Below are 51,079 nucleotides of genomic sequence, written 5' to 3'. Positions count from 1 at the left end.
TTAAAGCAAGCTTTAAGTTAAATCCCGTCCGACTTGCATGTATTAGGCCTGCCGCTAGCGTTCATCCTGAGCCAGGATCAAACTCTCCATTGTAAAATGAAGTTTTTGATTCCAACTATTTATAATAATCAGAATTCTTTTTTTATATCTCTGATCTTGGACCGAATTGAACTATTCTTGAATTTGTTCATGACTTTCGACTTTCGTCTGTCTACCCGTCACGCTTACATGATTGTGTTTTCTTAAAGAACTTCTCTCGCTTCAACTTCCGTATCCGCTATATTCCGATGGGCACCAGCCCCTCTTTATCTTTTTTTGTTTCCCTCCGTTTCCGTTGGGACTGCAAAGGTAGAAATCTTTTCCGGACTTCCAAAAAATTTTTTGATTTTTTTCTTTTCCTTTTTTCCGATTTCCGCGTTTAAAATAAACTCAGCGGGATTTTAAATCCTGCCGAACCCTCTTAAACCCTTCTTTTTTTCATGGTTCCTTCTTTCGAAGTAACCGTCCCTCCCTTGCGGATTGGTGCAAAGATAGGGAGTTTTCGGGCAAACTTCCAAGACTTTTGTTTTTATTATTTTCATTTTGCCGCTAACTGGCTGTAACGGTGCAAGATTCTTTTTGTGAAACAGCATCCTGGGGGGCGTCGAGGGACGAAAAAGGCGGGTTATACGTGGGGCTGTGGTGGAAAGAGAACAGGGAAGCGCGCGCGGATAGCGCTAAAAGGCCGGAGAATGAGTGGAAAGGCCAATTATGCTCGGAAACGCGGTGGAAAGGGAATGGAAAGGGAGCGGCTAGATTGTGGAAAAGCGCGCAAAAACAGCATCCACATCCGCAGGGGTTCTCCACCAATACGCCGCAGTAGGAATGGAAAGACGGTATGCGCACAGAACACAGCAAACCCCAGAAAAATAATCCCACGGAACAGAAGAAAAAATCCGAGGGGCCGGATCTACCAGTAGGGATGACGGAAAGGCGGCGGATAGACAGACCTAAAAACCACAGCAAAAAAAACATGACCGTAGAAAAACAGCCCGCAAACAGTGGTTATCAAGGTAAGGACAAATCCGATGTTTAGTCAGGGTTTGTTTAGGTTTAGTTTAGGTATTACTTAGGTTTTGTTTAGGTTTTAGCTAAACTAAACCTAACTAAATGCTAACCTAACCTTAGGTTACTGTTATTTTAATATTGGAACTATCTTTAAAAAATACCAGAATTGGTATCCCTGCAGGCAAAAGCATTCTGTTTCGGGGCCGCCCCCCTGCACCGAGAATAGCCCCCGGCAGTCGGGTGTATTTCAGTCGGGACTACTTTGATACCTGTCTATGCTGTATTCGCGGTGAGTCCGCCTTAAGTCCAGGTCCTAGCATGGAAACAGCAGGTTTGCAATCCGGGCTTACATCGCCCAAATCTGCACTCAGACACCTTCAAAGCCCGATTTAGACCTAATTCAGGGGTGGCCAAAAAACGAACCGCAGCGTCAAAAAACGCTAAACACGCGAACTAACTCGCTTGAAACGCAGTTTTTTGACGCAAAAGTATCCAAAAACTACGGATCAAAAAATAAATTGAGCAGATTACTTCCCATAAAAAGCAAAATGCGGACGCCGCAAAAAGTATGCGACCTCCGCAAATAGCTTTGAATAGTATCCCAAATAGAATTTAAGATATAAACAGAATTAAGAAGAAAATGCATTAAGCCCTGTGATATCCTGACCAGTAATCAATAAATGGATATCGTGAGTTCCTTCATATGTAATAACCGACTCAAGATTCATCATATGTCGCATAATTGGAAAATCTCCGACAATGCCCATTCCTCCCAAAACCTGCCGAGATTCACGCGCAATCTGTAAAGCCATATGCACATTATTCCGTTTGGCCATCGAAATTTGCTGCGGCGATGCTTTCCCTTCATTCTTTAAAATCCCCAAACGCCAAGACAATAACTGGGCTTTCGTAATTTCTGTCAGAAATTCAGCCAATTTTTTCTGTTGCAACTGAAACCCACCAATTGGTCTGTCAAATTGTTGACGCTCCAGAGCATATTGAACAGCCGTTTCATAACAGTCGATCGCCGCACCTATCACGCCCCAAGATATTCCATACCGTGCAGAATTCAAACAAGACAGCGGCCCACGCATTGAGTTTACCTCAGGCAATACATTTTCAGCGGGAATAAAGACATCATGAAAAACCAACTCGCCAGTTTTAGAAGCTCGTAAAGACCACTTATGTAATGTCTCCGGTGTTTCAAAACCATCCATCCCACGTTCAACAATTACCCCTCGTACTTTTCCAGCCTCATCACGTGCCCACACTACAGCAAGATCACATACTGGCGAGTTTGTAATCCACATCTTAGCACCGTTCAATAAGAAACCACCATTACTCGCTGTCAACCGTGTTTCCATCCCTCCGGGATCAGAACCGTGATTCGGTTCGGTTAAACCAAAAGAGCCCACAAGTTCCCCGGAAGCAAGTCCCGGCAAATATTTACGGCGTTGCTCCTCGCTACCATAGGTATATATCGGATACATCACCAAAGAAGATTGCACCGAAGCCGCAGAACGAACCGCAGAATCACCGGCCTCCAGTTCCTGCATAATCAAACCATAAGAAATCTGATCTAATCCAGCGCCACCATATTCCACTGGAATATAAGGACCTAAAGCACCTATTGCACCAAGTTTGGGCATCAACCCTTCTATGGCCTGATATGCCTGTGCTGCATCTTCTATGAATGGCTTTATCTCTGACCGAACAAAATCCCGAACAGCACGACGGACAAGCTTGTGCTCCTCCGATAAAAGGTCATCTACCTGAAAATAATCAACATTTATTTGTTTCATAATCGTATAGTCTACATTAGCTTCTCTAAGATAATAAAATATTTTCAAACTGAACAATATTCACACATGACTTGTTTAACAGAATTTTATTCCCTATATTTAACATACCCCACGAATAAAATAAACCATTATGATAGAAAAAGAACTTAAAATACTCGGCATAACATCCCAGAATTTAGGCTCGTCAACAGGCCAAAAGTGGTTTTCTGGTGGTGAGGTATTCGAATCCCTATCTCCTGTAGATGGAAAACTCATTGCAAAAGTGTCAGGTAGCAGCCAGAAGGATTATGAGACAATCATCGGTGATGCCCAAAACGCATTCAAAGCGTGGCGACTTATCCCCGCTCCAAAAAGAGGAGACATTATCCGTCAATTAGGTGATAAATTACGAGAATTGAAACCGACCCTCGGAAAATTAGTCTCCTATGAAATGGGTAAATCTTACCAGGAAGGTATGGGGGAAGTACAAGAAATGATCGACATTTGTGATTTTGCCCTTGGTTTATCAAGACAGCTCTACGGAAATACTATTCATTCCGAACGTCCTGGCCATCGCATGTATGACCAATATCATCCACTGGGCGTCGTCGGTATTATTACCGCCTTTAATTTCCCCGTAGCTGTGTGGGCATGGAATACGGCCATCGCTTTGGTTTGCGGAAACACAGTCATATGGAAACCTAGCGAGAAAACGCCATTATGTGCCATTGCCTGCCAAAAACTATTATCAGAAATCCTCCATGACAATGGATTACCTGAGGGCATCTCCAACTTGGTCATAGGTGACAAAGAAGTCGGTGAATGGCTTGCTGCTGATAACCGTATCGCTTTAATTTCAGCAACGGGATCGACACGGATGGGAAAAGAAGTTGCTGTTACCGTCGCACAACGGCTGGGCAAAACGCTACTGGAACTTGGTGGCAACAATGCGATTATTGTTACCCCAGATGCGGATCTCAACATGACAATCATCGGTGCTGTATTTGGAGCCGTGGGAACAGCAGGACAACGCTGTACTAGCACACGACGACTGATTATCCATGAGAGTATCTACGACAAAGTAAAGAAACAACTGACAAAAGCTTATGGTCAATTAAAAATTGGCGACCCATTGGATACAAAAAATCATGTAGGACCATTGATTGATAAAGCCGCCGTAAAATCATACTTAAACGCACTAGACAAAATTAAAACACAAGGAGGGAAACTTCTTATCAAAGGAAAAGTACTAGAGGGCAAAGGTTACGAAAGTGGTTGCTATGTACAGCCCGTTATCGCCGAAGTCGAAAATCATTATGAGATCGTACAACACGAAACTTTCGCTCCCATTCTATATTTGATAAAGTATCAAGGCGACATCGGCAATGCTATCGCCTTGCAAAATGGCGTCAGCCAAGGCCTGTCCTCAGCTGTGATGACAAACAATCTGAGAGAAGCCGAACTATTTCTTAGTGCTGCCGGATCGGATTGTGGTATAGCAAACGTCAATATCGGTACCTCAGGTGCAGAAATCGGTGGGGCCTTCGGCGGAGAAAAAGATACTGGGGGAGGTAGAGAATCCGGTTCCGATGCATGGAAAGCATATATGCGTCGCCAGACAAATACCATTAATTACACAACAGACTTACCATTGGCACAAGGTATAAAATTTGATTTATAAACCATTCAGATTCGAAATTATGAGCAACGTACATGAAAGACTAAGTAAACATATATTGGCAGACGGGTTTCCACTGGTCATGGATATGGAAAAATCACACGGCTCTTATGTTGTCGATGAAAATGGGGACGAATACCTGGATATGTTTAGCATGTTTGCCTCTATGGCTGTTGGCTATAACCATCCCCATCTGGTCAAGCATCGTGAGTTTCTGGGCAAGATGGCAGTCAACAAGCCTGCTATATCGGACATTTACCCCAAAGAATTCGCAGATTTTGTGGATACCTTCGACCGTGTGGCAATACCAAAAGAACTCCCTTATGCATTTTTTATTTCCGGTGGAGCACTGGCCGTGGAAAACGCACTGAAAGCAGCCTTTGATTGGAAAACAAGACTTAATTTCGCTCAGGGCATACAAAAAGAAGCGAGTCAGGTCATCCATTTTAAACAGGCTTTTCATGGTAGATCGGGCTATACGCTCTCCTTAACAAATACGCAGGATCCCCGAAAGTATATGTATTTTCCAAAGTTCAATTGGCCGCGTATTGTAAACCCCAAATTAACGTATCCATTAACGACGGAAAATATCAGCCAAACAATAAACGTGGAAGAGAAGGCAATCGCAGAAATCAATCATGCCATCCACGACAATCCCAACGATATTGCCTGCATCATCATTGAACCAATACAGGGCGAGGGTGGAGACAATCATTTTCGGAAAGAATTTTTCCAGCAACTGCGCCAGATCTGCGACAATAATGAAATTCTCCTGATTTTCGATGAAGTACAAACAGGGCTGGGTATTACCGGAAAAATGTGGGCTTATCAACATTATGGGATTATACCTGATGTCCTGGCTTTTGGCAAGAAGGCTCAAGTCTGCGGGATATTGGCGAATAAGGAAAAATTTGATCAGGTTGAGCATCATGTATTCAAAGAATCCAGCCGGATCAACTCAACCTTCGGCGGAGATTTTATAGACATGTTGCGTTTCAAATTAATTCTAGAAGTCATCGAACAGGAAAATCTATTGGCCAATGCCACCGAAAAAGGAACTTACCTTAAAAGCAAGCTACAGGAAGTTATGAAAAATAGACCGCAGCTCAGTAACTTAAGAGGGGAAGGTTTGTTTGTTGCCTTGGATTTTGATACTGCAGACTCCCGTAGCGAATTTATCAAACGTGCTTATACCAATAAATTGATCATTTTGGGCTGTGGCGAGAAAAGCATCCGCTTCAGGCCACATCTAAATGTCAGCACGGAAGATATTGACAAAACAATGGCGATCATCAACGACAGTCTTTAATACAAAAATGCAGTATTGCCGAGGATTATCTCCTGACAATACTGCATTTTTGAAAGGAAAGCCTTAGATCGCTAGTTCCTACAAACATTTGGACGATCTATGTCGACCAGTTCTGATATTCCATATTCGTCAAAACGATCCAATAAAGCATCTGTTCCTTCTTCCAGTTTGAAATCCATCTCTTCCTTGTAGACCGGAATCATCGCATAGAAATTGATGACATTACCATCTTTCGTTTGAAGTTCCAAAAATTCCTCATCAAAACTCAACATGGGAGGCAATAAGAGCATACAACCAAAACCGGTATTTGCTATTTCTTCAGCTTCCATTCCATTAGGAATCGTGTGCCCATAACCTAACCAGGTTTTATACTCGTGCGGAAAACGCGCCAGTCTTTTCAAAAAATAGACCGGCCAGTAATTGTTATCATCCTGAAATTCCTCCTCGCCTATCTTCCAGTCCGCAGGAAGTACAACCATCAATTCGGCGCGTTCATAAGCTTGCTTATCATCTATTTCCTCCGGAACATTCATCGGCAGGTCACTCATGCCGGATGTCACCAAGATATTGTACGGGTAATTCGCGCTAGGTTTGATCCAATGCACATCAATATGCACCAACTCCGATATAATTTCGTGAAAAACCAAATCTGGCTCAGCGATATATTTTGCTAAATGATCTTCAATCTCTTCCAAATAAACACATTGCACCTCGGGGAACAGGTCTTTTGGATCTTTTTCCTCAGGTTGATTTTCATAACGATACACAGTCGAACCCCCGGCGGTAATTTCAACATCTTTCTTTTCAGTGGAGGATTCATCCTCTTCCCCACTCATGATTTTTTTGACTTTATCCCAAAATGACATACTATGCGAATAAATGGTTAAATTTTCAGATTGCAGCTTGTATTTATTTATTCAATAACAGCAACTACAGGTTGCCTAAATCTTGTTTTGACCGGCTTTCCTTTGACTAAAGCTGGCATCCATTGCGGTGATTTGCGCATAGTGGCCAGTACTGCTTTAGCAAATTCAGGACTTATCTTTTCTGGATTCTCAATTTCGATATTACAAATTGCTCCATCCTCACAAACGATAAAATTAAGAATCGCTGTTTGTTTGGAGCCATACTTTATGTAAGCAATACTATCCATAGCTCCGACAGTTCGTGTCAAATCGAGGTTATTTTGCAAGAACCTCGACCATGCCGTTATTCCGCCCTTAAAGTAAGGAAAATCATCCACATTTTGAACTAGACTATCTGTGGGAATGTAACGAACAACACCAGTCTGTGCCTTTGAGGTCAAACAAACAATAAAAAATAGGACTGATAAAACAGTCATTTTAAAATTTGGTGAATACATACCTGATCCTATCCATAATCATACCATTTTAACGTGTATTTGGAACAACTTATTACACTACTCTCTTCAGATTTAATTAAGGGGCATATCAACATCCCCGATAAAAGCACCTTGATCATCCAACAAAAAGCTAATTGGTTGTTCTGGATTTTTAATAATTTCAAATAAGGTCAACCCCCAAGGCTTCCAGAAATTTTCCAGTACCTGACCATAGGTCTTGTTCTGCCAATGATCAAATATAGGTTTCATAGACATATCCGCTAAAGGCATGGGTTCAACATAAACTTTCTGCGGCGTATTTAAATAGGTATAATCGGGTAAACGGTTGAATAAATAGGCTGAATAGAAAAAGCGGGCACATAATTCTTCAAACTGTATAGGGTGAAGCTTTTTGCCAGCAATCACTTTCAATACGTCTTCGTGATAGATATTGTTTGTCGCATTATCCTGAAGGCAAGCAATGAGCGCAAAATCTTTCATTCGAATCGAAAAAATCAAGGTATTTATTTCATCGCGATACATAAAGGTATCCGGTGCATTTTCTACGGGCACAACAACAAGGGAAAATGGAAATGTATTTTCAAATTCCATTGGAACAATCAACGACTGCAACATGGCATGCAGGTTTGTAAAACGCTGTGCCAAAGCCTGCGAAAAGTTCATGTCTTCACCTGAAGCTTTCTGTTGACGGATTCCAGCGAGAATTTCGTTATAGACAACGCCATAGATGATTTTTGTCATCCATTGAAAAAGTAGCAAAGGATCTAATTGGCGGACCGCTTCATAGCCCTGCTCGAATGATTGCTCAACGGCACGTTCCATCTGCTCTATTGCTTCAGCAGCAAGGATAGAACATGGAAGTTTTAAGGACTTATAGGTTACTAAATTCTCATCTAGCATTTTGAACGGCTTATCTTCCAATTGAAAAGATTTCATCATCCAGACTGGAAAGACATGGATACTCTCCTCCTCATACTGAAGTTTATTACCTGTTAAAAAACAGATAGCCGGATCAAACTGAAATTGTTTGAATGGATTATACAAAGTTGTTGCCATAATGCCAGCAAAGTTAATACAAATCAAAAAGGACACAAGAAAAGGAAAACCTTATTACGATATGGTGACTTGTTTATTGAATTTATTTTATTTTCAGAAATTTTTGAAAATTCAAAAAACTATATATAAATTTGAGTAAGAAATAAAAATGAAGATGGAATTACAAGAAGCAAAACAGCAATTTATAGATACTTGGGGCGCGTTGGGTTCCGAATGGGGGATCAACAAATCCGTTGCTCAGGTCCATGCATTACTCCTTTCTGCGAGCAATCCCATGTCTACAGATGAAATCATGGAAAAGCTGGTTATCTCCAGAGGTAATGCCAACATGAGTATCCGTCAATTGGTCGATTATGGCATTGTTTACAAAAAACATATTGCAGGGGACCGAAAGGAATATTTCGTTGCGGAGAAAGACGTACTAAAATGGGCGATGAAAATTGCTGTTATGCGCAAACAAAAGGAACTTGATCCGGTCATGGATATTCTCAGAGAAATCAGCAAAAATACCGAGAAAGATAAAACGTCAGAAGGCAAGGAGTTTCATAAGACAGTAAAAGATATCCAAGTATTAACGGATCAACTCGAAGCCATCGCAAACAAATTATTCAATTCTAGCGGCGGGGATCTGTTACTAAAATTGATCAAACTAATGATGTAATCTGATGAACTTTAATATCCTTGCATACGCGATATATGGTTTGCTAACCTGTTACATTATCCTTTGGGTAGGTCGGTTGTTTCACACAAATGGTCGGATTTTTATTCTTTCGTTGTTCAAAAACAACATGGCACTAACAGACACAACAAACAACTTATTGCTTATGGGATATTACTTGCTCAATATTGGTTATGCCGTCATCCAATTCAGTTACTGGAAGCAAATCCAAACATTCGAAGATCTACTCAGCAGTATTGCATTAAAAACCGGGACATTGTTATTTGTACTTGTCGGTATGCATTACTTCAATATGCTCGGTATTTATTTCTTCGCAAAAAAGACAAATTCATTCACCATTAAATCATAATATCATGGGAAATTTAACAGTTATCGGGTATTTTATTTATTTACCTATTGCAATCGCATTAACCTATTACGTTGCATATGTGCTTTTCAAAAATAGCATCGTGTACATGAATGATATTTTTGCGGGGCGACCGGAAGTCGCCAATGCGACAAACAATCTTTTCCGGATTGGTTTCTATCTCATGAATCTGGGATTTGCATTGTATATTCTGGAGATCAGCTTGTATAAGCCCAGTGTACAGGAGCTCATTGAGCGGCTTAGTTATAAAATCGGTGGATTCAGCATTTATTTAGGTGTCATGCTTTTTCTGAATATGTTTCTATTCTTCCGGGGCAAAAGAATCGCAAAACAAAGAAGAAATATGCCAGCAACAATTAACGAGTAAAATAGATCTCTAAAAACGGTATTATCATGCCTAAAATAGTTATTGCAGGTGGAACAGGTTTTGTCGGACAATATCTTTCCAAAAAATTCCAAAAAATGGGATATCAGGTGATCCTCGTTGGTCGACAGAAAGGAAATATGCCCTGGACCGATACGGTTGGCATTTCGGCCGCACTTGAACACGCTGAAATGTTGATCAATCTCGCGGGCAAATCCGTCAATTGTCGCTACAATGCCAGCAACAAAGCGCAAATATTTTCTTCAAGAACAGAGACCACAAGTATTTTAGGTAAGGCAATTGAAAATTGCAGCCATCCTCCTATTCTTTGGTTAAATGCAAGCACTGCAACAATCTACCGCCATGCAGCCGATCGTCCAATGACCGAAAGCAGCGGTGAGATCGGAACGGGATTTTCTGTCGAGGTCGCAAAGAAATGGGAGAAGACATTTTTCGATTTCCACTTACCCCGAACCAGACAGGTGGCTCTTCGGATGGCTATTGTCCTAGGCGCTGACGGTGGTGTTATACAACCTTTTAAAAATCTTGTTCGCTTCGGTTTAGGCGGAATACAAGGCAATGGTAATCAATATTTTAGCTGGATACATATCGAAGATCTATTCCAGATTATCTTATTTATACAAAAACATCATGAAATAGATGGCGTCATAAATTGTGCTGCCCCCCATCCGATTACGAATAAGACCTTTATGGAGACTTTTCGAAGCATCATGCATCGAAAAATTGGGCTCCCCTCACCGAAATGGCTGTTGGAAATAGGTGCTTTATTGATTGGGACGGAAACCGAGCTGCTCTTGAAAAGTCGTTGGGTGGTACCGGAAAAATTAGAAAATAATGGATTTGAATTTAAGTTTCCTACGATTTCAACTGCTTTAGAAGAAATTTTAGCTAAAGAATAAATATATCCAGTGCTCAACGTGGGATAGATTTAGCTATCCCACGTTTACTTTAAAGTTTTCAAATACAAGGGGAGCATTTACGATGGCACCCTCACTATTTTTAACACCTTTAAATTCCGAGGTCTTCCCTTTTTCCAACAGATTCTTCATCTCCTTTTCCTCCAGAAAAATACCGTTCAATGTTCGCCAGATCTTAAAATCACAACCGCGGGCATAGTGATCACATTGTGCCACCCGATCATAGAGCAGGATTAAGCCCTTCTCACATTTAGGACATTTGATTTTCCCCTTTTGCTGTGGTTTGACTTCCTCTTGCGCCAATGAAATACGCAATGTCAATAACTCTTTCGTAATTTTCGCCGTGTAGTCCTTAATATGTTTCATAAAAACATCATAAGAAACCTTATTGGCCCGCATTTCTTCCAGCTTCTGCTCCCATTTTCCCGTGAGTGTTACTTTGGCGATCGAGCGATCTTTGACAAGATTATACACAGCTAGCCCCTTTTCTGTTGGAATCAATTTTTTCTTATCCCGTTTAATATAATCCCGTTGAAAAAGCGTTTCTATCGTTGCCGCACGGGTAGCTGGTGTTCCCAGTCCACAGTCTTTCATCGCTTGACGCATTTCATCATCCTCAATTTCTTTACCTGAAGTTTCCATTGCTTTTAAGAGTGAAGCTTCAGTATGAATCGGACGTGCCTTGGTAAAACGCTCGGCAAGTTCCAATGTCAATATTTGCAGTAATTCCTCCGCCAGCAATTTAGGTAACTGCGCATTCTCATTGTCTTGGTCATCGGTGTTCTTATCCTCATCCGGAGCTTCTATCTGCTCGGCAGAAAGGCGCCAGCCGTACTGTTTGATGACCGTTCCCTTTGCGATCAGCTCGACTCCCTGTGCGTCTATGGTGACTGTGGTGATATCCTTGATACAGACTTCAGAGAAACTCTCGACCATACGCTTGGCAATCATGTTGTAAATATTCTGCTGTTCTTTCAACATGTGCCCCGGTTTCTCATCAGTTACCAACAGCGCATGGTGATCGGTTACCTTTTTGTCATCTACAGAACGCTTATTTAACTTTGTCCCGATTAAATTCTTCGCGATGGAAGCAATAGATTCCTCCGCATGATCCGAGAGGTGCTGAAAAAGCTCCTCGATATGTTCGAAAACATCCTCACCGATATAACGGGATCCCGTACGGGGATAGGTAATGACCTTTTTCTCGTAAAGTGTCTGCGCGATACTCAGCGTCTGGTCGGCTGAGTAACCATATTTTTTGTTCGCATCCTGTTGCAGGGAAGTCAAGTCAAAGAGTAAAGGGGGCTGCTCCTTTGTCTCTTTAGCTTCAACCTTAGCAACGCGTGCATTTGCACCAACAGTCAATCGGGCGATGGTCTGTTCGGCAACATCTTTTTTATCTATTTTGTTTGAAGTAGCTTTAAAACTGATATTATCTTTTTCGAAGCCGGCCTGTATTTTATAAAATGCCTGCGGCTTAAAATCTTTATTTTCCAGGTAACGTGAGCAGATCATCGCCAAGGTTGGCGTCTGAACTCTTCCCAAAGAAAGAAGCCCTTTGTTGCCTGCTGCCAAGGTGATCGCCTGTGTAGCATTGATCCCGATCAGCCAATCTGACTCTGATCTTGAACGGGCAGACATGTATAAACTATCGTATTCTGTTCCCGCTTTTAAATTTGCAAAGCCCTCTTTGATGGCTTTATCCGTCTGACTCGAAATCCACAGTCGTTTAAACGGCACCTTCGAACCCAAAAAGTAATAGATATTACGAAAGATTAACTCCCCCTCACGCCCCGCATCCGTTGCCACAATAATCTCTTCCGCCTGCTCTAACAGCGATTTTATCGTATTCAGCTGTTTGACCGCACCTGCGTCATCCATCTGCTTTCCATCCCGCTTAACTTTTTTCGATTCAAGTTTAAAATTTGCAGGTATAATAGGAAGATTGGAAATGGTCCAGCTATTATAACCGTAAGCCTGAGGCGTGCATAATTGAACCAAATGACCAAAAGCATAAGTAAAGGCATAGCCGTTTCCGGCGATATAGCCATCTTTGACTTCCTTCGCTCCCATGACACGGGCCAGATCACGTGCCACAGAGGGCTTTTCAGCTATTACAACTTTCATTTTAACGTTTTGAGATTTGAGTATTGAGATTTGAGACACTACCTATACAAGCCCTTGGCTTATCAAGCCCTTTCATTTTTGTTTTGACAAGATAACTTACAAAAGTAAGCATGATCTTAATAATTCGATTACTGGGATCACTCGCTAACAAAATAAATTGTTCGCAAACTTATTCGATACTCGGAATTGTTATTCCTTTAATCTTACGATAGAGTTCAATGGCATATACATCAGTCATACCAGAAACAAAATCCAGTACACAGCGGATTTTGGAATAGGAATCCTGCTTGTCAGTATAAAATTGCTCCGGAATCAGTGCAACTAATTTTTTATCGTAGTTATTTTTGTTCTTTTTGAGGTATGCAGGCACAAACTCCTTTAACAGAGCATCCATGACACGATAACCGGCGATCTCAATCTGGACTACGGTAGGCGCATTATAGATCTTCGCTATGGAAATTTTCGAGATCTTATTCATTTGCTTGACAATATTTTCATCCAGCGCATCCATCAATGCAGAGGAGAAAGTCCCTGACAAAAACTGTTCCTGTTCACGTACAAACACATCCACACAACCCTTGATCAAGGTGTTAATTGCCTTAGCCCGCAATAGCGCCACACGGCTCGGTGTATCCAGCAAACCATCCAATCGGTCACGAAGATTTTCGGAACCACATAACGGCAACAAAAGTTCCTCGACCTCTTGGTAGGATAGTATTTTTAAATGATGTGCATCCTCCAGATCAATGATATTGTAACAGATATCGTCAGCCGCCTCGACCAGGTACACCAAAGGGTGCCGTAAATACCCTTTGGGGTTTGAAGGATCCCTTAACAGCCCCAATTCATTGGCTACTTTCTCGAATGCTTTTTGCTCTTCTGTAAAAAATCCATACTTTTTGCGGTGATGGCTTTTTTTGACATGGCCATCTATCGCTAAACAAGGATATTTTACAATAGATGCCAAGGATGTATATGTCAGTGCAAATCCTTTAGGGTCTTTTCCCTGAAAAGCGTGGGTCAGAATCCGGAGAGCATTGGCATTGCCTTCAAAATGTGTCAGATCTGCCCATTCTTCGGCAGTCACTTGTTCCTGATACTTACGCCCTTCCCCATCCGTGAAGTAGGTGGATATCGCAGACTCCCCCGAATGGCCAAATGCTGGATTACCTAAATCATGAGATAGACAGGCTGCCGAAATAATATTTCCGACTTCCTGCAGAAACGGGTATTCGGTATCTATATTGGAATTTTCCTCCTTTAACTGCGCATAAAACATACGGCCAAGTGACCGACCTACGCTGGCAACCTCCAAGCTATGCGTTAGCCTATTGTGCACGAAAACAGCTCCCGGAAGCGGAAAAACCTGCGTTTTATTCTGTAATCTTCGAAATGGGGAAGAAAAGATCAACCGGTCATAATCCCGTTGAAATTCCGACCGAGCCACAAGGTAGCTGTCAGCTGTTCTATCTTCATAGCCCCAGCGTTTTGCAGAAAGCAAATCTTTCCAGTTCATTTTTTCAGACATAGCGCAAATATATAAAAAATAAAAATTCAGGCACCTATTAGATCAACCCGAAAAAACAGCCTAACCGGAGTCTCCCTTCTCAATTCTCATATCTCACTACTTATATGTATCTTTAACTATCAATACCAATAGGAACAATCATGACTAGATATCAATCACTTATTCCAAAACATTTTGAAACCAATATTGAGGGGAAAAACACCCATTTACTTTTATTAAAAAATGAGGGCGGTATGCAGGTGCTTTTAACGGATTACGGCGCCCGTATTGTCAGTATCCTAGTCCCCGACAACAAAGGCAACCTAGTTGATGTTGCTCTAGGCTTTGATTCTATTCAGGGTTATCTGGAATCCGATGAAAAATACCATGGCTGTACTGCTGGCCGATTTGCAAACCGCATCGCAAACGGCAAATTTGAAATAGACGGGAAACAGTATACTCTTCCCCAGAACAATGGCACAAATTGTCTGCATGGTGGAATATCGGGCTTCCATGATAAAGTTTGGGACCGTAGAGTAACCTATCAGTCTCATGTAGAATTTTATTATGTTTCTAAAGATGGCGAGGAGGGCTTCCCGGGAAATTTAAAAATAATGGTTTCCTACACCCTAACGAGAAACAACGAAATCATTATCAAATACCACGCACAGTCCGATGCTGACACGCATATTAATTTAACAAATCATACCTATTTCAATCTTGATGGAGAGGGAAGCGGAGATGTATTGCAACAAGTACTTCAAATAAATTCAGATGAAGTGCTGTTTGTGGATGAGAATCAAGTACCCAATGCGGTCGTACCAGTAGAAGGGACGCCTTTTGACTTCAGAACCCCTAAAAAAATTGTTCAGGACATCACAGAAAATGATGAGCAGCTCATTGCAGCCAAGGGCTATGACCATTGTTATGTCAATAATAAACCAATCTCCCAGCCCTGCGCAACAGCTTACTCAAAAAACACAGGCATTCAGCTGGATGTATTCACTACCGAGCCCGGGGTACAACTGTATACCGGAAATTGGATGACAGGAAATGATATCGGCAAAAGAGGGTACAAATATCTGCCTTATGCCGGATTCTGCCTGGAGACACAACATTTTCCTGACAGCCCCAATCAGGTAGAATTTCCCTCGACACTTTTAAAGGCCGGTGAATCGTTTGATTCAGAGACACACTTTAAATTTTCAATTAAGAAATAAAAAACAAGAGCTGTGATAACATAAATATATCACAGCTCTTGTTTGTCAAGCATGTCTCAATCAGCAACTATTGTTACCAAGTAGTTTTACGGACTGAACAGGATGATTGGTCTTATTTCACCAATTCTTCCAAGGCCTTTTCTACTTGTTCAAATCCGAAAGTCGCTTTTACCTGCTGAAACATTCGTTGAATCTGATCGTTGCAAAGATTTCCGATACTACCTTCATGTGTATGGTTAACCTCTTTCGATGGTTTGAAACGTCCTTCGTCTATATCAATACCAATAGTCCGGTAAGCCTCACGGAAAGGCACGCCTTTAAGCACCTCATTGTTTACCACCTCGACGGAGAAGAGGTAATCGTATTTTGGATCATCAAGGATATTGTCCTTTACGGAAATATTCTCTAGCATGAAAGTCGCTATTTCAAGACATTCATTCAGCGATTTAAACGCCGGGAATAGATTTTCTTTTAACAATTGGAGATCCCTATGGTAACCTGAAGGAAGATTCGTTGTCATCAATGCAATTTCATTCGGCAATGCCTGAATTTTATTACAACGTGAACGGATCAGTTCAAAAACGTCAGGATTTTTCTTGTGTGGCATAATACTCGACCCTGTTGTCAAATGGGCCGGGAATGAAATAAAGCCAAAATTCTGATTGATATATAAACACACGTCCATCGCAAACTTTGCTAATGTAGCCGCGATAGAACTCATCCCCTGTGCTAAAATCCGTTCGGTCTTCCCCCTACCCATCTGCGCATAGACCACATTATAATTCAGATCTTCAAATCCCAATAACTGTGTGGTCATTGTTCTATTTAACGGAAAAGAAGAACCATAACCCGCAGCCGAACCCAATGGATTTTTATTACAGACCTTCCAGGCAGCTTTCATCATTTCCAGATCATCAACCAGACTTTCCGCATAAGCGCCAAACCATAAACCAAAAGATGATGGCATTGCAATCTGAAGATGTGTGTAGCCCGGTATCAAAATATGTTTATAACGTTCGCTAAGCTGGATCAGTTCATTGAAGAAAGCTTCGGTATTCTGAATTATATGTTGGATCTCTGTACGGAAGTACAGTTTTAAGTCCACAAGCACTTGATCATTTCGGGATCGGCCTGAATGAATTTTTTTTCCGGCCTCGCCGATGCGTTGTGTGAGTAACATCTCAACCTGTGAATGCACATCTTCGACCGAATCTTCAATCTGAAAATCCCCCGCTAAAATTTCCTTATAGATATTTTTCAGTTCCTTCTGTACCAAAGCAAGATCCTCATCAGTCATCAGGCTGATGCTATTTAGCATCCGTGTATGGGCCAAAGAGCCCAAAACATCCGCTGCAGCAAGCTGTAGGTCCATTACACGGTCATTACCTACGGTAAAAGATTCTACAAACGAATCAACATCTATATTTTTTTGCCAGATTTTCATTAATTATATATTGTTTTATGGTAACGAAATTACGATGAGCCAATATTCATTTCGATTTTGCAGCTGATCATAGCTCATCAGAATATTTATTTGTATGTCATAAGTTATTTGTCAATTGGCGCAATCTAGCATTTACAACTCAGCTTTGTTACGCATAAAACGATCTTTATTCATTATTTATGCTCTATCTTAAATAGATTGAAGTTATTGATCCAAATGCACCTGATTTATTAACATTGCAAAAATACCAATTGCAAATGGTTATATCAATGCCAAGCTGTGCGAGGTGGAACAATAATCAAAAGAAGGGTGAAAAGGAGAATTTGAGGATAAAAAAATATGTGTTACAAAAAAAAACAAATGTTAAAAGTTTGTTAAATCGCAATAAACACATATTATAAGTAACCACTCACTTTATTTTTAAAAGTTATTTTGTCAGTTTTTTAAGTATTCCTATGTTTGTAGTGTAAGGGAGATGAAAAAATAAAAGCCGGTAAGGTTAGTAAATACTTACCACTTTAAATACACCGAGATTAAAAACCAAATATGATAGACCCCAACGTCTTAAAACTTGCAAGAAATTACCTAACCAATTGTGAATCGAAATTTAAAGGCACGTCAAACCAAGATGTGCCTTTTTTCGTATACACGGGTGCTCAAGCCCAGTCGATAGGTATGCATGTGATTCTAGCCTAAAATACCTATCTTTGTGTATCATATTGAGAATATTCAACATAAAACGTATACGATGGGAACAGAAAGCAAGAGACAGCAACGTTTTGCTGGAGTCATTCAACAAGATCTAGCAGCATTATTTCAACGGGAAGGTAAGGCATGGGCTCCGGGAGCATTCATTACAGTTACACGTGTCCGAGTTACTCCTGATTTGGCTATCGCACGTGTTTATTTGAGCTTTTTAAACACGAAGACTGCGCAGGAAGACATCAAAGCAATACGTACCAAAACATCCGAGATACGTTATAAATTGGGATCAAAAATTAAAAATCAAGTCAAAATTGTCCCACAATTGGATTTTTTTCTGGATGACACCAATGAGTACGTGGAGCACATGGAAAAATTATTTGAAGAAATAAGTAAAGAGCCTCGTCAACCAGAAGAATAACGCAATTTAAAAATTGGCCTATCTAAGGATCGATGGTATTTGAACTGGATAACAAAAAGCTGGAGTTTCCACATCCGAGCTACGCTGATGAAGATGGTTTATTGGCTATCGGGGGTGACCTTTCGGCTGACCGACTACTTTTGGCTTATAGCAATGGTATATTTCCCTGGTTTAGTGATGATACACCGATATTATGGTATGCACCTCATCCACGCTTCGTCATCTACCCTGCCAAGATTAAGATCAGCAAAAGCATGGCTGCCTGTATCCGGAAAAAGACCTTTTCCATTTCGGTAGACCGCAGCTTTCACACAGTTATCCAAAATTGCTCCGCTATCAATAGAAAAGATCAAGATGGAACATGGATCACAGAAGACATGATCCAGGCTTATACAGCACTGCATGAAATAGGATATGCACATTCAGTGGAAGTATGGCAAGATGGATTACTTGTAGGTGGGCTCTATGGTATGCTGATCAATGGTGTATTTTGTGGGGAGAGCATGTTTTCCAAAGTACCTAATGCTTCTAAAGCTGCACTGATTTACCTGGCACAAGAAATAGACCTACAATTGATAGACTGTCAATTTCATACGTCTCATTTGGAAAGCATGGGCGGTGAATACCTTTCTTTACCTGATTATTTAGCAATATTAACAAAAAAACCAAGATATGAACAGTCCCTATAGTAAATATTTTGACATTGATGAAGCGACAACTTACTTGACTACCCCCGGATCAGGCCTACTTTCACGTGAAACAAAGCAATGGCGTACGCAACGCGATCAAGCGTTTCATGAGTCCAACACATCACTTCGTGAACAACAGGGCGCCATGTTGGATTCCTGCAGAAATACACTAGAGCAGTTTTTCAATTGTCCTAGGGGCAATGTATTTTTGTCAAGCTGCTTTTCTTTTGCCTTCAATGCATTATTAGCGGGCCTTCCCAAGCATTATAAGGTGCTGCTTTTGGACAATGATTATCCCTCGGTAAATTTCCCAACAATAATTAGTGGGTTTGAGCATAGCTTTGTCAACATGGACGAACAGCTTGAAGCTAATATTCTGGATGCCATGGCAACTTTTAGACCCAACGTACTTATTCTATCCATAGTTCAGTACATCTCCGGTTTAAAAATAGACCTTTCTTTTATACAGGAATTAAAACATCAGCATCCTGATTTGTTAATCATTGGCGACGGAACGCAATTTTTAGGAACTGATTTATTTGACTTTAATTCCTCGGGCTTTGACGCCGTATTGAGCAGTGGATACAAATGGCTAATGGCCGGATTCGGAAATGGCTTTATCCTGCTGAACGATCGACTTAAAGAAATCCTTTATGCTGATATCCAGAGAAATTACAGTTACCTCGACAACCAATGGATGAATAAATCCGTAGTACAGTTATGCTTTGAACCAGGACACTTGGATACCCTAGCTCACGGAACCTTACAACAGTCTTTATTGCAGTTGGAACAATGGGGCTATGCTGAAACAGTCTTGTATACACAGAATCTGGTGACACAGGCCCGGGCTGAACTGGTTAGCAGAGGGCTACTCCTGGATCTTATTATAAATAGACGTCCACAAAGCAATATTTTCAATATACAGATCGACCCCAAAAATTTTCAGCTTCTGATGGATGAAGGTATAAAATGTTTCCCCCGCGGTTCAGGTATACGCGTCGGATTCCACCTCTACAATGACCATGCAGATCTTGAAAAACTATTATATATTATAGATACAAAAGTAAATTAATCATGAAATTTAGAATAGGCGACTTAGTCAGATTTGTGGATGAGCCAATTGAAGGACATATCACCTCCATGCAAGCGAACAATATTGTCGGAGTAACAGATGAAACAGGATTTGAAATTCCTGTTCCCATGGACAAGATCACGCTCGTCTTTGGAAATATGCGCAGAGCAGATGACGAGCTTGATCAGCATGCCGCCCCGTTGACTCCGTATCGATTTATCGAAAAAGGAATTTTACTGGCTATCTCCGGAGATCATAAAGATGGATTGGCCAAACTACATATTATCAATGAGACAAGTTATGAGCTATTGGTATCAGTTTCCGAAGCTACGGCGAATAAAGTGAAAGGCCTTTTTAGCAATAAAATACCGCCGCACGATTCTATCCAATTTTATACAGGAAACTTCGCCAATGTTGGAAAATGGCCGACATTCCGTTTTCAGATCATTAGACATAGTAGCAGTTTGCAGGAGCTGACTAATCCAATCGATAGAGAGCAGCGTGTACGTCCAGTGGACCTCACCAATCCGAAAGTGCTGCATGAAATTTTGGATGAGAAAATCTGGTCTTATGAGTTAGACAAAATTGAAGAGGATCTCGGTCTGGATAAACTAAAGGCGCATTTTATACCGCATCGTCCGAACAAAAAATAAGCTAGATAAAATATCTAGCTTATTTTTTGCTTCACTCATTTGTTGACACAATCTTCTTGGTGCTCAACAGCAATAGCAGGATACCAATCAAATAGACAATCCATCCCCAACGCATGTGGAGTGATTTGGACAACAATTTGTCCGCAAACCCCCAGCCAAAATAATTGTTGATTTTAAACCATACGGCGGTAATACTGACTAGATACCAACATGCGGACAGCCTTGTCATCCATTGATAGGCGCGTACCGCACGAACAAAAAATAACAATGCTGTTATTCCCAGAATCAGCATGGTAATAAAAAATAGATAGGCGTCCACCTGATAAAGATTCCAGTTACCCTTGATAGGAACTTTTAAAAATGGAGTCATACTGGACAAAAAACAAATGATTAGTCCAACAATGGCAAAATACTTCCTGATGATGACCATGGCTCAAATTACTTTAAAATTGATACGAATATAAGTTGAATATCGCCACATATATAACTTGTATTTCATTTTTTGGAAATTTGTTCTAATTTTAAAACGAAATTTTCGTATAACATTCCGGACAAATAACAATAATCCAAAAGATCATTCGAAATTGAACAAAATAGCCCCCTTCGAAATTGAGTTAAAAAAAGTATCTGAAATAGAGTCTTTACCCAAAAGTTGATTTAAAATTTAAGGCAAATATTGAACATGAAAAGAGCATTTGAAGAACCTGAGACAGAACAGGCGCCAAAACAAAAATCAAAGAAAAGAATATATATCGTTATCGGAATTGTCTTGTTATTGATCGCAGTTGCCGGTGGAGGATATTATAATGTTGTCCAGCGACAAGACCTTGACGCTATGCCTGTAGAAAGTGCTACAGCCGTGGACGGATTTGAAAATGCAGATCCAAAAGATCTCGAAGAGGCTGATGGCTGGAGCTCCATTGATGACTATGCCCATTGGAACAATGCCATCTTTACAATCCCCGAATATGAAAATATTCCATTACGTTACCGGAGAGGCATTACAAAAATCTTTATGGGAAATAGTTACCTGGAACCTTCCGGTGATAAACCTATCTATAAATTTACCCGTATAAAGGACCGTGCAAAATCGGTATTCTGTTACGGTAATTTTACTGATCGTCATGATGCGGACAATTGGAATAAAGAAATGGCTTTTTTAGTGGAAAAAAATGACTATCAAAGTAGTGCCATCTGGATTATATCTGCAAAAGGAGATATTCTTTTCTGGAAAGAATATTCCGGTGAACTTCCTTTGATCAATAGCTTCAAAAAGGGACAAAAGATTTTTATGGATGAGATGAAATTGGTGCCCGCCCCAGCTGACGGAATTATTGTCAAAAACAAAAGTTCCAAGTATGCATTGATTTACAATAAAGAGACTAAAACATTTGATACTTATTATCAATATACTGACAGTGAAATAAAGGAGGCAACCACCAATGAAGAAGTCCCCTATGTAGAGGAACTGGAAGATATCACCATAGACTCAGCACAAACAAATACAGGCAATAATGAATAGTTTAACACCTTCAAGAGGTTGGAATTTTCATCACACAGATGTGTGATGAAAATCACTCTATTCTACAACAATACTTAAAATACTAAAAACCAACTAATTAAAAATAAAATAAAGCTATTTAAAATCTTTCTAAATTAATGCGTTTGACAGATTTTTGACACAAGCACAAAGCATTTAAGCTACATTTGTACCGTTAAATATAAGCGAGGGATTAGAGCTTTGAAAAATCTTAAAGTATTAGCGTTTACTCATAAACATGTCGAATTAAAAGATCTAGGTAATCTAGTGATCTGCAATGAGGATTTAGAAAGTCGCCTCATTAGCTTAAAACACAGCCTGGATATTCCAGAGATCTTTTACATAGGTACTTGTAACCGGGTAGAGTTTGTATTTTATGGTGCTCATGAGCTGACTAACGAATTTATTGCGGAATTTATGGGAAAATTAAATTTCTGTGTTCCGCAGGAGCGACTCCAATGTTATTTGGGTCAGGTCAACAAATATGAAGGAATGGATGCCTTACATCATTTGCTTCGGATGTCCTGTTCGCTCGAAAGCCTTGTTGTTGGCGAGAAAGAAATCTTGGCGCAGGTACGTAGAGCTTATGATCGCTGTAGAGAAGCTGGTTTTACAGGTGATTTCCTTCGTTTAATGATGGATCGTCTTGTAAAAACAGCAAAAGAAGTTTATACTTATACAAAAATTTCCAGAAATCCGATTTCTGTTGTTTCTCTTGCCTACCGCAAATTACGTGAATTAAAGCTCGTTGAAAACCCTAGAATCCTTATTGTCGGATCAGGCGAAACAAACCAGAACTTAGCAAAATATTTCCAAAAAAATCAAAAAGCCAAATTTGTCGTTTTTAACCGCACGCTTGAAAACGCAAAAGCATTAGCTGAGGAGTTAAATGCTGAGGCTTATCCACTTGCTAGCATTGACAAATACAAAGGAGGTTTTGATATTCTGATTACATGTACAGGTGCTCCAACATCAATCATTGATAATACCTTGTACCAATCGCTACTAAATGGTGAAACCGACAAGAAAATTATCATTGATTTAGCTGTTCCAAATGATATTGATGCCGAAGTAATCAAACACAACCCGATTCATTACATTGAAGTCAGTAGCTTACAAGCTATTGCGGAGAAAAATATCCAGGAACGTTATAATGAACTGGACAGTGCTGAAAAAATCATACAGGACAATATTCAGGAATTTTTACCACTGATCAAACAGAGACGCGTAGAGGTTGCTATGCGTGAAGTTCCTGAGAAGATCAAAGAAATCAAGTCATTTGCCTTAAACGAGGTCTTTGCCCAAGAAGTACAGGCGCTGACACCTGAAGCGAGGGAGGTTCTTGAAAAAGTCATCAACTATATGGAAAAGAAATATATCAAAGTTCCGATGGTTATGGCGAAAGAAATCTTGGTTAAAACGCCTGAGATTGAGAAAAACTAATTGCAATCCTACCGCTGCAATCATTTCTGACGAATTACATTTATCCTTTTCTGACTTGTACCCCAATAATGGCGACCGTAATGCAATTGATTTTTTTATCAAGGGAGCCCCTACTGCTGTTCTAATTTTCGGTTTATCAATCATTTCCTCCTAGATAATGACAGTAACGTGTCAACATATTCCACCTATTTATTTATTTTTGCTTCAATAAATTGTATTAAACACATTTTAATAGGTAAAGTAAAATAACGTGAATAGAAAACTAATCATTGGCACCCGGGGAAGTGTTCTTGCAATGTGGCAGGCAAATTTTGTGAAAGACCGATTACAGGAAATTGGTATAGAAGCAGAGTTAAAAGTCATCAAAACTCAAGGTGATATTATTCAGCATCTCCGTTTGGATAAATTGGAAGGTAAAGGATTTTTCACCAAAGAACTTGAGGAAGAACTTTTGAACGGGACCATCGATTTAGCCGTACATTCACACAAAGATTTACCTACAATCAATCCGCCGGGATTGATTATTGCGGCTGTTTCCGAACGGGAGGACCCTTCCGAATTATTGATTATCCACAAGGATTGTGTAGATATCAAGAAACGTCTATCGCTAAAACATAACGCAACTGTCGGAACATCTTCCAACCGTAGAAAAGCACAAATATCGGCTTTACGCCCAGACCTGGAATTCGACGATCTAAGAGGTAACCTCCAAACAAGAATGCAGAAGCTGCGGGACGAGCAATACGATGCTATTGTGCTGGCAAAGGCGGGTATCAGCCGTATCGAAATGGATATCACAGACTTTCATGTCGAAGAAATTCCACCGGTCGAAATTATCCCTGCTCCGGCACAAGGTGTATTAGCTATTCAGATCCGTGAAGTCGATAAAGAACTCTTTACTGCATTGCAACCACTAAATAACAATGAGGTCGCTAAAACCATTGCAGTAGAACGATTGGTATTGAACAAATTTGACGCTGGATGTCATGCACCACTCGGATGTTATTGCCGCAAAAGTGGTGATGAATATGAAGCTTGGGCTTCTATTGCCGATACAAGTGAAGACTTTCCTGACCGTGTATACTTGAGAGATACCGATCCAACCAGATTGGCTGAGCGTATTTTCAGCAAGTACGCAAAAGATCGTAAGTTACCGCAATCTGTCTTTATTTCCAGGGAGGTAGACGAAAATTCCTACTTCGCCCGTGCTATGGCCAAACATAATATCACTATCGAAGGCCGTTCGCTGATCAAGATATTTCCGATCATCAATAAACTGGACCCTTTTATCCTAAAGCATGTTGATTGGATTATATTTTCAAGCAAAAACGGGATTGAGCATTTCTTCAACCTGGAGCCGCGGTTAAGTAAAAAGACCAAAATAGGCGTTATCGGCCGTGGTTCGGAAGAAATATTACGTAAGTACGATCGCGTAGCGGATTTTTCCGGTGACAGCGAAGGTATTAATATGGATGAAATCGCCAAGAAATTTGCCGAATTGGCAAATGGTGGAACAGTACTTATCCCGCGTGCAAAGGAATCGCTTGAGACGATTCAGAAAGCATTAAGCCCAGAAACAAAAATCATTAATATCCCTGTCTATGAAACCGTATTGGAGGAGGATGTGGATCCGTCCAATGCAGAAGTACTCGTATTTACAAGTCCTAGTAATGTAGAGGCTTATTTTGCGGACAATCTTTTAGAACCGGGACAAAAAGTCATCTGCATCGGTCGTTCAACCGGGGCCAAGTTTGATGAGATGAATGTTCCTTATACACTTCCATATTCTCCAGATGAGATCGGTCTTTCAGAGGCTGTATTTGGATTGGAATATTAATAGTATTGAGTAGTTAGTATCAAGTATTGAGAAGTCGGCAAAAAATTTTATAGTCTTTGTCATTGAACAACACTGGATTACTGGATCATAAATAAATTAAATATAATGTTACAACGTCCGAGAAGAAATCGTAAATCTGCCGTGATTCGCGACATGATTCAAGAGACACGTTTAGACGCGTCAAATTTGATTTTTCCACTTTTTATTGTAGATGGCCAAAATCAAAAAACCGAGGTTAAATCAATGCCGGGCATCTACCGCTATTCGATAAATAATTTATTGAAAGAAGTGGAGAGCTGCCTCAAATTAGGCCTACGTTCATTCGACCTATTTCCCAATATTGAAGAATCATTGAAGGACAAATACGCGACGGAGAGTTACCGTGATGGCAGTTTATATCTGCGTGCTATTGAAGCTGTCAAGAAAAATTTTCCTGAAGCTTGTGTTGTGACGGATGTAGCAATGGACCCTTACAGCAGCGATGGTCATGATGGAATTGTTGAGAATGGCGAGATCTTAAATGATGAAACATTGGAAGTATTGGGCAAGATGGCACTCGCACACGCGCAGTCGGGTGCAGATATTATCGCGCCATCGGATATGATGGACGGACGTATCGGGTATATTCGTCAGCTATTGGACCATAATGGTTTCACAAACGTGTCTCTAATGTCGTATACGGCGAAGTATGCATCAGCCTATTACGGCCCTTTCAGAGATGCCTTGGGCTCAGCTCCAAAACATGGGGATAAGAAAACGTATCAGATGAACCCTGCGAATGCAAAAGAAGCACTTATCGAGGCACAACTAGATGCCCAAGAAGGTGCGGATTTTCTAATGGTTAAACCGGGACTTCCCTATTTAGATATTGTGAAACTTCTTGCTGATAATTTTGATCTCCCGATCGCGGTGTACAATGTCAGTGGCGAATACGCTATGTTAAAAGCTGCCATTCAAAATGGCTGGTTGGATGAACGTGTAATCCTGGAAACTTTATTAAGCTTCAGACGCGCGGGCGCAACAGCGATTTTATCGTACCACTCAAAAGAAGTCTTGGAAAAGGGCTTTATTTAGGCAAATAAGATCGGGGGGGTCGCTCTAAAAACAGCGAATTGCTCAAAGATAAAAGTAAATATTAAAAAAGGTTCGAAATTAAGTTTTTCGAACCTTTTTTTGGTCCACTACTTTTAAACTATCTGACCCCAGCAGAGTCAAACGGATTATTATAAACATCCATATTATGTTAAAAAGTATTCTTATCAGCAGTTTTCTACTGTCGGGTTCTGCTGCCCATGAGCATCCTATTTACTCACTTCTGGAAGGTGTATGGATCGCCGAAGACGCAAAATTAAAATCAGTAGCATTTAATAAAAATGGTGATGCTTTCTTTACGTTTATAAACGCAAAAGCAGGAAGCCTTAATACCTCAGTACACCAGAAAGTCGATAGCCTCGTGCTATTAAACCAACAGAAATTTAGTGGTTATCTATTTAGTCCCAATCTATTTGGAAAATACAGCGACAACAAAACTCCATTTGAGATTCAAATAAACTCAACAAACGAGATCACTTTATTGATCAATAAACAAGAAATATTATTACGAAAAAAAGAGGACACCCCGACCTTTAAATAAAGAATACCACTGAATTCTTGATTCCTTACGTTTCCATGAGACTTATCTTCGTAAAAAAAGATAACTTCGCATTCAAATATAATGACTATGCAAGCACCTGATATTTCAAGAGCAAAATCTGCTGAATTATTTGAAAAAGCAAAACAATATTTCCCGGGCGGCGTAAACTCTCCCGTTCGAGCTTTTAAATCCGTATTTGGTACCCCCTTATTTATTGAACGTGGCGACAAAGCGCATCTTTGGGATGCTGATGGCAATGAGTTCATCGATTTCTGCTGTTCGTGGGGTCCTTTGATTTTGGGACACAATAACGATCAAGTTCGCGAGGCCGTTGCCGCACAATTAAGTAAAGGATTGAGCTTTGGTGCACCTACTGCTCTGGAAAATCAACTTGCCGAATTGATTATTGAAAAAAATAAATATATAGAAAAAATCCGCTTTGTCAGTTCAGGAACCGAGGCTGTGATGTCTGCAATCCGCTTGGCAAGAGGATATACCAAACGCGATAAGATCATCAAATTTGACGGATGTTACCATGGTCATTCGGATTCGCTTTTGGTAAAAGCAGGATCGGGATTGGTGACTTTCGGAGAAACTTCTTCGGCTGGCGTTCCCAAAGCTTTTGCAGATGAAACAATCGTCATCGAGTTAAATGACAAAGACGCACTGAAAGCTGCTTTTACAGAATTTAAAGATCAGATCGCTGCAGTGATCATTGAAGGTATTCCAGCCAACAATGGTCTATTGATGCAATCCAAAGAATACATGCATTTCCTCCGTGATATCACAAAAGAAAATGGGAGTATGCTAATCATGGATGAGGTCATCACCGGATTCCGGATCGGTTTTGAAGGAGCTTCTGCTTATTACGAAATACAGCCAGATATTATCACCTATGGCAAGATCATAGGCGGTGGCATGCCAGTGGGAGCCTATGGGGCATCCAAAGAACTTATGGCCTGTATCTCACCTGATGGTGCCGTTTATCAAGCTGGTACCTTGTCAGGGAACCCTGTAGCCATGGCAGCAGGTATTGCAGCCTTGACTATTTTGGCACAAGATGATTTCTACACAAACTTAAATGCGAAAACTGCGGCATTCGTACAGGATATGCGTGATTATATCGCTGAAAAAGGCTACCGAGTACAATTATTCCACGTTGCCTCTATTTTCTGGTTTGCATTTACTGAGCAAGAAGATATCAAGAAAGCAAGCGAGATTGATCCCGCTTCCATGGAATCATACAAAATCATGCATCGCGAACTACTAAATAGAGGGGTTTATTTCGGTCCTTCGGGGTATGAAGTCGGTTTTGTTTCCGCTGCACATACTGACGCAGATTTAGCTACGGCAAAAAAACATATTTTTGATGCCCTGGACATCGTCTTTGAGTCATAAAAAGGAAGTATACTACAACAATGCCCCAAAAACTATTTTAGTTTTTGGGGCATTTATATGCTGTTTAATCAGGATTCTCTATCTCAGCTAAAGTTCCTGTTGAACTACAGTATGGGTATCAGCCAATTTGGTGGCGAGCTTTTTATCCTTTGATTTTATCTTATTCAATCCCTGGATAAGCTCATCCAGCGAAAACTTACCTTTTATATCCATAAATACACTTTCATCTCCTTCGTCATGGACCAATAGCGAAACCCGGCTGATCACATTATCTTTATCAATGCGCGCATTAATCGAGATCTCCTCCCCCTCAGTGTTGATCACCAGTAGCTCCTCAAATTTATTCTTCTTTAAAAACTTATGGTAATCTTCCAGAATCAATACATTCTTTTCCTGATCATTATTTGATAATGTCATCATCCTGAATTTTTTCAATTTTTTGACGATGCCCGCCATGACCTTTGCATCCTCGTCGTTCTCGTCCTGCAAGGCCTTTTTGATAAATGGTTTTGTCAACCACATCGGCAAATTAATGGCAACGATCTCTGCATTATTTGAAATATTGGATCCCCTGACGAAATCCATGTTGGAACCTTTTTTGATGATGCAGGATTGCAATGAAAATAGCACTCCAATTAGGCATAACAATGTTAGTAATCTTTTCATCTGTATAAATTTGTTTTTCAGTTGTGATGAAGCTATCAGATTTATTCACTTTCCAGTTTGAGTGAATAAATCATGATGGTTTCATAATATTTACTTTTTATTGTTATTCTGTTTGTCCTTACTCACTTTGTTATTTCCTTCATTGACCAAGTTCGTCACGTCTTTCAAAGGTATCGCCCCATCCAGAATCATAAATAGATTCTGGTCATCTCCATTTATTGTAAGCAACAAATTGTTTAGGATATCTGCATTAGCAGACATATTCTCCACCATGAATCGAATATCTTGACCTTCACTGTTGAGCGACATAAGTTCCTCGTATTTTAAATTTGAAACGGCGCCGCGAATGATACCTGTCAAGTTTTTATCTTCGCCATCCTCTACGATCAACATACGCAAAGATTTAACATTCTTGAGTAGTGGCGTAATCGTCTGCATATCCTCGTCATCAATTTTTAAATTCCCTAACAACTTGAACATAGGAGCTCCAATTTTAAGTGTGGTCACTCCCTTTTTCCCCTGATATTGCTCGAAAAGTTTATCTAACTTGGAAATCTGTGCGTTTGCCATACTTGCTACAAGTAATAGGCAAGCTATTAATAATCCTTTCATATTATTTTAGTTAATCGATATTGACATTTGTTTTATATTCATTGCTTTATCTACTCCATTTTCCAGATTGTTTGCCAGTAATCCCAATGACCTAAGGGTCAATTCCACAGCTTCCTCTTCGTTAGCAACAGGTTTGCCATTTAATACCACATAATCTGCTTGATAACCATCTTCCGTTTGCTGTAAAGACTGGACAACCCGCTTCTTTTTCGCCATTATTTTCTTCGATGGCACGCGTTGATTGAAATGCTTCAAAGTATTCGTCGCCAGCATTGTACTTTGTTTCCTGTCTCCATGTGTTACTTTCACCACATCGGAATGAACTGTTGCTTCATTGTTTCCCTCCACCTCTTTCATCGACGGTCTTTGAGGTTCTTTGATCTCTTTATGGGCAAGTACAGGCTGTTGTACTTGCTGCTTCTGGTTCAGATAGACTGATAATCCAACCACGAACAAAAAAATTGCCGCAGCAGCATATTTTATCCAGATATTGTCTCGCCATCTGATGATTTTTTTATCTGCTTTGACTTGATTTTCAAAATCCTCAAACGACCAGTCCATTTTCACATTCTTTTCCTGATCCAATAGCTGAAAGAACAGTTCATCCGATTTTTTCAGCTCCCTTTCTTCCTCCGATGACGACTTGCCATCAAAGTATTTTTCTTTCAATTCCGCTAATCTTCTGTTTTTCATCATTACAACTTTGAGTTTCACTGTTAATGAAGCTATTGGATCTATTTTTTATTTGAATAAATCCGGAAGCTTTCATAATCAAATAATTTTGTCAACTGCTCCTTTACTTTCTGCCTGGCCCGCATCAGATTAAGCCTGACAGCAGACTCCCCCATTTCCAATACTTCACCGATTTCGTCAATATCATAATCTTCCACATCACGTAGGTGCATCACAAGGCGTTGTTTCTCGGGTAGCGAGTTGATCATTTCCAAAATGATTTCTTTCGTATTTTCAACTGAATTTTCTGTTGTTGAAATAATCTGGTGCTGTTCGGCGAAATCTGTACGTACCTTCGCTTTTTTAATCCGGTTCAATGCTTCATTTTTAATGCTCTGCATGCAAAATGCCTCTAAATTCCTATATTGATACAATTTATCTTTCCCCTGCCATAGACGCATCATCACATTTTGAACCGCATCAAATGCTTCATCATCATCAACCAAGATCCGTTTCGCAAAGCGAAATAGCTTATCCTTATGGACGAAAACGGTATTTTTAAATTGCTCTTGGTTCATTCTTAGTATTTAGTATTGAGATGCCAGATTTGAGATTTTGATCGTACAAAACTGCAGTTTATCTAATTTTTGTTTGTTCGTTTTAAATACGTGCTATATTATTTCCTTTACCATTTTTGCATACTATATAAACAAGACATTTCAGACTTCTTATTTATTACATCTCATATAAATATTTTTTTAAACTATTTATTTATTCAAATCACAGGCTATGTACGCTGTTCTTTCAGCCCCTTGAAAACGATAGACAAGATGATCTCCTGTTTTAAGATACCGTTTTCTCATTAACAGATTATACTCTTTGTAGCATTATTACAAACAAAATACGCTAAGCTATTGTTATTTTAGATGCTGAACGATAAAAATTTAAATAAGAAAAATTATGAAGTACTACAGAATTACAGCCATTACTGCTGCATTAGTATTATTGATCGGAGCCGCCGGATGTAATAATTCATCCAATAAAGGTGCTGATCAAAAGGATTCAATGGGTGATGCCGATACGAATACTGCACAGAAAATGGATTCCATTTCAGTTAGTCCAATTGCTGATTCAAAACAATTTCCCGGAGCGCACCTCGAAATCGCTTCTATAAGCGCCGAAAAAGTAGGTGCTGACTCTGCAAAGGTTACCGTGAAATATGCTGTTAAAAATTTCAAGCTAACTGAAATGACAGAAGATGCTCATGCCGCCCATTTAGCCAACTCGCACGATGGGCAACATATCCATTTTATTTTAGATAATAAACCTTATACTGCTCTGTATAAACCTGAGCACAGCGTTACTTTGGCTTTAAATTCAGAGCACTATTTACTCTCATTTTTGTCCCGGTCCTATCATGAATCCATTAAAACTACGGAGGCCTCAAAATTGATTAAATTCAAGATAGATGCCACGGGGAAATTGTCACAGGAGCCAACCCCTAAAGAACCGTCTTTGTTTTACTCGCGTCCAAAAGGGGAATACAAAGGTGACGAAACCAAAAATCTACTTCTGGATTTCTACTTGGTCAACACTAGTATTGCTCCAGACGGAAATAAGGTGATAGCAGATATCAACGGACAGACATTTACATTGGATAAATGGGCCCCTTACGAAATAAAGGGCTTGCCAATGGGAAATAACAAAGTAAAATTAACCTTGGTAGATAAAGAGGGAAATGCCGTTACCGGTGATAATGTATCAGTAGAACGAGATATTAAACTCTCTGAGCAATAAATAGGTCATAACATAACAAAAAGAGTCGCATTGAAGTGCGACTCTTTTTGTTATGTTATGCTACATCTCTGGCTTTAGAGACAGAGTTAGCCATTACGGCAATTTCTCAAAATCAATTTTCGGAGCAGTCCTTTTATTGACAAGCTCAAACTTGCTGCCCGGTTTAACAATCTCATTAAAAAAACCGCCATTTCTTAAAAAGTAGCCATTTTTTGTTGTTCCACCCATAGCATCAATCCGTTGATGGGCACGATAAGTATTATCGACACTAAATGAGGCAGATTGGACGGCACGCCATTGCCCGTCATAAACCCATTGATTTTTAAATTCCACCTGTCTTCCTAGATACCCCTGATTCGGACTAAAATTCTCTAAGAAACTATGAAACCTTTTTAAATATGTATTTGTTTGCGGACGTTTGAAACTAGCAATGACATTCCATGCATTTTCCTCAGGCACAAAAAACCAAGCAGTATAGTCTGTATTTCCTTTTCCATCCGGAATGCCTTTCAACAAGAATTTATAGGTTTCACCCGCTTTCCAGAAATATTTACGGTAACTCTGCCCTCCGGATCCCTCGTTGCCAAATTCTCCTGTATGCACGTCTTTTCCTTTCTTCAATAAATGGATTTTTTGTTCATCTGGAATACTTTTCGGGTCATCCGTATGAAAAGGGCTCCATACTGAAAATAAAATACGTCGTTCGGTTTCCGAATTCACCTGTATACCAAAATATCCCTCTCCAAAGCCATTCGCCATAAAATATGAACCGACTTTATCCTCACCTTTTGGTACAGTTACCTCATTGTAATAATAGCTGACATTCCCTTCACTTGGTATCGTATAATTTAAGTGACAGGAAGGGCCGCGACGTGACCAATAGTAATAATCAGGATCATTTGAGTAGGTAAGGCCTTCAGCTGCAGCTTCTCCACTAACCATTAATTCCGTTACATCGGCAAACCTATCACCCGACTTACTTAATCCTTTTAAATTCACCTGTACGTAGCCCGGTGTTTTGACATCAATAGACAAAGCCGCTGTTTCGGCTAACTCAGTCCCTTTGATATCCAAAGAACTCTTTTTGCCCAAAGCAGAAATCTCTATTTTGGAGGAATTTCCGGCATGAGCTTTTGCTTTGAGTCTTAATTCGAGGTTCCCCGTTTTCTCCGTTCTGAAATATACCGATGCAATGCTTTGATCACTTGACCATTTTACCAATCCATTGCGTCCAGAAATTTCTGCTCCATCATTTTGTCCACTAGTAATAAAAGCATTTCCTGCGAGCGGAACGGCATAAGATTTTATAGAGGTTTGCGCATCAACACCTAATGAAAGGCAAGATAAGGCACCTATGAAGAGCTGCTTGATAAAGAATTTTCTTTTCATCTGTTTAATTTTTTTCATCTATTGTCTGTTACCTTGGCTACTTATGTTACCTAAGCTACCAGGGTTTTATAGGAATTGAAGGATATCAATTACACTAATCTAAGCGTGAATATATATTGATTCTTAAAAACTGTATTATTTTGATGAAGATAAGGCTTAGATTGACAGAAAAAGAAAGGAAATGTATATCAATCGATTGTGTAAAAAAGCAGCGATAATCAACCCGCTATTTAACCTATTAAAAAGATTTATGAAAGATATCTGCGTAGCCCCGTGTGAATCTCAAATAAATTAAAGAAAAAGAGCAGAGCTACTTCTTTAATTGAAAGCCTATTCATTCAAACCGAGTTCGGTAACCATCTTCTGATAATTATTCAGAAAATATTTATATAGTTTAAACTGTTCCGTTTCTTCATATTCCACCTGTTGCAAACCGAACTCAGAAACGGTGTAAATCTCCGAATCTGGATAGGCCAACAAAATTGGTGAATGGGTGGCAATAATAAATTGGGACTTATTGTTGACCAATTGGTTTATTCTCGTTAGTAAACGAAATTGGCTATTGATGGAAAGTGCTGATTCAGGCTCATCAAGCAGATACAGTCCACGTCCCGAAAAGCGTTTATGCATTAAGTTAAGAAAACTCTCCCCATGAGAGCATTCGTGCAATGAGCCGCCATAAAGCTCAGAAAGAGCATTTTCTTTATCTGGATCTCTTAAAATTGCCTCTTTCTCTTCACTGAACAATTCATCAACCTCAGTCGCTACATTATAAAAGCTCTCGGCCCGTAAGAAAAAGCCATCATGCTCACGGAAGGCTGTTCTTATGACCTGCAGATCATTAAAAAGTTCGGAATGGGAATCCTTCGTATGGAAATTAAAGTTCTTCGTTCCTCCTTCGGGATTGAAACCAGCATTAATCGCAATAGCCTCCACCAAAGTGGACTTACCCGAACCATTCTCCCCAATAATAAAAGTCACTGGAGATCTAAACCGCAATTCATTCAAATTCAATATTGAATCAATATTAAATGGATAAGCGATTCGATCCTCGATTGGTTTTGTATTTCTTATGGAATGAATATAGTGCATAGAATGTATAGTAATGAAGTACTAAGCTTTCCGGAATCCTTGTGCAACATAATAGATCAATGGAATAAAGATAAATCCCAGTGTCAGTGGGAAAAACCATTCGCCTAACCCATCAGAAGTCCCTGCCGAATTTGGAATCGCCTTGAACGTGATAACACCAAAAATAACTACAATAATACATTTCAAGTACCGTATCATACGACTTGCGTTTGCATATTGCCGGAAGGCATTTTCTTCAGTTATCCGAACAGGATAGTTAAATGTATGTGGAAATCGATTTAGGATCGTCATTCCTATAAATAGTATTGTGGCAATAATTGGTAAAGCAAAAATAGTCTCTTTCCCACCAAAACTATCCGCATTTCCTGCAGTATTATAATGCACTGGAATCGTTTCAGGTAGTTTATAATAATTTATAGCAACCAGATACCATAACGTGAATAAGGACAGGTAACCAATTAATTCCAATATGATATCGCCGAGCGTCGGTATGAGTTTTATACGTGGTCTTTTTTCCATTTTGAAATTGGTTATCGATACATTGATTTGGCTAAACAAGATCGAATAAAACTCGATTTTATACTCACTAAGTTAAGAAACATACGGTAACAATACAATGCATAAACCGACTGCTAACTACCTCAATATTCTATTAAAATCAGCCTAATACCTGAACAGTCATTGAGCGTATCCACATTAATCCTTATACAAATCGGCGTCGGGCATAAAAAAAGTGAAGCGGTTGCCCTCTTCACTTTTCCACACAGCGTTAATAACTATGTTGACAACTGTAATTTTATCAGGATTTTACTGTTTCGATTATTCACAGTCTGTTAACACAGGTGTTGAATAAGCTATAAACAATTAAAAACCAACACTTTTTAAATTTAATCCCGTACGCTCATTCAATCCGAACATGAGGTTCATATTTTGTACGGCTTGACCAGATGCTCCTTTCAACAAATTATCAGTCACATTTAAGATCAGCAACTTATTTCCATGTTTCTCCAAATGAATAATACTTTTATTGGTATTTACAACTTGTTTGAGGTCGATATTACTCCGGCTAACGTGTGTAAATGGATGTGTTGCATAATACGATTCGTACAACTCATACGCTTGTTCCTCGGTCAAATCAGAATCAACATAAATTGCCGAGAAAATTCCCCGTGTAAAATCGCCACGCTGTGGAACGAAATTTATCCTTTCAGCAGCACGTGCTAATAACGAATCATCAGACGCTGGCAAAAATCCATTTTGCAATTGATCCAACGACTCCGAAATTTCCTGTAGGTGTTGGTGCTCGAAAGACTTGTATGCAGAAAGATTGTTGTTACGCCAAGAGAAATGTGTGGTCGCCCCCGGCTTCTGTCCGGCACCGGTAGATCCCGTTGTTGCATTAACGTGAATCTGATCGGGTAATAACCCTTTACTTGCCAGCGGCAATAGGGCTAATTGTATATTTGTTGCAAAACAACCCGGATTAGCAATATACTGCGCAGATTTGATCGCTTCCTTATTTAGCTCCGGAAGTCCATATACAAATTGCTGCCCCTGATAAGCGGTATTTGCGCGAAGGCGATAATCTTGCGAAAGATCAATAATCTTTACAGATGCTGCAACTGGATTCGCATCCAAAAATTTGCGTGCATCGCCATGCCCAACGCATAAGAACAATACATCAATATCGGAATGAAAATCAGAAGAGAAAGTCAGTTCTGTATCACCGAACAGATCATTGTGGACTTCATATAATTTGTTTCCCGCGTTAGACGCACTATTAGCAAATACAATCTCTACTTCAGGATGATAAATCAATACCCGCAATAATTCTCCGCCCGTATATCCTGCTGAACCAACGATTCCTACTTTTATCATATTTATATTTCGTATTGAGTAGCTAGTATGAGTATTAAGACTTTACTTCTGCAAGCCAATGGCTTACAGAAGTATCCTAATTTTTTATTTTTGATTTACTTTATGCCAGATAATGGTCTGGTTTCCAAAAATTTTGGAGAATCCTTTTACATCGTCACCCGTGTAACCTTTATTCATCTCACCATAGCTACCAAATTTATTCGACATTAAATCGTGCTCGGATTCAATACCAATCACTATAAAACGATAAGGGTGTAGTTCAACGATTACGCGACCTGTTACAGTTTCTTGTGAAGACTGCAAGAATGCTTCAATATCGCGCATGACAGGATCATGCATTTGTCCTTCGTGCATATAATTTCCATAGAAAGCAGCGATTTGATCTTTCCAAGATAATTGCCATTTAGTCAGCGTATGTTTTTCCAAGGTGTGGTGTGCCTTAATTAAAATCACTGAAGCTGCGGCTTCAAAACCTACACGACCTTTGATACCAATGATTGTATCACCTACGTGAATATCACGGCCGATACCATAAGGTTGTGCAATAGCCTGCAGTTCCTGAATGACTTTCACAGATGCCATGTTCTCTCCGTTTAAAGCAACTGGCTCGCCCTTTTCAAAATCTATTGTGATCTGTTGAGGTTCTGAAGAAGTTACCGGCGTTGGCCATGCTGATTCCGGTAGATATTGATTGGATGTCAATGTTTCTGCTCCACCTACAGACGTACCCCAAAGGCCTTTATTGATCGAATATTTAGCTTTTTCGGCAGAATATTCAACACCATGTTTATTCAGGTATTCTATTTCCGCTTCGCGGGATAACTGCAGATCACGGATCGGTGTGATAATCTCAACCCCTGGGATCAAGGTCTGGAAAATCATGTCAAAACGTACCTGATCATTTCCGGCCCCTGTAGAACCATGTGCAACACATTCAGCACCGATTTTCTTTGCATAGTTTGCAATGGCAGTAGCCTGACATACGCGTTCAGCGGACACTGACAGTGGGTAAGTCGCATTTTTCAGCACATTACCAAAGATCAAGTATTTAATAGTTTCGCGGTAATAGTCTGCTGTTTCGTCAATCGCCGTATGTGATTTTACGCCTAATGCGTACGCACGTGCTTCAATCGTCTTTAATTCTTCATCCGAAAAACCACCTGTATTTACGACTACGGAATGAACCTCCAAACCTAAATCTTGCGAAAGATAAATACAACAAAACGAAGTATCTAATCCTCCGCTGAATGCTAAAACTACTTTTTTCATTGAGATAAATTGTTTTTTTTGCCGTGAAACTATTATCAGCCAATCCGGTTCTATTTAAGCCTTAAGCTGACCGTATCATCGCTGTTCATTATTTATTTTCAATGGCTACTACGCCAGTTGACATGTTATGTATGATTTTTGCGAAGAAAGATGTGTGACACTCGATTTCTTCTGTTAAAGTTATTAAAATCCTTTTGCAACTTTATTATGTTTTGGGAAATTGACCGCAATGAATTTATTGGCCGATTTCCAGAACTTTGCCTGAATACGTTTTAACAAGGATTGTTTTTGTGTGATTCTCTCCAAACGCTCCTTTGCTTCATGTTTACGTTGGATCTTTTCTTTCAGCTCACGTTCTTTTTCTTCCGGATCCCAGAGCATGGCCGTACACATACAATTCTTACGGTCTTTGCTCATTAAAATTTCATAATTCACACAGCTCTGACAGCCTTTCCAAAATTCATCATCGTTCGTCAATTCTGAATAAGGTACGGGTTCGTATCCAAGTTCTGAATTAATTTTCATGACAGCAAAACCTGTGGTCAAACCAAATATCTTTGCTTTGGGATACTTTTCACGGGACAGATCAAATACCCTTTTCTTAATGGCTTTTGCCAAACCTACCTTTCGAAATTCGGGATTGACTATAAGTCCAGAATTTGCAACGTAATCGCCATGGCCCCAAGTTTCAATATAACAAAAACCTGCCCATCGACCGTCCCTATGTAAAGCAATCACTGCTTTACCCTCATTCATTTTGTTGGCAACATACTCTGGTTTACGACGTGCAATACCAGTACCACGAGCCTTTGCAGACTCGAACATTTCGTTGCAAATAACCTCTGCATAATGTGCATGCTCAGGTTTAGCCGGAATAATTAAAAAATCTGATATAGTCATTGACTTACGACCCTAATAATAAAACAACAACTACTGTCGTGTTTTGTTACTGAATAAATTAAAATAATGGATTCAAAACCATCGGACAATCATGGCCTTGTTTGGAAGATTCACTACCTCAAATCAAGCCCGAGGTAGTATGGGTCGTCGGAAGCGTAAAACAGGTATTTCTACGAAAATGAAAGCACAAAACACCTTCCTCATAAACTTCTCAAAAGTTTGAGTATAAGAATAGTCGTTCTTTTTGCTCTGTTTCATTTTATTTCTCTGTCAATTTGTTTCTGACGTTGCAAATGTATAAAAATATTTTTTTCTTTTCCACAATATTATCATGGATTTTTTGCAAAAATCAAAAAATTACAATCAGGACTCAAAACAGGCTTGTAACCTTCATTTTCAAGCAATTAATTATTGACATCCCCAGTCTATCCCCTGGCTTCAGACGATATTAATTTGACAATAAAATCCATAAAGGTTTAAGGCTTTATCAATTGATAAGGGGACTTTTTTCACGGGTTCGTTATTTTTGGCCAAAAAACGATACTTTTGTATACATCATTTAGAGGAAAATAGCATGTCACCGAGTTTAATTTTCTATATTATTTTTGCTGTACCTTATATTGTCTTTATGTATTGGCTTGTCAAACAGGACAAACGTAAATATGCCTGGGGACTCGCAATCATTACTGTGGTTGCTATACTTGCCATCTATGTATCGCAGAAAGCGAGCAAAGTTGCGATGGACAACTATCAACAACATCAGATCGATTCCAGAGAAATCGAACGTGAAGAACGTTTACAAAAACAGCAGGACAGCATCAATCATGCTCAACAATAAAAAAGCGGCAATGCCGCTTTTTTATTGTTGTCGTATTATCTCAATTTAGTGGTCGATTCCTTCCAGTTTAAACAAAAAAGCATATTCTAGAGCAATCTCCTTCAAATAGTCAAATCTTCCCGAAGCGCCGCCGTGCCCGTAATCCATATCTGTTTTCAAGAGCAAAACAGACTTACCCGTTTTGGCAGTCCGTAATTTTGCCACCCATTTGGCTGGCTCAAAATATTGAACTTGGCTATCATGTAGCCCAGTGGTAACCAACATATTTGGATATTCTTTCGGTTCAATATTCTCATAAGGTGAATAACTTTTCATATAAAAATACGCATCAGACACGTTGGGATTGCCCCATTCATCATACTCATTCGTCGTCAATGGTATTGTCTCATCCAACATGGTATTCACAACATCTACAAAAGGGACCTGTGCTATTATACCATGGTATTGCGCGGCAGCAATATTCGCAACAACCCCCATCAATAATCCACCTGCGCTTCCTCCCTGTGCATAAAGGTGGGCCGGAGAAGTGTAGCCCTGTTCAATAAGGTGCCGCCCACAATCCACAAAATCATTAAAAGTATTCATTTTATGCATCATTTTCCCATCCTCATACCATTGACGCCCCATTTCTTCGCCACCACGGATATGTGCCAGTGCATAAATAAATCCACGGTCTAATAAACTCAAGCGATTGCTGGAAAAACTAGGATCCATCGATGCACCATAGGAACCATAGGCATACTGTAATAACGGTGCTGTGCCATCTAATTTGGCCCCTTTCTTATAAACGAGAGAAATAGGCACTTTTACACCATCCCTCACGGAGGCATAGATACGTTCAGTCTTATAGGCTGTCCGGTCATAGCCGCCCAGAACTTCCTGCTGCTTTAGCAATACTTTGCTCCGATCCCGCATGTTATATTCGTAGACGGAACTTGGCGTCACCAAAGAAGTATAACCATAACGCAGACTTTCCGTATTATATTCGACATTGATCCCCGGATATACCGTATAGGCCACCTCTCCAAAATCCAAATAATGCTGCTCCTGACTGCCCAGATTATAGATCGCCAACTGAGTCAATCCATCTTTTCGTTCAGCTATTGCCAAAAAAGACTTAAACTCTTCGATGTCACTCACCAGCACATCTGGACGATGTGCCAAGAAAGTAGTCCAATGTTCAAGCCCCGTTTTGTCCAGCGGACATTGCATCACCCGGAAGTTAATGGCTTCATCATTGGTCAGTATCAAAAAGCGATCTTCCAAAGGAACTACGGTATAAAGCACGTCATTCCGGCGTGGCTGAAAGACCTTAAAATCATCATTGGGAAGATCGGCATCCAACAACCATATCTCGGAGGATAGGGTACTTTCGGAACTGATGATAATGTATTTACCATTTTTTGATTTACCGACCGCGATGTAGTTTGTATTATCTCTTTCTTCATAAACACATACATCTGCTGAAACGTCCGTGCCCAATGAATGCCGCATAATTTTTTCACTCAGCAATGTCACCGGGTTTTTAGCTGTATAAAACAGTGTCTGGTTATCATTCCCCCAGATTGCAGTACCTTCCGTATTAGCAATCCGGTCAGGGTAAATCTCACCTGACTCCAGATTTTTGATGTATATTGTATATTCCCTTCTGGAAACCGTATCCACACTAAAAGCTAGCAAACGATTGTCTGGACTAATTGAAAACCCCTTAGCAGTGTAATAGGCATATCCTTCCGCTAGGTTGTCAATATCCAATAATAATTCTTCGTCGGCATCCAAACTACCCTTCCTGCGGCAAAACTTAAAATATTGATAGCCCTCCTCAGTTCTGCTGTAATAATAGTAACCGTTCTTAAAGTAAGGTACGGACACATCCTTTTCCTTGATGCGGGATTTCATTTCGCGGAATAAATCTTCCTGAAAAGATTCCGTATCTTTTAGCATTGCTGTGGTATAGGCGTTTTCTTCGTTCAGATAATTGATCACCGCCTCCGATCTGGGGCCCTTTTTAAAATAGTCAATCATCCAGTAATAGTTATCCACGACGGTATCACCATGAATCTGTCTTTTATATGGATATGTTGCAGCTATCGGCGCTGAAACTTCCGGCCATTGTACATTTTTGTTATCTTGCATATATGCTATAAATTCGCTAAATATCGTCTTCTAATTTAAAAAACCACTTATTATGTTTTTGTTCCTCATAATCGCGCGATCTCCCAAAGGAATTCAATTTAACGCATTTATTTAAACATATCAAAACGATATTTTAAATACGGCCGATTGGTTTTAGTCCGTCCTATGATTTTTCATATTTCGCAATACGTATCCTTGTGATCTATCCCATTAAGAGCACGAAAAGTCACTTTTAATAAAAATTAACAATTCATCAGAAGCATTAATACTATCTTTGCTACAATGCTAGGAGAAAATTTTATGAATTTAAAGAAATCATTATATCTGATTGCCCTAGGTGTGCTGCCGGTAATCTCGTTTGCTCAAAGTGAATCTGTACCTCCAAATTGGTATAACTTGGATTACCACACGGATGGTGTCATGGGAATCAGTACGGAGAAAGCCTATAAAACTTTATTAAAGGGGAAAAAATCAACACCTGTCATTGTTGGCGTTTTGGACGGTGGCGTGGATGTCTTTCACGAGGATCTGAAGGATGTCATTTGGATCAATCCAAAGGACAGTCTTACCAATGGGAAGGATAATGACGGTAACGGCTATATCAATGACAAGTATGGCTGGAACTTTATTGGCAATGCCGATGGGAAGGACGTTCAATTTGACAACCTAGAACTTACGAGACAATTAAGGATTTTAGATAAAAGATTTGCAGGTGTCACCCCTACGACTGAACTGAATGAAGCTGACAGGAAAGCTTTTTTGGCCTATCAAAAGATGGTGGTCAAATACAAGAACAAGTTGGAAGAAGCCAAAATGGGGCAATTTTCTTATGATGCCCTTAAACGCAACCTAGACGCCGTGGTCCGTGAAATAGGTAAAAGACCAGCGGAAATTACATTGACCGATCTAGAGAACTTCAACCCAAAATCGAATAATCAACGTATCGCACTCAGTTATGCGAAAGATGAGATTCAAACCAATGGTTTTGTCAAGTTTTTTGATGATATCACGGAGGGTGCAAAATATTTCAACAATCAGGTGGAATACCATTTGAACAAGGAATACGATTCCCGTCCCATTGTTGGCGACAATTATGAGGATGCCTCCGAACGTTATTACGGAAATGCGGACGTAAAGGGTCCTGATGCACTTCATGGCAGCCATGTAGCCGGTATTATTGGCGCCAGTCGCAACAACAACATTGGCATCAATGGCGTTGCAGACAATGTCAAAATTTTAGCTGTACGTTTGGTTCCGGACGGTGATGAACGTGACAAAGATGTCGCAAATGCAATCCGTTATGCAGTAGACAATGGCGCAAAGGTGCTCAATATGAGTTTCGGAAAAAGTTATGCACACAACAAGCAAACCGTGGATGAGGCTGTTAAATATGCCGAGTCCAAAGATGTGTTGATGGTGCATGCAGCAGGGAACGACAGCGAGGATAATGACGTGGAACCAAATTTTCCGATGAAATACTACACCGATACAAAGGGAGATACTACCGGTATCGCAAACAACTGGATCACCGTGGGTGCAACGGGCTTATATCCGGACAACACGCTTTTAGCCGATTTCTCCAATTATGGCAAAAATTCAGTTGATGTGTTTGCTCCCGGTGTGCAGATCAATTCCACTATTCCAGATTCACAGTATAAAGAAGAACAAGGAACAAGTATGGCTGCTCCTGTAGTCGCCGGATTGGCAGCTATGATACGCTCCTACTATCCGAATCTCTCAGCTGTGGAAACCAAACAGGTCATTTTGGAATCTGTCGAAAAACCGGTGGGGATGGTTCAGATCAAGGTAAGTGAAGATACAACAAAAATGGTCAAATTAGCAGATATCTCTGTCACCGGAGGAATCGTTAATGCATATAATGCGATTCTTAAAGCTGAAGAATTTAGTAGTAAAAAGAAAAAATAAATATTATTCTCGTTTTTGTATACCAAAATCATCTTTTGTCCGTTTAATTAATTAACTTACAGGGACAAAACTCAAGATGCTTATGGTAGAAAACTTTACCCAATCAGAAAACGAAGTTCAAAATTTGCTAACCCAAAACGAGAAGGTAATGACTGACGAGGATATAGAAAATGAATTGAAACTTCAATTACCCAAAATGTTGCTTAATCCAAGCAAAAGATGTATTGCGAATATCATGGAATATTCCAAACAAATGGAAAAAAGAAAGGCCTAATCCAAAGATTAGGCCTTATTTATTGAAATAATATCAGCTTTCCTCCTTCCTATTATCTAAGCAGGTAAATGCCACTGCCACTTTACTAAAATACCCGATAGATTTCAAGCCGCGCGCCTATTGTCGCAATCCATGTGTATTCCATATTAATCTGCTCGGTGAGCCGTATGTAAGCGTTAAGTTTTCTTTTTTGATAGAAATTTTGGCTAGTTTTGGAGTGATGTTAAAACAAGAACGATACAAAGCTTTTGTGGAATATTTTTCCAAAAATAATCCGGATGCGCAGACAGAACTCAACTATAGTAATCCGTATGAATTGCTTGTTGCTGTTATTCTATCTGCCCAATGTACAGACAAGAGAATCAATCAAATTACGCCAAAGCTATTCGAACGTTACCCCGATGCGTATAGTTTGGCAGCTTCCAGTGTGGATGAGGTATTTAGCTATATCCGCTCCGTAAGCTATCCAAATAACAAGGCCAAACATCTGGTCGGAATGGCCCAAATGCTTATTGAAAAATTTGACAATGTCGTTCCCGAGCAGATTGAAGATTTGGTCAAGCTGCCCGGGGTAGGTAGAAAAACTGCCAATGTCATTTCCTCCGTTGTCTATCATAACCCAGCAATGGCTGTAGACACGCATGTGTTTCGTGTGGCTAACCGACTTGGGCTCACCTATCGTGCGACAACCCCCTTGGCTGTAGAGAAACAGTTAGTTAAAAATCTCCCAAAAGAGACCATTGCCGTTGCGCACCATTGGTTGATCTTGCATGGACGATATATTTGTCTGGCCCGAAAACCCCTTTGTGAAAAATGCCCGATCACCTATATGTGTAAATACTTCGAGAAGACCCATCACATAAAGAGTGCTCCAAGCACGATAGAAATAAAAAACTAATTTTTTTAGTGAATAATAGTTGGTTTATTCTTTTTTATTTTTAATTTTGATAAATATATACTAAAAATATGAGCAACACAGATAAATTAAAAGCGTTACAACTGACGTTAGATAAATTGGAAAAGAACTTTGGAAAAGGTTCTATTATGAAATTAGGAGATACAGCTGTTGAGCCTATCGAGGCAATTTCTACAGGATCCTTAGGTTTGGATATCGCTTTAGGAATTGGCGGTGTTCCAAAAGGACGTATCATTGAAATATATGGACCTGAATCTTCGGGTAAAACAACATTAGCAACACACATTGTTGCTGAAGCACAGAAAAAAGGCGGTATTGCAGCAATTATTGATGCTGAACACGCTTTTGATAAATATTACGCACAAAAGCTTGGTGTTGATGTTGAAAACTTATTAATTTCTCAACCTGATAATGGTGAGCAGGGCTTAGAAATTGCTGACAATTTAATCCGTTCTGGTGCAATTGATGTCATTGTTATTGACTCTGTAGCGGCATTAGTACCTAAAGGTGAGATTGAAGGTGAAATGGGTGATTCAAAAATGGGGCTTCAAGCCCGTTTAATGTCTCAAGCTTTACGTAAGTTGACCGGAACAATTTCAAAAACAAACTGTTGCTGTATTTTCATCAACCAATTGCGTGAAAAAATTGGTGTGATGTTCGGTAACCCTGAAACAACAACAGGTGGTAACGCATTGAAGTTCTATGCTTCTGTACGTTTGGATATCCGTCGTACATCACAGATTAAAGATTCTGATGAGGTATCCGGTAACCGTGTAAAAGTTAAAATTGTAAAAAATAAAGTAGCACCTCCTTTCCGTATTGCAGAGTTTGATATCATCTTTGGTGAAGGTATCTCAAAAGTCGGTGAAATCATTGACTTAGGTGTTGAATATGGCATCATTAAAAAAGCAGGTTCTTGGTTTAGCTATGGTGAAACCAAATTAGGACAAGGTAGAGATGCTGTAAAAGCCTTATTGTTTGACAATCCAGATCTAATGGATGAACTTGAGGCAAAAATCCGTACTGAAGTAACAGGAGAAGATCCTATGCTTCATGTAGAAGAAAATGAAGACTAGTTGCTGTAAAAATTAGTATAATGTAGGTAGCCATCCTTTTGGGGATGGCTATTTTTGTTTTGTTTAAATGATTATTTTGTTACATGCCCAAAGTTTTGAGTTTGTACGCTATGATTTTAGTATTTTTAGCGGAGTGAACATAAATCGCTGACATCATTCTAAACTTAACTTTGAAAAATGAACCGTAAGCTAATTGCATTTCTTTTAATCCTTTTTGGATCAGTATTCCATCTCAGTGCACAAAAAATCCGCGTACTTTCTTTCAATATTCATCATGGCAATCCACCCGCAGAAAAGGAATCTGTTGTCAATCTCGATACCATCGCTCATATTATTAAAAACAGTAATGTAGACCTTGTAGGGTTGCAGGAAATTGATGTCAACCAAGGGCGCTCCTATAACGAGGATCAAGCCAAAAGATTAGCTGAACTAACAGGAATGCATTACATTTTTTCAAAAGGAATAGACCTTGAAAAAGGTGAATATGGCACAGCAATATTATCGAAACATCCGATAGAACGTGTAGAAAAACATTTTCTACCTTCTCCCGTCGAAAGCGAACGTCGAAGCTTATCCATTGTTGAAGTGCGTATCAACAATAAGAAGATCTTATTTGCGAACACCCACCTGGATCTAAAAGACAAAAACAAAATCGCACAAGCAAAATTCATTACATCCCGTTTCAAAAATGAAAAGCTACCGACGGTCCTGGTCGGCGATTTAAACTCCGAACCCACTGATCCTGCAATCGTAGAACTTGGTAAAATATTCACAAAAACGACGGGCCAAAATGGCTTAACTTTTCCACAAGATAAGCCTAATACCGAAATAGACTATATTATGGTCAATACTTCATCACATCCGAAATTCTTCAACCACCGTGTCCTTGAAGAGAAATATGCGAGCGACCATCGACCATTATATGTTGAAATCGAAATTAAATAACCGATTATGAATTTTAATAGAAGAAGATTTTTAGAAGCGCTAGCATTGGCAGGAATTACATTGCCCAATATCGGCGTCGCTAAAGAAAAAGAAACAGAAAATCCGGAAGGAGATTTTAGTTTTATAGTACCCGCTTATTTACAGAATCAGACGGAGAAAGGAATCAGCATCTTTACGATCTTGAGCAAACCAGCTATAGCTTGGCTGGAAATCCTTGATAGTGCAGGTAATGTACAGCAAACGATCCACCAATCCGAAGATGGTATGATTAATGCAAATACAGATTTCTTTCATTTTACTGTCGAAGAGGCTCCTCGATCATTCCGCTATCGCATCAAAGCGAAAGAAATTCAAAAATTTGATCCCTATAAGATCGTCTATGCGCAAGAAATCGAAACGCCAATCTTTAAGGCCAAGCTGGCAAAAAATAATCAAGAACAAATCCGTTGTCTGGTCTATAATGATGTCCATGAAGAAAAAAGTAGTTATCGTGATCTTGTACCCAATCATGACATCTCAATCTATGACTTCTTTGTTTTGAATGGAGATTCTTTTCATTATGTGACCAACCAAGAGGATATTACCGAGAAATTACTAAAGCCGATCGAATTTTTCGCTACTGAGAAACCCTTTATTATGAACCGTGGGAATCATGAAACAAGAGGTTCCTTCGCGCGCAATTTCAAACGGTATTTCGCTTATCCCAACAATAGATACTACCAAGCGTTCAAAAGGGGACCTATTTTTTGGATTATGCTAGATAGTGGTGAGGATAAACCTGACAGCCATGAGGTATATGCGGGTACTGTAGATTACGACAATTACAGAAAAGAACAGGCGAAGTGGTTGGAAACCGAATTACAATCCAAAGAAAGAAAGTCGGCCCAGCATACAGTGGTTATCAGCCATATCCCTATATTCCATTCAGACGAATGGCATGGTACATTGCACAACCGGGAATGCTTCCATCCTTTGTTTCAGAAATACAAAATAGATGCAATGGTCTCTGGCCATACACATCAATATGGATACTATCCGGCAGATAAGGACCACAATTACCCCGTATTTATAGGCGGTGGCCCAAAAGCTGGAAAAAGGACCGTTATCGATATTTCGGGATCTGCCAAATCACTGGCTATCCGGATGACCCGAGACGATGGAACTGAACTGGGACAGTTTAAAAAATAACAAAGGCACTCCACATAGCGGAGTGCCTTTGTTATGTTGAATGTATCCGCTATCGTCGATAGAGCTTACAAGCAAGCTACGCATAACCGTTCGTGCAGGATAATTCGATTATTTTATTCGCCTTTTTCTAAGAAAGGGTATCTGTAATCTGTATCTGGATTGAAGGTTTCTTTGATTGTACGTGGAGATACCCAACGCAATAAGTTGATCATAGATCCAGCTTTGTCGTTTGTACCTGAACCTCTCGCCCCACCAAATGGTTGTTGTCCTACTACGGCACCGGTACATTTATCATTCACATAGAAATTACCCGCTGCATGTCTTAATTTATCAGTAGCTAAATTAATGGCATAGCGATCTTGTGCGATAATTGAACCAGTCAATGCATAGATCGAAGTTGTATCAACGATATCCAATGTTTCCTCAAACTTAGCATCTTCATAAACATATACGGTCAATACAGGACCGAACAATTCTTCGACCATTGTTTCGTAATCTGGCTTTGAAGCTTCAATGATCGTCGGGTGAATGAAATAGCCTTTGGACTTATCATAAGTACCACCAACTACGATCTCTGCCTCATTGGATTCTTTCGCACGGTCAATGTATTTCGCCAATTTATCAAATGATTTCTCGTCGATAACAGCATTGATAAAGTTTGTAAAATCTTCAGTTCCACCAATTGTAAATGACTTCACATCAGCAGTCATTGACTCTTTCAATGCTGGCCATAATGATTTAGGAATATATGCACGTGAGGCTGCTGAACATTTTTGACCTTGATATTCAAATGCTCCACGAACCAAAGCTGTATTTGCCGCTTTTAGATCAGCCGAAGGGTGTACAACAATAAAATCCTTACCGCCTGTCTCACCGACGATACGTGGATAAGTTTTATAACGGTGAATATTATCGCCGATAGTTTTCCAGATATCCTGGAATACACCTGTTGAACCTGTAAAGTGGATCCCGGCGAAATCAGGATGTTGGAAAATCACATCACCAGCATCCGGTCCCGAAACATAAACTAAGTTGATGACACCATCAGGAAGCCCGGCTTCACGGAAGATTTTCATCAGCACATTTGCAGAATAGATTTGTGTATTGGATGGTTTCCATACCACAACATTTCCCATCATCGCAACACAAGATGGCAAGTTACCTGCAATCGCAGTAAAATTGAATGGCGTCAATGCAAACACAAACCCTTCAAGAGGACGTTGTTCAACACGGTTCCACACACCTTTTCCCGATACTGGAGGTTGTTGTTTATAGATTTCACTCATGTATTGTACATTGAAACGCAAGAAATCCACAATCTCACAAGCGGAGTCAATTTCAGCTTGATATGGGTTCTTTGACTGACCCAACATTGTTGCTGCATTTAACTCATAACGGTATTTTCCTGAAATCAATTCAGCCGCTTTCAAGAATACTGCCGCACGATCTTCCCATGCTAGATTTTCCCAATCATTTTTAGCCGACAAAGCGGCATTGATTGCGTCTGTTACATGAGATTTGTCGCCTTGATTGTATTGACCTAAGCTATGTTGATGGTCATGTGGAGGAGCTATAGTTACTTTTTTTGAAGTAGTGATTTCTTTACCGCCAATATACATTGGGATATCGATTTGTTTCGAACGTGCCTCATCAATTGCTGCTTTCAACAATTTACGTTCTTTCGTTCCAACAGCGTAAGTATACACCGGTTCATTGGCAGGAACAGGAACTGTAAAAAATCCTTTAGACATATTACAATTATTTATTATTCAACTTTTTAGAATCACACTAAATGATGCTAACAAGAGTAAAATTACCTTAAATTTTACGAATACCCAAAGTTACTCCCCCTCTTTAAGCACCTTGGAAAAGATACGTTTAAATTTTTCCAATTTCGGTTTAATGACCAATTGGCAATAAGGTTCCTTACCATTTAAGCGATAATAATCTTGATGATAGCTCTCTGCCGGATAGAATACCACTGCTGGCATAACCTCAGTTACAATCGGTTCGTTATAAACTTTCTCCTTATTTAGAGCCGCGATATAAAACTGTACTTTATCCAGCTGCTCCTTGCTATGAACAAATATAGCTGAGCGGTATTGCGTCCCCACATCATTCCCCTGACGGTTGAGTTGCGTGGGATCGTGTGCGACAAAAAAGGCCTCCAATAGTTTATCGTAACTGATCACATTCGGATCAAAAATAATATTGGTCGCTTCGGCATGTCCCGTATTACCTGTACAGACCTGAGCATAGCTGGGATTAGCTACCCACCCACCTGTATATCCGGAAACTACTTGCTGCACACCTTTCAACGCCTTAAATTGAGCTTCGGTACACCAAAAACAACCTGCAGCAAATGTAGCTGTATCAGGGTTGGCCGTATTTTTTGCGGGCAATTTAGAAAAGTCCGTTTTCTTTGATTGTTTTTCCTGCCCCTGACAGGAAGTAAAGACAAAAAGTGCCACTAAAATTATATAAAGATTTTTCATGTATTTAATTGTCAATTTGTTTGTCCAGGCTACAAACCGTTCTTGCTTTCAACTAGACTTCGTACAAATGCAGGTAATACAAAAAATGGGCTCAGTTCACTGAAACAAAACCTTCATGATTTGGAAGGCCAACACCGTTGAAAGCAAACTGAAAGTTCTCTCTCGCCAATAATATCAGACACTTTCAAAAAAAAAGCGACAATAAATTAAATTGTCGCTTCTTCTTGTACCTATTTAAATGATCAATTATTTTGCTGCAGCATAATTCTGTGCTACGGCATCCCAATTGATAACATTAAAGATTTCTTCCAAATAAGCCGGACGTTTATTTTGGAATTTCAAGTAATACGCATGTTCCCAAACGTCAATACCTAAAACTGGTGTTCCTTTTACCTCTGCTACATCCATCAATGGATTGTCTTGATTCGGAGTCGAAGTCACCGCCAATTTGCCGTCTGCGCCAACGATTAACCATGCCCAACCTGATCCAAAACGTGTAGCACCAGCAGCCTGCAGTTGTTTTTTCAACTCGTCAAATGAACCGAAAGTAGCATTGATCGCCTCTGCCAATTCACCTGTAGGAGCTCCGCCAGTATTTGGACCTAAAACTTTCCAAAACAAAGAGTGGTTGAAATGACCACCACCATTGTTACGAACAGCTGCTGAATATTTGCTCACATTCTTGATGATATCTAATAAAGAGAGGTTTTCTGCATCTGTTCCTGCGATAGCTTTATTTAAG

At 39.8% G+C, this 51,079-nt stretch carries 49 protein-coding genes and 1 rRNA gene (1 of these 50 running past the window's edge); 27 read left to right on the top strand and 23 right to left on the bottom strand.

Annotation, left to right across the window (positions count from 1 at the left end; all coding sequences use genetic code 11):
* Positions 1-93 (bottom strand): 16S ribosomal RNA (locus tag D7322_RS12570); the annotation flags it as partial.
* Between the two features lie 511 nt (positions 94-604).
* On the opposite strand from D7322_RS12570, the gene D7322_RS12565 reads away from it, so the two are divergent.
* Both D7322_RS12565 and D7322_RS12560 read left to right on the top strand, forming a co-directional pair.
* Positions 605-862 carry a hypothetical protein gene (locus tag D7322_RS12565; RefSeq protein WP_121124538.1) on the top strand — a complete coding sequence of 86 codons (258 nt, stop codon included), beginning with the start codon at positions 605-607 and terminating at the stop codon, positions 860-862.
* 15 nt (positions 863-877) lie between these two features.
* On the top strand, positions 878-1,075 hold the full coding sequence (locus tag D7322_RS12560; protein ID WP_121124537.1) for a hypothetical protein: 198 nt from the start codon (positions 878-880) through the stop codon (positions 1,073-1,075).
* Positions 1,076-1,676: 601 nt separating this feature from the next.
* Here the strand turns inward: D7322_RS12560 and D7322_RS12555 are convergent.
* A complete protein-coding gene (locus tag D7322_RS12555) occupies positions 1,677-2,849 on the bottom strand; it encodes an acyl-CoA dehydrogenase family protein (RefSeq protein ID WP_121124536.1) in 1,173 nt (390 codons plus the stop codon).
* Between the two features lie 130 nt (positions 2,850-2,979).
* Here D7322_RS12555 and amaB point away from each other — a divergent pair, with 130 nt between their 5' ends.
* Together amaB and lat are read left to right on the top strand one after the other, a co-directional pair.
* On the top strand, positions 2,980-4,509 hold the full coding sequence (amaB, locus tag D7322_RS12550) for an L-piperidine-6-carboxylate dehydrogenase (protein ID WP_121124535.1): 1,530 nt from the start codon (positions 2,980-2,982) through the stop codon (positions 4,507-4,509).
* Between the two features lie 19 nt (positions 4,510-4,528).
* Positions 4,529-5,815, top strand: a complete 1,287-nt coding sequence (gene lat / locus D7322_RS12545; RefSeq protein WP_121124534.1) for an L-lysine 6-transaminase — start codon at positions 4,529-4,531, stop codon at positions 5,813-5,815.
* Positions 5,816-5,886: 71 nt separating this feature from the next.
* On the opposite strand, the gene D7322_RS12540 is transcribed toward lat, so the two are convergent.
* The 3 genes from D7322_RS12540 to D7322_RS12530 all read right to left on the bottom strand — a co-directional run bounded on the left by D7322_RS12540 (position 5,887) and on the right by D7322_RS12530 (position 8,234).
* Positions 5,887-6,651 (bottom strand): suppressor of fused domain protein, encoded by a 765-nt coding sequence (locus D7322_RS12540; protein WP_220700066.1) that lies wholly within the window; start codon positions 6,649-6,651, stop codon positions 5,887-5,889.
* Positions 6,652-6,728: 77 nt separating this feature from the next.
* Positions 6,729-7,157, bottom strand: coding sequence for an energy transducer TonB (locus tag D7322_RS12535; RefSeq protein WP_183078689.1), 429 nt, complete (start codon positions 7,155-7,157; stop codon positions 6,729-6,731).
* Between the two features lie 93 nt (positions 7,158-7,250).
* On the bottom strand, positions 7,251-8,234 hold the full coding sequence (locus D7322_RS12530) for a hypothetical protein (protein ID WP_121124531.1): 984 nt from the start codon (positions 8,232-8,234) through the stop codon (positions 7,251-7,253).
* Positions 8,235-8,388: 154 nt separating this feature from the next.
* Here D7322_RS12530 and D7322_RS12525 point away from each other — a divergent pair, with 154 nt between their 5' ends.
* Genes D7322_RS12525 through D7322_RS12510 form a run of 4 tightly spaced genes read left to right on the top strand, consistent with a single transcriptional unit; the run spans position 8,389 to position 10,564 of the window.
* Complete coding sequence (locus D7322_RS12525) at positions 8,389-8,895, top strand: GbsR/MarR family transcriptional regulator (protein ID WP_121124556.1); 507 nt, start codon at positions 8,389-8,391, stop codon at positions 8,893-8,895.
* Between the two features lie 4 nt (positions 8,896-8,899).
* Positions 8,900-9,262: a hypothetical protein gene (locus D7322_RS12520; protein WP_121124530.1), complete on the top strand. Its 363-nt coding sequence runs from the start codon at positions 8,900-8,902 to the stop codon at positions 9,260-9,262.
* 4 nt (positions 9,263-9,266) lie between these two features.
* Positions 9,267-9,647, top strand: coding sequence for a hypothetical protein (locus D7322_RS12515; protein ID WP_121124529.1), 381 nt, complete (start codon positions 9,267-9,269; stop codon positions 9,645-9,647).
* A 26-nt stretch (positions 9,648-9,673) separates the two neighbouring features.
* Positions 9,674-10,564 carry a TIGR01777 family oxidoreductase gene (locus D7322_RS12510; RefSeq protein WP_245971331.1) on the top strand — a complete coding sequence of 297 codons (891 nt, stop codon included), beginning with the start codon at positions 9,674-9,676 and terminating at the stop codon, positions 10,562-10,564.
* 33 nt (positions 10,565-10,597) lie between these two features.
* Here D7322_RS12510 and D7322_RS12505 read toward each other — a convergent pair whose 3' ends face one another.
* Positions 10,598-12,709, bottom strand: coding sequence for a type IA DNA topoisomerase (locus D7322_RS12505; RefSeq protein WP_121124527.1), 2,112 nt, complete (start codon positions 12,707-12,709; stop codon positions 10,598-10,600).
* Between the two features lie 169 nt (positions 12,710-12,878).
* Positions 12,879-14,237: a deoxyguanosinetriphosphate triphosphohydrolase gene (locus D7322_RS12500; protein ID WP_121124526.1), complete on the bottom strand. Its 1,359-nt coding sequence runs from the start codon at positions 14,235-14,237 to the stop codon at positions 12,879-12,881.
* Positions 14,238-14,377: 140 nt separating this feature from the next.
* Here D7322_RS12500 and D7322_RS12495 point away from each other — a divergent pair, with 140 nt between their 5' ends.
* Positions 14,378-15,436, top strand: coding sequence for an aldose epimerase family protein (locus tag D7322_RS12495; RefSeq protein WP_121124525.1), 1,059 nt, complete (start codon positions 14,378-14,380; stop codon positions 15,434-15,436).
* Positions 15,437-15,548: 112 nt separating this feature from the next.
* Here D7322_RS12495 and argH read toward each other — a convergent pair whose 3' ends face one another.
* Positions 15,549-16,880, bottom strand: a complete 1,332-nt coding sequence (argH, locus tag D7322_RS12490) for an argininosuccinate lyase (RefSeq protein ID WP_108636128.1) — start codon at positions 16,878-16,880, stop codon at positions 15,549-15,551.
* A 748-nt stretch (positions 16,881-17,628) separates the two neighbouring features.
* Here argH and rbfA point away from each other — a divergent pair.
* From rbfA to D7322_RS12470, 4 genes are read left to right on the top strand one after another with little or no spacing between them, the layout of a single operon-like run.
* A complete protein-coding gene (rbfA, locus tag D7322_RS12485) occupies positions 17,629-18,003 on the top strand; it encodes a 30S ribosome-binding factor RbfA (protein ID WP_121124524.1) in 375 nt (124 codons plus the stop codon).
* Between the two features lie 32 nt (positions 18,004-18,035).
* Entirely contained in the window at positions 18,036-18,692 is a 657-nt protein-coding gene (gene aat, locus D7322_RS12480; RefSeq protein WP_121124523.1) for a leucyl/phenylalanyl-tRNA--protein transferase, read from the top strand.
* Positions 18,676-19,764: an aminotransferase class V-fold PLP-dependent enzyme gene (locus D7322_RS12475; protein WP_121124522.1), complete on the top strand. Its 1,089-nt coding sequence runs from the start codon at positions 18,676-18,678 to the stop codon at positions 19,762-19,764. Before aat ends, D7322_RS12475 begins: the two co-directional genes overlap by 17 nt.
* Before the next feature lie 2 nt (positions 19,765-19,766).
* Positions 19,767-20,417: a hypothetical protein gene (locus tag D7322_RS12470; RefSeq protein WP_121124521.1), complete on the top strand. Its 651-nt coding sequence runs from the start codon at positions 19,767-19,769 to the stop codon at positions 20,415-20,417.
* A gap of 31 nt (positions 20,418-20,448) precedes the next feature.
* Here D7322_RS12470 and D7322_RS12465 read toward each other — a convergent pair whose 3' ends face one another.
* Positions 20,449-20,787: a hypothetical protein gene (locus D7322_RS12465; RefSeq protein ID WP_245971330.1), complete on the bottom strand. Its 339-nt coding sequence runs from the start codon at positions 20,785-20,787 to the stop codon at positions 20,449-20,451.
* A gap of 312 nt (positions 20,788-21,099) precedes the next feature.
* On the opposite strand from D7322_RS12465, the gene D7322_RS12460 reads away from it, so the two are divergent.
* The 6 genes from D7322_RS12460 (at position 21,100) to hemL (ending at position 28,268) form a co-directional block, all read left to right on the top strand.
* The gene (locus D7322_RS12460; protein ID WP_121124519.1) at positions 21,100-21,939 is read left to right on the top strand and encodes a flagellar basal body-associated FliL family protein; all 840 of its coding nucleotides are present in this window, start codon (positions 21,100-21,102) and stop codon (positions 21,937-21,939) included.
* Positions 21,940-22,158: 219 nt separating this feature from the next.
* On the top strand, positions 22,159-23,400 hold the full coding sequence (gene hemA / locus D7322_RS12455) for a glutamyl-tRNA reductase (protein ID WP_121124518.1): 1,242 nt from the start codon (positions 22,159-22,161) through the stop codon (positions 23,398-23,400).
* A 250-nt stretch (positions 23,401-23,650) separates the two neighbouring features.
* Positions 23,651-25,237, top strand: coding sequence for a hydroxymethylbilane synthase (gene hemC / locus D7322_RS12450; protein WP_121124517.1), 1,587 nt, complete (start codon positions 23,651-23,653; stop codon positions 25,235-25,237).
* A 105-nt stretch (positions 25,238-25,342) separates the two neighbouring features.
* Positions 25,343-26,311, top strand: coding sequence for a porphobilinogen synthase (gene hemB, locus D7322_RS12445; protein WP_121124516.1), 969 nt, complete (start codon positions 25,343-25,345; stop codon positions 26,309-26,311).
* 166 nt (positions 26,312-26,477) lie between these two features.
* Positions 26,478-26,870 (top strand): hypothetical protein, encoded by a 393-nt coding sequence (locus tag D7322_RS12440; protein ID WP_121124515.1) that lies wholly within the window; start codon positions 26,478-26,480, stop codon positions 26,868-26,870.
* An 87-nt stretch (positions 26,871-26,957) separates the two neighbouring features.
* A complete protein-coding gene (gene hemL / locus D7322_RS12435; RefSeq protein ID WP_245971329.1) occupies positions 26,958-28,268 on the top strand; it encodes a glutamate-1-semialdehyde 2,1-aminomutase in 1,311 nt (436 codons plus the stop codon).
* Positions 28,269-28,355: 87 nt separating this feature from the next.
* On the opposite strand, the gene D7322_RS12430 is transcribed toward hemL, so the two are convergent.
* The 4 genes from D7322_RS12430 to D7322_RS12415 all read right to left on the bottom strand — a co-directional run bounded on the left by D7322_RS12430 (position 28,356) and on the right by D7322_RS12415 (position 30,796).
* Positions 28,356-28,934, bottom strand: coding sequence for a DUF4252 domain-containing protein (locus D7322_RS12430; protein WP_121124513.1), 579 nt, complete (start codon positions 28,932-28,934; stop codon positions 28,356-28,358).
* 90 nt (positions 28,935-29,024) lie between these two features.
* Positions 29,025-29,546 (bottom strand): DUF4252 domain-containing protein, encoded by a 522-nt coding sequence (locus D7322_RS12425; protein ID WP_121124512.1) that lies wholly within the window; start codon positions 29,544-29,546, stop codon positions 29,025-29,027.
* 6 nt (positions 29,547-29,552) lie between these two features.
* Entirely contained in the window at positions 29,553-30,242 is a 690-nt protein-coding gene (locus D7322_RS12420; protein ID WP_147430393.1) for a hypothetical protein, read from the bottom strand.
* A 38-nt stretch (positions 30,243-30,280) separates the two neighbouring features.
* A complete protein-coding gene (locus D7322_RS12415) occupies positions 30,281-30,796 on the bottom strand; it encodes an RNA polymerase sigma factor (RefSeq protein ID WP_121124510.1) in 516 nt (171 codons plus the stop codon).
* A 382-nt stretch (positions 30,797-31,178) separates the two neighbouring features.
* On the opposite strand from D7322_RS12415, the gene D7322_RS12410 reads away from it, so the two are divergent.
* Positions 31,179-32,015, top strand: a complete 837-nt coding sequence (locus D7322_RS12410; RefSeq protein ID WP_121124509.1) for a hypothetical protein — start codon at positions 31,179-31,181, stop codon at positions 32,013-32,015.
* 93 nt (positions 32,016-32,108) lie between these two features.
* On the opposite strand, the gene D7322_RS12405 is transcribed toward D7322_RS12410, so the two are convergent.
* The 6 genes from D7322_RS12405 to D7322_RS12380 form a co-directional block, all read right to left on the bottom strand.
* A complete protein-coding gene (locus tag D7322_RS12405) occupies positions 32,109-33,404 on the bottom strand; it encodes a DUF3472 domain-containing protein (protein ID WP_121124555.1) in 1,296 nt (431 codons plus the stop codon).
* Between the two features lie 330 nt (positions 33,405-33,734).
* On the bottom strand, positions 33,735-34,496 hold the full coding sequence (locus D7322_RS12400) for an AAA family ATPase (protein WP_121124508.1): 762 nt from the start codon (positions 34,494-34,496) through the stop codon (positions 33,735-33,737).
* 21 nt (positions 34,497-34,517) lie between these two features.
* Positions 34,518-35,015 (bottom strand): DUF1648 domain-containing protein, encoded by a 498-nt coding sequence (locus D7322_RS12395; protein WP_121124507.1) that lies wholly within the window; start codon positions 35,013-35,015, stop codon positions 34,518-34,520.
* Between the two features lie 345 nt (positions 35,016-35,360).
* Complete coding sequence (gene argC / locus D7322_RS12390) at positions 35,361-36,380, bottom strand: N-acetyl-gamma-glutamyl-phosphate reductase (RefSeq protein ID WP_121124506.1); 1,020 nt, start codon at positions 36,378-36,380, stop codon at positions 35,361-35,363.
* A 78-nt stretch (positions 36,381-36,458) separates the two neighbouring features.
* Complete coding sequence (gene argG, locus D7322_RS12385) at positions 36,459-37,643, bottom strand: argininosuccinate synthase (RefSeq protein WP_121124505.1); 1,185 nt, start codon at positions 37,641-37,643, stop codon at positions 36,459-36,461.
* 183 nt (positions 37,644-37,826) lie between these two features.
* A complete protein-coding gene (locus tag D7322_RS12380; RefSeq protein ID WP_077438076.1) occupies positions 37,827-38,543 on the bottom strand; it encodes a GNAT family N-acetyltransferase in 717 nt (238 codons plus the stop codon).
* Between the two features lie 574 nt (positions 38,544-39,117).
* Here D7322_RS12380 and D7322_RS12375 point away from each other — a divergent pair.
* On the top strand, positions 39,118-39,381 hold the full coding sequence (locus D7322_RS12375; protein ID WP_108636160.1) for a hypothetical protein: 264 nt from the start codon (positions 39,118-39,120) through the stop codon (positions 39,379-39,381).
* Positions 39,382-39,426: 45 nt separating this feature from the next.
* On the opposite strand, the gene D7322_RS12370 is transcribed toward D7322_RS12375, so the two are convergent.
* Positions 39,427-41,517, bottom strand: coding sequence for a S9 family peptidase (locus D7322_RS12370; RefSeq protein ID WP_121124504.1), 2,091 nt, complete (start codon positions 41,515-41,517; stop codon positions 39,427-39,429).
* Positions 41,518-41,817: 300 nt separating this feature from the next.
* Between D7322_RS12370 and D7322_RS12365 the strand changes: the two genes are divergently transcribed.
* From D7322_RS12365 to D7322_RS12340, 6 genes are all read left to right on the top strand, one after another.
* Positions 41,818-43,443 (top strand): S8 family peptidase, encoded by a 1,626-nt coding sequence (locus tag D7322_RS12365; protein ID WP_121124554.1) that lies wholly within the window; start codon positions 41,818-41,820, stop codon positions 43,441-43,443.
* Positions 43,444-43,525: 82 nt separating this feature from the next.
* Positions 43,526-43,717, top strand: coding sequence for a hypothetical protein (locus D7322_RS12360; RefSeq protein ID WP_147430391.1), 192 nt, complete (start codon positions 43,526-43,528; stop codon positions 43,715-43,717).
* Positions 43,718-43,937: 220 nt separating this feature from the next.
* Positions 43,938-44,615, top strand: a complete 678-nt coding sequence (gene nth / locus D7322_RS12355) for an endonuclease III (RefSeq protein WP_121124502.1) — start codon at positions 43,938-43,940, stop codon at positions 44,613-44,615.
* Between the two features lie 68 nt (positions 44,616-44,683).
* A complete protein-coding gene (gene recA, locus D7322_RS12350; RefSeq protein ID WP_104385174.1) occupies positions 44,684-45,709 on the top strand; it encodes a recombinase RecA in 1,026 nt (341 codons plus the stop codon).
* 177 nt (positions 45,710-45,886) lie between these two features.
* Positions 45,887-46,654, top strand: a complete 768-nt coding sequence (locus D7322_RS12345; RefSeq protein WP_121124501.1) for an endonuclease/exonuclease/phosphatase family protein — start codon at positions 45,887-45,889, stop codon at positions 46,652-46,654.
* A gap of 6 nt (positions 46,655-46,660) precedes the next feature.
* A complete protein-coding gene (locus D7322_RS12340; RefSeq protein WP_121124500.1) occupies positions 46,661-47,842 on the top strand; it encodes a metallophosphoesterase family protein in 1,182 nt (393 codons plus the stop codon).
* A gap of 113 nt (positions 47,843-47,955) precedes the next feature.
* Here D7322_RS12340 and pruA read toward each other — a convergent pair whose 3' ends face one another.
* The 3 genes from pruA to D7322_RS12325 form a co-directional block, all read right to left on the bottom strand.
* A complete protein-coding gene (gene pruA / locus D7322_RS12335; RefSeq protein ID WP_121124499.1) occupies positions 47,956-49,593 on the bottom strand; it encodes an L-glutamate gamma-semialdehyde dehydrogenase in 1,638 nt (545 codons plus the stop codon).
* Positions 49,594-49,683: 90 nt separating this feature from the next.
* Positions 49,684-50,337, bottom strand: a complete 654-nt coding sequence (msrA, locus tag D7322_RS12330; protein ID WP_121124498.1) for a peptide-methionine (S)-S-oxide reductase MsrA — start codon at positions 50,335-50,337, stop codon at positions 49,684-49,686.
* A gap of 246 nt (positions 50,338-50,583) precedes the next feature.
* Positions 50,584-51,079, bottom strand: partial view of a superoxide dismutase gene (locus D7322_RS12325; RefSeq protein ID WP_121124497.1) — the 3' portion only. Its footprint extends 113 nt past the window's final position; the window shows 496 of its 609 coding nt (coding positions 114-609); the start codon falls outside the window, past its right edge; it ends in the stop codon at positions 50,584-50,586.

Origin of the sequence: Sphingobacterium puteale, from assembly GCF_003627955.1 — a bacterium.
Taxonomy (GTDB): Bacteria; Bacteroidota; Bacteroidia; order Sphingobacteriales; family Sphingobacteriaceae; genus Sphingobacterium; species Sphingobacterium puteale.
This window is presented reverse-complemented; position numbering and strand designations above follow the sequence as displayed.

Coding starts and splice junctions, on each gene's coding strand:
- D7322_RS12340 (WP_121124500.1), top strand. CDS start 46,661: ATGAATTTTAATAGAAGAAGATTTTTAGAAGCGCTAGCATTGGCAGGA.
- D7322_RS12470 (WP_121124521.1), top strand. CDS start 19,767: ATGAAATTTAGAATAGGCGACTTAGTCAGATTTGTGGATGAGCCAATT.
- D7322_RS12525 (WP_121124556.1), top strand. CDS start 8,389: ATGGAATTACAAGAAGCAAAACAGCAATTTATAGATACTTGGGGCGCG.
- D7322_RS12375 (WP_108636160.1), top strand. CDS start 39,118: ATGTCACCGAGTTTAATTTTCTATATTATTTTTGCTGTACCTTATATT.
- D7322_RS12415 (WP_121124510.1), bottom strand. CDS start 30,796: ATGAACCAAGAGCAATTTAAAAATACCGTTTTCGTCCATAAGGATAAG.
- D7322_RS12535 (WP_183078689.1), bottom strand. CDS start 7,157: ATGACTGTTTTATCAGTCCTATTTTTTATTGTTTGTTTGACCTCAAAG.
- D7322_RS12560 (WP_121124537.1), top strand. CDS start 878: ATGCGCACAGAACACAGCAAACCCCAGAAAAATAATCCCACGGAACAG.
- rbfA (WP_121124524.1), top strand. CDS start 17,629: ATGGGAACAGAAAGCAAGAGACAGCAACGTTTTGCTGGAGTCATTCAA.
- D7322_RS12460 (WP_121124519.1), top strand. CDS start 21,100: ATGAAAAGAGCATTTGAAGAACCTGAGACAGAACAGGCGCCAAAACAA.
- amaB (WP_121124535.1), top strand. CDS start 2,980: ATGATAGAAAAAGAACTTAAAATACTCGGCATAACATCCCAGAATTTA.
- msrA (WP_121124498.1), bottom strand. CDS start 50,337: ATGAAAAATCTTTATATAATTTTAGTGGCACTTTTTGTCTTTACTTCC.
- lat (WP_121124534.1), top strand. CDS start 4,529: ATGAGCAACGTACATGAAAGACTAAGTAAACATATATTGGCAGACGGG.
- D7322_RS12345 (WP_121124501.1), top strand. CDS start 45,887: ATGAACCGTAAGCTAATTGCATTTCTTTTAATCCTTTTTGGATCAGTA.
- D7322_RS12495 (WP_121124525.1), top strand. CDS start 14,378: ATGACTAGATATCAATCACTTATTCCAAAACATTTTGAAACCAATATT.
- hemL (WP_245971329.1), top strand. CDS start 26,958: ATGCAAGCACCTGATATTTCAAGAGCAAAATCTGCTGAATTATTTGAA.
- D7322_RS12430 (WP_121124513.1), bottom strand. CDS start 28,934: ATGAAAAGATTACTAACATTGTTATGCCTAATTGGAGTGCTATTTTCA.
- D7322_RS12400 (WP_121124508.1), bottom strand. CDS start 34,496: ATGCACTATATTCATTCCATAAGAAATACAAAACCAATCGAGGATCGA.
- D7322_RS12370 (WP_121124504.1), bottom strand. CDS start 41,517: ATGCAAGATAACAAAAATGTACAATGGCCGGAAGTTTCAGCGCCGATA.
- aat (WP_121124523.1), top strand. CDS start 18,036: ATGGTATTTGAACTGGATAACAAAAAGCTGGAGTTTCCACATCCGAGC.
- D7322_RS12505 (WP_121124527.1), bottom strand. CDS start 12,709: ATGAAAGTTGTAATAGCTGAAAAGCCCTCTGTGGCACGTGATCTGGCC.
- D7322_RS12520 (WP_121124530.1), top strand. CDS start 8,900: ATGAACTTTAATATCCTTGCATACGCGATATATGGTTTGCTAACCTGT.
- D7322_RS12380 (WP_077438076.1), bottom strand. CDS start 38,543: ATGACTATATCAGATTTTTTAATTATTCCGGCTAAACCTGAGCATGCA.
- hemB (WP_121124516.1), top strand. CDS start 25,343: ATGTTACAACGTCCGAGAAGAAATCGTAAATCTGCCGTGATTCGCGAC.
- nth (WP_121124502.1), top strand. CDS start 43,938: ATGTTAAAACAAGAACGATACAAAGCTTTTGTGGAATATTTTTCCAAA.
- D7322_RS12405 (WP_121124555.1), bottom strand. CDS start 33,404: ATGAAAAGAAAATTCTTTATCAAGCAGCTCTTCATAGGTGCCTTATCT.
- recA (WP_104385174.1), top strand. CDS start 44,684: ATGAGCAACACAGATAAATTAAAAGCGTTACAACTGACGTTAGATAAA.
- D7322_RS12515 (WP_121124529.1), top strand. CDS start 9,267: ATGGGAAATTTAACAGTTATCGGGTATTTTATTTATTTACCTATTGCA.
- D7322_RS12395 (WP_121124507.1), bottom strand. CDS start 35,015: ATGGAAAAAAGACCACGTATAAAACTCATACCGACGCTCGGCGATATC.
- D7322_RS12555 (WP_121124536.1), bottom strand. CDS start 2,849: ATGAAACAAATAAATGTTGATTATTTTCAGGTAGATGACCTTTTATCG.
- D7322_RS12425 (WP_121124512.1), bottom strand. CDS start 29,546: ATGAAAGGATTATTAATAGCTTGCCTATTACTTGTAGCAAGTATGGCA.
- D7322_RS12530 (WP_121124531.1), bottom strand. CDS start 8,234: ATGGCAACAACTTTGTATAATCCATTCAAACAATTTCAGTTTGATCCG.
- D7322_RS12540 (WP_220700066.1), bottom strand. CDS start 6,651: ATGAGTGGGGAAGAGGATGAATCCTCCACTGAAAAGAAAGATGTTGAA.
- D7322_RS12365 (WP_121124554.1), top strand. CDS start 41,818: ATGAATTTAAAGAAATCATTATATCTGATTGCCCTAGGTGTGCTGCCG.
- D7322_RS12420 (WP_147430393.1), bottom strand. CDS start 30,242: ATGATGAAAAACAGAAGATTAGCGGAATTGAAAGAAAAATACTTTGAT.
- D7322_RS12440 (WP_121124515.1), top strand. CDS start 26,478: ATGTTAAAAAGTATTCTTATCAGCAGTTTTCTACTGTCGGGTTCTGCT.
- pruA (WP_121124499.1), bottom strand. CDS start 49,593: ATGTCTAAAGGATTTTTTACAGTTCCTGTTCCTGCCAATGAACCGGTG.
- D7322_RS12465 (WP_245971330.1), bottom strand. CDS start 20,787: ATGACTCCATTTTTAAAAGTTCCTATCAAGGGTAACTGGAATCTTTAT.
- D7322_RS12410 (WP_121124509.1), top strand. CDS start 31,179: ATGAAGTACTACAGAATTACAGCCATTACTGCTGCATTAGTATTATTG.
- D7322_RS12360 (WP_147430391.1), top strand. CDS start 43,526: ATGGTAGAAAACTTTACCCAATCAGAAAACGAAGTTCAAAATTTGCTA.
- D7322_RS12475 (WP_121124522.1), top strand. CDS start 18,676: ATGAACAGTCCCTATAGTAAATATTTTGACATTGATGAAGCGACAACT.
- argG (WP_121124505.1), bottom strand. CDS start 37,643: ATGAAAAAAGTAGTTTTAGCATTCAGCGGAGGATTAGATACTTCGTTT.
- D7322_RS12500 (WP_121124526.1), bottom strand. CDS start 14,237: ATGTCTGAAAAAATGAACTGGAAAGATTTGCTTTCTGCAAAACGCTGG.
- argH (WP_108636128.1), bottom strand. CDS start 16,880: ATGAAAATCTGGCAAAAAAATATAGATGTTGATTCGTTTGTAGAATCT.
- D7322_RS12510 (WP_245971331.1), top strand. CDS start 9,674: ATGCCTAAAATAGTTATTGCAGGTGGAACAGGTTTTGTCGGACAATAT.